A 55,191-nucleotide genomic window follows, 5' to 3' on the forward strand; every position below is an offset into this window, starting at 1 on the left:
CAGGAAGACGGCGTCCACGCTGCCCGGGTCGACCACCCGCTGCAGCGCGCCGAACGAGCCGTTGCCCAGGTCCAGGACCAGGCGGTAGCCGTCGTGCTCCACCAGGTAGCAGGAGGCCGGCGAGTCCGGTCCGGGGCCGCTGCCGCAGCAGCCGACGACGGTGAGCTTCACGCGGCGCCCACCACCTGCGCGCGCACCACCGAGCCGATCTCGGGCCCCAGGAACCGGCGCCCCAGCCGCGCGAACGGCTCCGGGTCGCCGGTGGCGAGGAAGGCGTGCTGCGGGGCGGGGCCGTCCTCGTCGCGCAGCAGGTCGGCGTCGGTCAGCACCCGGTAGACGTCCTTCGCGGTCTCCTCGGCGCTGGAGACGAGCGTGACGCCGTCGCCCATGACCAGCGAGATCACGCCGGTGAGCAGCGGGTAGTGGGTGCAGCCGAGGATCACGGTGTCGACGCCGGCGGCCTGCAGCGGGTCGAGGTAGGACTGCGCCAGCCCGATCAGCTGGCGGCCCGAGGTGATCCCGCGCTCCACGAAGTCGACGAAGCTGGGGCAGGCGGAGCTGGTGACCGAGACCTGCGGTGCCGCGGCGAACGTGTCCTCGTACGAGCCGCTGGTGACCGTGGCCTGCGTGCCGATGACGCCGACCCGGCCGTTGCGCGTGGCGGAGATCGCCCGCCGCACCGCCGGGACGATCACCTCGACGACCGGGACGTCGTACCGCTCGCGGGCGTCGCGCAGGGACGCGGAGCTGGCCGCGTTGCAGGCGATGACCAGCATCTTCACGCCGGAGTCGACCAGGTCGTCCATGACTGCGAGGGCGTGCCGGCGGACCTCGGCGATCGGCAGCGGGCCGTAGGGGCTGTGCGCGGTGTCGCCGATGTAGCGGATCGCCTCGTGCGGCAGCTGGTCGAGAACCGCGCGGGCAACGGTGAGCCCGCCGACCCCCGAGTCGAAGATGCCGATCGGCGCGTCGGCTCCTGGCTGCGTCCCCATGTCGCCGGTCAGGCTAACCGCAGGGACCGACAGCTGCCCGGACGAGGCGGGGTGACGGTCGTCGCGGGGCGGCGGTGATCACCTCCGGCGCACCGGGGCCTCGGCTGACGACCAGGCCCCGGTGGACCCGTGGTGATCACCGGTCGGGCGGCGTCGCTAGGCCCAGAGCTGGCCCTCCAGCGCGGAGGTCGCCTCCTCCAGCGTGCCGGCGTAGGCGCCGGTGGACAGGTACTTCCAGCCGCCGTCGCAGACGATGAAGCAGATGTCGGCCCTGCGGCCGGCCGCCACCTCCTTGTCGGCGATGCCCAGGGCGGCGTGCAGGATCGCGCCGGTCGAGATGCCGGCGAAGATGCCCTCGCGCTCCACGAGCTGGCGGGTGCGGTGGACGGCGTCGTCCGGGCCGACGGAGAACCGCGAGTCGAGCAGCTCCGGGTCGTAGAGCTCGGGGATGAAGCCCTCGTCGATGTTGCGCAGCCCGTAGACCAGCTCGCCGTAGCGCGGCTCCGCGGCGATGATCTGGACGCCGGGCTTGTGCTCGCGGAAGTAGCGCGAGCAGCCCATGAGCGTGCCGGTCGTCCCGAGGCCGGCGACGAAGTGCGTGATCGACGGCAGGTCGGCCAGGATCTCCGGCGCCGTGCCCTCGTAGTGCGCCTGCGCGTTGGCCGGGTTGCCGTACTGGTAGAGCATCACCCAGTCGTCGTGCTCGGCGGCCAGGCCCTTGGCGACGGCGACGGCCTGGTTCGACCCGCCGGCGGCCGGCGAGCTGATGATCTGCGCGCCGTACATCTCCAGCAGCTGCCGGCGCTCCACCGAGGTGTTCTCCGGCATGACGCAGATCAGCTTGTAGCCGCGCTGGCGGGCCACCATCGCCAGCGAGATGCCGGTGTTGCCGCTGGTCGGCTCCAGGATGGTCGACCCCGGGCGGAGCAGGCCCTCCTTCTCCGCCGACTCGATCATCTTGATCGCCGCGCGGTCCTTGATCGAGCCCGTCGGGTTGTGGTCCTCCAGCTTGGCCCACAGCCGGACGTCAGGCGTCGGCGACAGGTTCGGCAGCCCCACGAGCGGGGTGCCGCCGAGCGAGTCGACGAGGGAGGCGAAACGGGCCATGGGGGAGCTCTTCCGGGACGGGGACGACGAGGAGGCGAGCGGGGCGACCGCTCAGCAGCCGCCGGCGACCGCGGGCAGGATGGTCACCGAGTCGCCGTCCTTGACCTGGGTGTCGAGGGCGCCGGTGAAGCGCACGTCCTCGTCGTTGACGTAGACGTTGACGAAGCGGTGCAGCTTGCCCTCCTCGGTCACGAGGCGGTTCTTCAGACCGGAGTGCTGGGCGTCCAGGTCGTCGATGAGCGCGGCCAGGGTGTCCCCGCTGCCCTCGACGGTCTTGTTGCCGCCGGTGTGGGTGCGCAGGATGGTCGGGATCCGGACCTCGATGGCCATGGCGTGCGGTTCTCCTCGGGATGCGATGACGTGGGGAGGCTGCGCGGAGCGCAGCGGTCGTGCGTCTGCAGGGCTCAACGCCCCGGCGCGACCGCAGCATTCCGCGGCCGCGCGGCGTCACCCGTCAGTCGTAGACGACGGTGGTCGGGGTGTGGCCGAACAGGTAGGACTCGACGACCTCGACGTCCTCCTCGCTCACCTGCCCGTCCACGATGCGGAAGCTCCGGAACTCGACCTCGTCGCCGACCAGGCCGGTCTGCTTCTCGTGGTGCCGCGTGGACACCAGCACGTAGTGGGTGCGCGGATCGGCCGCCGGGCCGGAGGCGTAGCCGATGTCGGTGCGCGACGGGTACGCCTCGGTGGCGGTGTGCGAGTGGTAGACGACGACCGGCCACTCGTCGCGGTCGTCCATCTCCCGGTACAGCCGCAGCAGGTCGCCGGAGTCGAACTCGTAGAACGTCGGCGAGCGCGCGGCGTTGAGCATCGGGACGAAGCGCTCGGGGCGCTCGGTCCCCTCGGGACCGGCGACGACGCCGCAGGCCTCGTCCGGGTGGTCTTCCCGGGCGTGGGCCACGATGGCGTCGTAGGTCGCGCGGTCGATGCGCAGCACGGACCCATCGTAGGCGGCCCCCCGTCGAGTGCCGGGGTCCGGTCCCCACCGGACCGGCCGCTACCGATACGGTCGGTACCCGTGTGGGACGACGTGCTGCTGATCGCCGGTGTCGTCCTGCTCGCCCTGCCGGCCCTCGCCCTGGGCTTCCGCGGCCTCTTCCGCCACCGGGGCTACAACGCCGAGGTGCCCGGCGACCGCAGCACCGTCGTCGTCATCGTGACCCTCCGGCTGGTCAACCTCGTGCTCGTCCTGGCGCTGTCGGCGATCGTCCTGGTCTCGTGCGTGGGCGCGCTGGTCAAGGACGTCGACCTGCACGGCATGGTCTACGTGTTCTTCGTCCTCGACCTGCTGCTCGCGGCGCTGGCGCTGCTCACCTACGGCCGGCCCGACCGGCGACGAGCGCGTCGACGAGCGACCCCTGCAGCGCGGTGAGCCAGTAGTAGACGGCCAGCTGCTGGTCGGTCTCGTCGACGATCTCCTCCGGCGGCTCGCTGTCCTCGGTGATGTCCAGCCGGGTGCCCAGGGCCAGGCGCAGGTCGTTCGACGTGCGCAGCCACGCCCCGGCCTGCTCGACGTCCAGCCGCACCTCTCCCCCGCCCCGGGGCAGGGAGGCGCGCACGGTGGCCAGGTCGTCGGCCTTGCCGGCCCGGAGGCTCGACTCGGTCAGCTCCCGGTAGTCGGCCGCCAGCTCGGGGTCGGAGCGGTGCCCGTCGGGCAGCAGCCGGGCGATCACCGGGTCGCCCCCGACGTCGTCGGCGTCGGCGTCCAGCAGCTGCTCCAGCTGGTCGAGCAGCAGCCCGACGATGCCGGCCTCGGCCGGTTCCAGCCGGGCGACGAGCTCGGCGCCCTTGGCGCGGAACGGCTTCACGAGTCGCGCTGGTAGCTGGCCCACAGCCCGTAGGCGTGCAGCCGGCTGGTGTCGTGCTCCATGCGCTCGCGCGGACCCGAGCTCACGATCGCCTTGCCCTCCTCGTGCACCTGCAGCATCAACGTCGTGGCGGTCGGCTCGTCGTAGCCGAACAGCTCCTGCAGCACGAAGGTCACGTAGGTCATCAGGTTGACCGGGTCGTTCCACACGATGGTGACCCACGGCCGGTCGACATCCGCGTGCTCGTCGGTCGTGGTGTCCGGGGTGCGTTCAGGCGCGAGCGGTCCGGCCACGTCCTCCACCTTAGGACGCCGGGGAGCCGGAGCGCGCGCCGCCGCCTACGCTTCCCGATCATGGTGGACACCGGGCTGACTCCCCCGCCGGCACCCGCGCTCTTCACCGACCGGTACGAGCTGACCATGGTCGCCGCGGCCCTGGCCGACGGCACCGCCGAGCGCGACTGCGTGTTCGAGGTCTTCGCCCGCCGGCTGCCGCACGGCCGCCGTTACGGCGTGCTGGCCGGCACCGGCCGGCTGCTGGAGGCGCTGCCGCACTTCCGGTTCGGGGACGACGAGCTCGCCGCGCTGCGCGACCAGGGCCTGACCGACGACCGGCTGCTCGACTGGCTGGCCGGCTTCCGGTTCACCGGCGACATCGACGGCTACGCCGAGGGCGACCTGTACTTCCCCGGCTCCCCGGTGCTCACCGTCCGGGCGCCGTTCGCGGAGGGCGTGCTGCTGGAGACGCTCGCGCTGTCGGTGCTCAACCACGACAGCGCGATCGCCTCGGCGGCGGCCCGCATGATCACCGCGGCGTGCGAGCGGCCCTGCATCGAGATGGGGTCGCGCCGGACGCACGAGGAGGCCGCCGTCGCCGCCGCCCGTGCGGCGCACATGGTGGGCTTCGCCTCCAGCTCCAACCTGGAGGCCGGCCGGCGCTACGGCGTCCCCACCACCGGCACCAGCGCGCACGCGTTCACGCTGCTGCACGACGACGAACGATCGGCGTTCGAGGCGCAGGTGGCTGCCCTGGGCAAGGGGACGACGCTGCTCGTGGACACCTACGACGTGGAGCAGGGCATCCGGACGGCGGTGGAGGTGGCCGGACCCGAGCTGGGCGGCATCCGGCTGGACTCCGGCGACCTGCCCACGCTGGCCACCCGCGCCCGCGAGCTGCTGAACGAGCTCGGTGCCACGGACACCCGGATCATCGTGACCAGCGACCTGGACGAGTACGCGATCGCCGGCCTCGCCGCCGCGCCGGTCGACGGCTACGGCGTGGGCACCTCGCTGGTCACCGGCTCGGGCGCGCCCACCGTGGGCATGGTCTACAAGCTGGTCGAGCGCGACGGCGTCCCGGTGGCGAAGAAGTCGGAGGGCAAGCGCTCCGTGGGCGGCCGCAAGCACGCGGTGCGGCGGCACGACGCCGACGGCATCGCGACCGCCGAGCTGGTCACCGCCGAGCCGGTGCTCGACCGGGACGGCGACCGCGACCTCGTCGTGCCGCTGGTCCGGGGCGGCGAGATCTGCGAGCCGCTCTCCCCCGCCGAGGCGCTGCACCGCGCCCGCGAGCACCACCGGGAGGCACGGGCCGCCCTCCCGCCCGAGGCGCTGGCGCTGTCCCGCGGCGAGCCCGTCCTCGAGACCACCACCGCCTAGGAGAGGAGCCGCCATGCCCCGCGCCCTGATCGTCGTCGACGTGCAGAACGACTTCTGCGAGGGCGGCAGCCTGGCCGTCGCCGGGGGCGCCGCCGTCGCCGCGGCCGTCACCGAGCACGTCCGGACGGCCGGCGACCGGTACGCGCACGTCGTCGCCACCCGCGACCACCACGTCGACCCGGGGCACCACTTCGCCGAGCAGCCGGACTTCGTGGAGACCTGGCCGGCGCACTGCGTCGTCGGCACCGGCGGCGTCGAGCTGCACCCCGCGCTGGACCGCGAGCCGATCGAGGCGGTGTTCGACAAGGGTGAGTACGCCGCCGCCTACTCCGGCTTCGAGGGCGCGGCCGGGGGCGTGCCGCTGGCCGACTGGCTGCGCCAGCGCGGCGTGGACGCCGTCGACGTCGTCGGGATCGCCACCGACCACTGCGTGCGGGCGACCGCCCTGGATGCGGTGGGCAACGGGTTCGCCACCCGCGTCCTGCTGCCGCTCACCGCGGGCGTCGCCGAGGCCACCACCGAGGCCGCGCTGGAGCAGCTGCGCACCGCCGGCGTCCAGCTCGAGGGCTCCGTCCACCACCCCTGACCGGCTTTCGGTACCGAGAGCTCACCGGCCGAACCAGCCAGCTGTCGGCACGAGGCGCTACACCGCGTCGAGCACCTCGTCGCGGGTGAAGCCGAGGACCTGGAGCACGGCGTCCAGGTAGGGCTGGTTGAGCGCCGTGTGCGCCTGCTCGCGCACGAACGGCTTGGCGTTGAAGGCGATGCCCAGGCCGGCGGTGTTGAGCATGTCGAGGTCGTTGGCGCCGTCGCCGACGGCCACGGTCTGCTCCAGCGGGATCCCGTACTGCTCGGCGAACCGGGCCAGGGCCCGCGCCTTGCCGGGGCGGTCGACGATCTCGCCGACCAGCCCGCCGGTGAGCCGGCCGTCGACCACCTCGAGGGTGTTGGCGGCGGCGAAGTCGAGCCCGAGGGTCTCCGCCAGGGGGTCGGTGATCTGGGTGAACCCGCCGCTGACGATCCCGCAGCGGAACCCGAGTCGCTGGAGCGTGCGGATCAGCGTGCGCGCACCGGGGGTGAGCACCAGGTGCTCGCGCACCTCGTCGAGCACCTCGACCGGTAGCCCGGCCAGGACGGCGACCCGCTTGCGCAGCGACTCGGCGAAGTCCAGCTCGCCGTTCATGGCCGCCGCGGTGATCCGGGCGACCTCGGCGGCCCGTCCCGCCCGCGCCGCGAGCTCGTCGATGACCTCGCCGCGCACCAGCGTCGAGTCGACGTCCAGCACGATCAGCCGCTTGCTGCGCCGCGCCAGGCCGACCTGCTCGACCGCGATGTCGGCCCCGGTCGCCGCCGCGACGGCGCCCAGCTCGGTGCGCAGCGCCGTCGCCTCGGCACCGGAGACGGTCAGCTCGAAGCTGGTCACCGGGTAGTCCGACAGCCGCCGGATGGCGTCGATGTTGCCGCCGACGGCGGCGATCCCCCGCGCGGCGCCCGCGACCGCCTCGGGCGGGACGGGGCGGCCGAGCAGGATCACGTGGTGCGGCCGGCCCACCGGCGCCGGCGCCCGCTCCACCGGGGTGGCCGACTCCACCTCCACCCGCAGCCCGACGTCGGCGGCCACCTGGCCCGCCAGCCGGCCGAGGTGGGCCAGCAGCACGTCGTCGCCGACGGCCGTTCCGCCGGGCCCGGGCAGCGCCCCCACGACGACACCGAGCACCAGCTGGCCGTGCACGACGACCTGCTCCACGTCGAGGACCTCGAACGCCGGGGCGCCCTCGGACGGGTCGGACAGCGCCGCGAAGAGGCGGGCGGTGACGCCGGGCCGGTCCGCGCCGCTCACGGTCAGCAGCGCCCGGGCGGTCACGTCCCCGGGCGCCTCGAGGTTCTCGGGGGTTCGGGGCGTCGGGTCCAGCGGCACCCCGCCATCGTGCCGTACCCCCGGCGCGCGAACGGGAGAGGCCCAGGACCACCAGGTCCTGGGCCTCTCCTGTTCAGCGGTCGCTGACGATCACGTGGGGTCGGGGTCGTTCGGCCCCTGCCGGCGACCCGCGGTGGCGCCGATCTCGCTGACGCCGCCGTAGGGCTCGTGCCGCTTGCCGGCGTGGGCCTCGGCCTGGAGCCGGTCGACCAGGTGCGGGTAGTGCGCCTCGAACGCCGGGCGCTCCGAGCGGATCCGCGGGATCTCGACGAAGTTGTGCCGCGGCGGCGGCGACGACGTCGCCCACTCCAGCGAGTTGCCGTGGCCCCACGGGTCGTCGCGCAGGGCGAGCTTCCCGTACTTCCACGACCGGACCACGTTGTAGACGAACGGGATCACCGAGGCGCCCAGCACGAAGCTGAAGATCGTCGAGATCATGTTCAGCGTGGTGAAGGTGTCGGTCGGCAGGTAGTCCACGTAGCGGCGCGGCATGCCCTCGTTGCCCAGCCAGTGCTGGATGAGGAAGGTGCCGTGGAAGCCGATGAAGGTCAGCCAGAACTGCAGCTTGCCCAGCCGCTCGTCCATCATCCGGCCGCACATCTTCGGGAACCAGAAGTAGATGCCGGCGTAGGCGGCGAACACGACCGTGCCGAACACGACGTAGTGGAAGTGCGCGACGACGAAGTAGGAGTCGTGCACGTGGAAGTCCAGCGGCGGGCTGGCCAGCAGCACACCGGTCAGACCACCGAGGAGGAAGGTGACCATGAAGCCGATCGAGAACAGCATCGGCGTCTCGAAGGTCATCTGGCCGCGCCACATGGTGCCGATCCAGTTGAAGAACTTCAGACCGGTCGGGACGGCGATCAGGTACGTCAGGAAGGCGAAGAAGGGCAGCAACACCGCGCCGGTGGCGAACATGTGGTGCGCCCAGACGGCCAGCGACAGGAAGCCGATGGCCAGGGTGGCGGCCACCATGCCCTTGTAGCCGAACAGCGGCTTGCGGGCGAAGACCGGGATGATCTCGGTGACGATGCCGAAGAACGGCAGCGCGATGATGTAGACCTCGGGGTGCCCGAAGAACCAGAACAGGTGCTGCCACAGCATCGGCCCGCCGTTCTCCGGCGAGTAGATGAGCGAGCCCAGGTTGCGGTCGGCCATCAGCGCGAACAGCGCGGCGGTCAGGATCGGGAAGGCCAGCAGGATCAGGATGCTGGTCACCAGGGTGTTCCAGGTGAAGATCGGCATCCGGAACATGGTCATGCCCGGCGCGCGCAGGCAGACGATCGTGGCGATGAAGTTGACGCCACCGAGGATCGTGCCGAGGCCGCTGACCGCCAGGCCGCCGATCCACAGGTTGCCGCCGACGCCCGGCGTGTTCACCACGTTCGACAGCGGCGTGTAGGCCGTCCAGCCGAAGTCGGGCGCGCCACCCGGGGTGAGCATGCTCGACATCACGATCAGGCTGCCGAAGAGGAACAGCCAGAACGAGAAGGCGTTCAGCCGCGGGAACGCGACGTCGGGCGCACCGATCTGCAGCGGCATGATCAGGTTCGAGAACGCGAAGAACAGCGGCGTCGCGAACATCAGCAGCATCAGCGTGCCGTGCATCGTGAACAGCTGGTTGTACTGCTCCGGCGACAGGAACTGCAGCCCCGGACGGGCGAGCTCGCTGCGCATGAGGAGCGCCATCAGACCGCCCACCATGAAGAAGGCGAACGAGGTCGTCAGGTACATCAGGCCGATGGTCTTGTGGTCGGTGGTGCGCAGCAGATTGCTCAGCCGCGACCCCTTCTCCACCACGTGGGCCGGGCTCGGCCGGCTCACGATGGGCGCCGGTGCAATCGTCACGACTGGCAGCTTAGACGGGCCCTCCGGCGCCGCCCCTCCGGGACGTGCCGGGCGCGCCGGGAGCCGCGCGGTAGCGGGCCACATCCACCGCGACCGTGACCGGGACCACGTCCGGGAGGACGGCGATCCGCCCGCGCAGCTCCTCCGCGGTGACGTGCCGGGCGTGCGGCCCCATCCCCACGAGCGTGGCCACGGCGGCGTGGTCCAGCCGCAGCTCCTCGCGGTGCACCCCCGAGGCGACCGGCTCCAGGTGCGGCTCCAGCGAGGCGGCGAGCCGGTCGGCCTTGTCCGGGTCGACCCGCAGCAGGCCGAGCGGCCCGACCAGCTCCGCGAGGTGCTCGGCGGCCGGCGTCACCACCACCAGCTCCCCCGCCGGGGCGAGCACGCGGGCGATCTCGGGGCCGTTGCGCGGCGCGAAGACGACGAGCACCCGGTCCACCGCGCCGTCGCGGACCGGCAGCCGTGCCCAGGTGTCGGCCACGACCGCCGCCGCGCGCGGGTGCGCCCGCGCCGCCCGCCGCGCGGCGTAGGGCGAGGAGTCCAGCACGACCCCGGCGGCCCCCGGCAGCCGGTCGAGCACCGCGGCGAGGTGGTGGCCGGTGCCGCCACCCAGGTCCAGGACCGACGTCGGCGCGGCTCCCCCGCCCGCGACGACGGCCCCGGCCAGGGCCGCGCTGATCCCGGCGTAGTGACCGGCCGCCAGGAACTCCACCCGGTCGGCCACCATCCCCGCCGAGTCGCCCGACGGTGCCCGGTGGCCCGGCGGCAGCAGGGTCACGTGCCCCTGCCGGGCACGGTCGAACGAGTGCCCGACCGGGCAGCGCAGGGCGGCCCCGCCGTCGACCGCCGCGAGGGGTTCGGCGCACACCGGGCACGCCATCAGCGCCACCGCGGCGGGCGGTAGCGGGGGCCGGGCGCTCACGTGCGCGGCGGGACGGCGTGGAAGGTGACCTCGCGCAGCTGCCCCGCGTCGGCGACGGCGGTGAGGAAGGTGCCGTGCGGTTGCCTGCGGCGGTCGGTCGGCGAGCCGGGGTTGAGCAGCCGCAAGCCGCCGTCGGCGGTCGTGTCCCACGGGATGTGGCTGTGCCCGAACACCAGGACGTCGACGTCCGGGAAGCGGGCCGCGCAGCGCGCCTCGCGCCCCTTGGCGTCGCCGGTCTCGTGCACGACGGCGAACCGGATGCCCTCGATCTCCGCCCGGGCGACCTCCGGCAGCCGTTCGCGCAGCGCGCCGTGGTCGTTGTTCCCGTGCACCGCGAGCAGCCGCCGGGAGCGGCGCTCGAACTCGTCGAGGAGGGCGACGTCGACCCAGTCGCCGGCGTGCACGACGACATCGGCTCGTTCGATCAGGTGCCACAGGGAATGAGGCAGCTCACGGGCCCGCTTGGGGACGTGCGTGTCCGAGGTGAACACCACCGAAACGGGCACGACGCCATCGTCGCAGGCCGCTACTTTCTGCACCGGCCGACGACGTCCACACCCCTTCCCCGCAGACCGATGAGGACTCCGTGACCGACCCGACCCCGACCTCCGCCGCCCACGGCGCGCCGGCTCCCGCCGAGGAGCCCTACGAGCGCCGCTGGCTGGCGCTCGGCATCATCGCGATGACCGTCCTGCTGGTGATCCTCGACGCGACGATCGTCAACATCGCGCTCCCCGCGGTCACCGAGGACCTGGGCATCAGCTCGGCCTCCCAGCAGTGGATCGTCACCGCGTACACCCTGACCTTCGGCGGCTTCCTGCTCCTCGGTGGCCGCATCGCCGACTTCTGGGGCCGGAAGCGCACCTACCTGGTCGGCGCCGCCGGCTTCGCCGTCGCCTCGGCGCTGGGCGGCCTCGCGCAGAACGAGGCCATGCTCTTCGGTGCCCGCGCCCTGCAGGGCGTCTTCGGCGCGCTCCTCGCGCCGGCCTCGCTCGCCCTGCTCACCGTGCTGTTCACCGACCCGAAGGAGCGGGCCAAGGCCTTCGGCGTCTACGGCGCCATCGCCGGCGGTGGCTCGGCGGTCGGCCTGCTGCTCGGCGGCGTGCTGACCGAGTACGCCGACTGGCGCTGGTGCTTCTGGGTGAACCTGCCGGTGGCGCTCCTGGCCATCGTGCTGGCCATCCCGTTCGTCCCGGAGAGCAAGGCCCCCGGTGACACGAGGTACGACATCCCCGGCGCCGTCCTGATCACGCTGGGCCTGGCGTCGATCGTCTACGGCTTCACCCGGGTCGCCGAGGCGTCGCAGACCAACGCCGCCGAGGCCGCAGCGGCCAACGCGCGCGCCGCGGCGGAGGGCTCCCCCACCCTGATCAGCCCGGACAGCGGCTGGAGCGACGGCCCGGCATGGCTGTTCATCGTCGCCGGGCTGGTGCTGGTGGCGCTGTTCGTGCTGGTCGAGCTGCGCACCCGCAACCCGCTGCTGCCCATGCGGATCGTCCTCGACCGCAACCGCGGCGGCGCGTACCTGACCTCCACCCTGGTCGGGGCAGGCCTCATCGGCGCGTTCTTCTTCCTCAGCCTGTACTTCCAGCAGGTGCTGGAGTACGAGCCGGTCGTCGCCGGCCTCGCCTCCCTGCCGACCACCCTCGGCGTCTTCATCTCCGCGGGCGCCGCCAGCGCCCTCGTCCCGCGCATCGGTCCGAAGCCGCTGATGGTGCTCGGCGGGGTGCTCGCCGCGGCGGGGCTGTTCACGCTGTCGTTCGTCGGGCTGGACACGGGCTTCTGGCAGGTGCCGTTCCCGGGGCAGCTGCTGCTGGGCCTCGGCCTCGGCTTCACCTTCGTGCCGCTGTCGAACCTGGCCCTGGTCGGCGCGGGCGTGCACGACGCCGGTGCGGCCAGCGCCATGCTCAACGCCACCCAGCAGGTGGGCGCCTCCGTCGGGACCGCCGTCCTGGCCTCGCTGTCGGTGGCCGCGATCAGCACCTACACCGCCGACGCGCTGACCTCCGGCGCCGACCCGCAGGACCCGACCGTCGGGCTGACGGCGCAGGTGGAGGGCTACACGACCGCCTTCACGTGGGCCTCGGTCCTGCTGGTGGCCGGCGCCCTGGTCTCGGCCTTCCTGATCAAGGCGACCAAGGAGGACCTGCCCGCCGAGGGCGACGCCGTCGTCCACGTCGGGTAAGGGCAGCAGGCTCGCGGCCCGCATCCCCTCGGGGGTGCGGGCCGCGGTCGTTCCGGCGTCAGGCGCCGCGGTCGGCCATCGCCCGGAGCCGGGCGTTGTAGGCGTTCAGCTCGGCGTCGCCGGTGCGGTCGGCCGCCCGGTCCAGCGCGCGGGCCCGGCGCTCGTCGGACCCGGCCCACGAGACGACGACCACGATGAGGACCAGCACCGTCGGCAGCTCACCGAAGGACCAGGCGATCCCGCCGGCGACGGTCTGGTCGCCGATCGGGTCGACGCCCCAGCTCTCCGGCGGGTTCGCGAAGGTGTCCACGAGCAGGGTGCTGGCGATCATCACCGCCACGCCGAAGAAGGCGTGGAACGGCACCGGGATGACCAGCTCGAGGATCCGGGCCAGGTGACCGTGGTTCCGGGGCCAGGGGTCCTGGGCCATGATCGGCCCGAAGAACAGCAGCCCGGTGACCACGAAGTGCGCCAGCATGAACTGGTGACCGGCCGGGTTGCCCATCAGCCAGTCGAACAGCGGCGTGAAGTAGATGCCGTAGAGGCTGGCGATGAACAGCGGCACGGTGAACATCGGTGAGGACACGAACCGGCCGAACCGGCTGTGCAGCGCTCCGAGCAGCAGCGCCCGCGGGGTGCCCGCCGTCCCCTTGCCCCGGGGCAGGACGCGCAGCGCCAGGGTCACCGGGGCGCCGAGGAGCAGCAGCAGCGGCGTGATCATCGCCAGCACCATGTGCTGGACCATGTGCAGGCTGAACAGCACCATGCTGTAGCCGTTGAGCCAGGTGCCGGTGACGGCGAAGAGGGACAGCGTGCCGACGATCCAGGACGCCGTCCGCCACCACGGCCAGGTGACGCCGGTGCGGCGGAGCAGGACGACGGCGACCAGGTAGCCGACCAGACCGACGAGGCTCAGGACGGCGAGCACCGACCAGCCGTCGAGGTGCGGGAGGAAGACCCGCCCCCACGTGGGCGGCTCGTCGGGCACCCACATGCCCGAGTGGTGACCGTGGTCCACCGAACGCCTCCGATCCGCGCTGTTCCGTCGGCGTCCACTGTCCCACCCCCTGGAGGGGTCGGAACGGGGCCTCCGTCAGTCGTGGACGGGCGCCTCGTGACCGGCGTGGGCCGGCGCCTCCAGCTGGAAGGTGCAGTGCTCCATGTCGAAGTGGGCGCCGAGGCACTCGCAGAGCGCGTCCAGGACCCGGCCACCGTGCCCGTCGGCGAGCGCCTCGTCGGTGACGACGACGTGGGCGGACAGGACCGGCAACCCCGACGTGATCGTCCACGCGTGCAGGTCGTGGACGCCGAGGACGCCGTCGATGCCGAGGACGTGCTCCCGGACCTGCCGGAGGTCCACCCCCCGCGGAGCGGCCTCCAGCAGGACGTCGAGCGCCTCGCGCAGCAGGTGCCAGGCGCGCGGCAGCACCAGCACGCCGATGGCGAGGGAGGCCACGGTGTCCGCCGGCGTCCAGCCCGTGGCGGCGATGACCAGCGCGGCCACGATGACCGCCACCGAGCCGAGCGCGTCCGCGAGCACCTCGAGGTAGGCGCCGCGCAGGTTGAGCGACTCGCCCTTGCCGCGGTGCAGCACCGCCAGCGAGCCGACGTTCACCACCAGGCCGACGACGGCGACGGCGAGCATCAGCCCCGACCCGATCTCGGGCGGGTCGCCGATGCGGCGCACCGCCTCGACCAGCACGTAGCCCGCGACGCCGACGAGCAGCAGGCCGTTGGCGACGGCGGCCAGGATCTCGGCCCGCTGCCAGCCGAAGGTGCGCCGTCCACGGGCCGGCCGCTGGGCCAGGCTCACGGCCGCCAGCGCGAGCGCGATGCCCGCGGCGTCGGTGGCCATGTGCCCCGCGTCGGCCAGCAGCGCGAGGGAGCCCGAGACCACGGCGCCGATGACCTCGGCGACGAGCACGGCGAGCGTGAGACCGAGGACGAGCGCCAGCCGTCCCCGGTGGCCGCCGGCCGCGGTGCCCGCGCCGTGCGCGTGGTCGTGCCCCACGCCCGCCTCCTCCCGCCGCTCGCGTCGTGCCTGCAAGTCTGCCGCACGCACGACGCCCCCTACCGGGTTCTCCCGGAAGGGGGCGCGTCGCGTCGGTGGTGCGGCGTCAGATCTGGATGCCGCGGTCCCGCAGCCAGGGCAGCGGGTCGATCTTCTGCCCGTCGATGCCGCCCACGTGCACCTCGAAGTGCAGGTGCGGACCGGTGGACTGACCGCGGTTGCCGAGCAGCGCGATCGTGTCGCCGGCGCGGACGACCTGGCCCGCCTGGACGAGGATCTCGTCCATGTGGCCGTAGACGGTGACGTCGCCGTTGTCGTGCTGGATGTAGACGGCGAGCCCGAAGCCGCTGGCCGGGCCGGCCTCGAGGACCACGCCGTCCATGACGGCGTACTCGGGTGTGTGCATCGGCGCGGCCAGGTCGATGCCGGCGTGCAGCGTGCCCCAGCGGGCACCGAAGCCGCTGGTGAGCCGGGCGCCGTTCACCGGGAGGACCGCCTTGGGGCGGGCAGCCTCCGCCGCGGCCTCGGCGGCGAGGCGGTCGGCCTCGGCCTGCGCGTCGGCGGCCGCGGTCTCGGCGGACTCCCGCTCGGTCCGGCTGGCGACGAGCTGCTCCAGGCGCTGGGTGGACTCCTCGGCGGAGGCCACGGGCGCCGCGGCCTCGAGGCCGAGCTGCTCCGCGACGCTCACCGCGTGGCTGGCGTTGGACGTGCCGGCGCCGGAGGCGGGCTCCGTGGCCAGGACCGGGCCCAGGCTCACGGCGCTGACGAGCGCGGCGGCGAGGTACAGCGTGGGACGACGCCCGGCCGCGGCCAGCAGGCTCGCGGCCCATCCGCGACGGCCCTCGGCGAGCGGGGCGACGAGGTCGGCCGGCTCGGCCTGCAGCGCGGCGACGACGGCCGGCGTCGCGGCGACGACCGGCTCGAACACCGGCAGCTCCGGGGCGGCGTGGGCGGGTGCAGGCGCCGGCTGGGTGCGCGGGCGGGGCGAGGGACGCCACGCAGGCGTGGCCTCGGTGCCGGCGCTGCGCGCGCGGCGCTTGGGAGCGGCGTGCTTGGGCCCGGCCTTGACCGGTCGAGCCGCCGTGGCGGGCGCCGCCTTGACCACGACCGGCTCGACCACGACGACCGGCTTCTCGGCCGCGACCGCCGCGGGCTGCGCCACAGCAGCCGCCTTCGCGGCCGCGGGCTTGGCAGCCGCATCCTTGGCAGCCGCGGGCTTGGCGACCGCAGCCTTGGCGGCCACCGGCTTCGCGGCGGGCTTCGCGGTCTCGGCGGGCTTGGCAGTCGAAGCCTTCGCGGCAACCGGCTTGGCGGCGGGCTTCGCGGTCGCGGCGGGCTTGGCAGCCGCGGCCTTCGGGCTCGCGGCGGGCTTGGCAGCCGCAGCCTTCGCGGCCACCGGCTTGGCGGCGAGCTCGGCGGCAGCCGGTCCGGCAGCGGTGCTCTTGGCGGCGCGGGTCGAGGCGACCTTGGCGGCGGCGGTGCGCGCCGAGGCGGACGCGGCCTTCGCCGTCGCCTGCTTGACGCCGGCCGCCTTCGCGACGGCCGTCTTCGCCGCCGGGGACGCGGCGGCGGCCTTGGCGCGGGCGGCGATCGACCCCGCGGCTCCGGCGACGGTCTTGGCGGCGGGGCGCTTGGCACGGGGTGCGGCCGTGCTCGTGGTCGGGGCGGCCTCCGGCTGCTGCGCCTTCCCCTGGCGCTGCGTCGGGACCTTCGAGGCAGGGCTCTCCTGGGTCGTCCCGGTGGTCCGGCGGCGGGTGGTGCCGCGGGTCGGGGTGGGGGCCGGAGCGGTCGCCTCGGCGGCGACCTCGGGACCCTCGACGAGGAGGCGGTCCTGGTGGAGCGAACTCATGCACCTGACTTCCGTAGGGGGCGTTGCACGTGCCCCCGGGGAGAGGAGCGGGGCCCATGTAAACACGCCGTGATTGATTCGTGATCTGCACGACGGGGTATTCACCCGCAGGTTTGTGGCGCGGACCACAAGACCTCACGGCTGTCGTTCCGCGCTGCGTACCCGCTGAACTACTCACAGTGAAGGACTCGCCGCGACTGGTTGAAAGTCGCGCGATCCAGCTCACGAAGGGGCACTAAGGCCCTTCAGGAGGCCGATCCACGGCCCTATCGAGGGAGATTCCGCATGCGCGCAGTGACCTGGCACGGCCGAGGCGACGTACGGGTGGACACGGTGCCCGACCCGGTCATCCAGGAGCCCACCGACGTGATCGTCGAGATCACCTCCAGCGGCATCTGCGGCTCGGACCTGCACCTGATCGAGGTCATGGCGCCGTTCATGTCCGTCGGCGACGTGATGGGGCACGAGCCGATGGGGATCGTGCGCGAGGTGGGCTCCGACGTCACGGCCGTCAAGGCCGGCGACCGCGTCGTCGTGCCGTTCAACATCTCGTGCAACACCTGCTGGATGTGCTCGCAGGGGCTGAACTCCCAGTGCGAGACCACGCAGAACCGCGAGCAGGGCATGGGCGCCTCGCTGTTCGGCTACACGAAGCTCTACGGGCAGGTCCCGGGCGGCCAGGCCGAGTACCTGCGGGTGCCCTTCGGCAACACGCTGCCGATCAAGGTGCCCGACGCCCCCCTGGACGACCGCTTCGTCTACCTCTCCGACGTGCTGCCCACCGCCTGGCAGGCGGTCCAGTACGCGGGGATCCCGCAGGGCGGCAGCGTCCTCGTCCTGGGGTTGGGCCCGATCGGTGACATGGCCACGCGCATCGCCAAGCACCTGGGCGCCGGCCAGGTCATCGCCTCCGACGTGGTGCCGGAGCGGCTGGCCCGTGCCCGCGCCAACGGCATCACGGTCATCGACTCGACCGAGCAGAAGGAGGTCGTGCAGCGGGTCCGCGACCTGACCGACGGCCGCGGTCCGGACGCCGTCATCGACGCCGTCGGCATGGAGGCGCACGGGTCGCCGGTCGCCTCGGCGCTGCAGAAGGCGACGGCGGTCGTGCCGGACGCGATCATGGAGAAGGTCATGCAGGTGGCCGGCATCGACCGGCTGGCCGCGCTCAACACCGCGATCGAGGCGGTGCGCCGGGGCGGCACCATCTCCCTGTCGGGCGTCTACGGCGGGGCCACCGACCCGCTGCCGCTCATGCGGATGTTCGACAAGCAGATCCAGCTGCGCATGGGCCAGGCCAACGTCTGGCGCTGGGTGCCCGACATCCTGCCGCTGCTGCTCGAGGGCGACCCGCTGGGTGTCGACGACTTCGCCACCCACCGGGTCCCGCTGGAGCAGGCGCCCGAGGCCTACGCCAACTTCCGCGAGAAGAAGGACGGCGCGGTCAAGGTCCTGCTGCAGCCCTGACCGCCGCGGGGGCGGGCGCGCGACCGAGCGCGCCCGCCCCTGTGAGCAGCCCCACGGCGCTACGGGGCATGATCGACCGCGGTTGCCCGCTGCAACCGTGCAGAAGCACCAGCCCGGCACCACCAGGACGACGCAGTCCGCCGGCTCTTCCCTCCGCCCGCGTCCCCTGGAGTTCCCCCGTGCCTCGTGGACTGCTCGCCCTGGCCATCGGCGCCTTCGGCATCGGCACCACCGAGTTCGTCGTCATGGGCATGCTGCCCGAGATCGCCGACGGCCTGGACGTCTCCGTGTCCGCCGTGGGCCTGCTCATCTCCGCCTACGCGATCGGCGTGGTGGTGGGGGCACCGACGTTGACCGCCCTCGGCCTCCGGTTCACCCCGCGCCAGACCCTCGTGGCGCTCATGGTCGTGTTCGTCGTCGGCAACACCCTCGCCGCCCTCGCCCCGACGTACGGCACCCTCGCCGCCGCCCGCGTGCTCACCGCGCTGGCCCACGGCTCGTTCTTCGGCGTCGGCGCCATCGCCGCCCGGCGGCTGGTGAAGCCGGCCCGCGCCACCCAGGCGATCTCGCTGATGATCACCGGCCTGACCCTGGCCAACGTCATCGGCGTGCCCGCCGGGACGTGGGTCGCCCAGCAGACCAGCTGGCGGCTCGTCCTGGGCGCCATCGCGGTCATCGGGCTGGTCACCATCGCCGGTCTGCTCGCCTGGCTGCCGGGGGGCGACGCCGAGCCCGCGGACCTGCGCACCGAGCTGTCGGCCTTCCGCCGCGGCCAGGTGTGGCTGGTCCTGGGCCTGACCATGATCGGCTTCGCCGCGACCTTCGCCGTCTACAGCTACGTCTCCCCGATCCTCACCGACCTGGCCGGCATCTCCGAGCACGGGGTGACCCCCGTGCTCGCGCTCTTCGGGGTGGGGACGACGATCGGCACGCTCCTCGGCGGCCGGCTGGGTGACCGCTACGGCTTCGGCTTCGTCGCCGTCGGGATGATCGCCGTCGCCGTCGTCCTGGCGGCCTTCTCCTTCGTCGCCGAGAACGCGATCGCCGCCGTCGTCCTCCTGGTGCTGTTCGGCATGGTGGGGTTCGCGATGGGCCCGGTCGTGCAGAACGGCGTGATCGTGGCTGCCCAGGTGCGTGGCGGCGGGAGCCTGGTCTCGGCCGCCAACCAGGGCGCGTTCAACATCGCCAACGCCATCGGGGCGGCGCTGGGTGCGCTGTTCATCGCCCAGGGCTTCGGCCTCACCGCCCCCATGTGGGTCGGGGCCGTCCTCGCCGTCGTCGGCGCCGTCATCGCGTCGCTCATCGCGCTCGGCCACCGGCGGCGGGCGGTGCCGGCCACCCCCGTCCAGCGGACCACCGCGGTCCTCGACTCCGCGGCCGCCGCCTGACCGGAGCGCATACCCCGCCGATCACGGGTAGGGAGGCCGCATGACGATGGGCACCGCGGAGCAGTCAGGCACCTACCGGCTCGGGGACCGGGAGGTGCGCCGCCTCGGCTACGGGGCGATGCAGCTCGCCGGCCCGCACGTGATGGGCCCGCCGGCCGACCGGGAGGCCGCCGTCGCCGTCCTGCGGCGGGCCGTCGAGCTGGGCGTGGACCACATCGACACCAGCGACTACTACGGCCCGCACGTGACCAACGAGATCATCCGCGAGGCGCTGCACCCCTACCCCGAGGACCTGGTCATCGTGACCAAGGTCGGGGCACGGCGGACGCCCGAGGGCGGGTGGCCGGAGGCGCTGTCGCCCGACGAGCTCCGGTCCGCGGTCGAGGACAACCTGCGCAACCTCGGCGTCGACGCCCTCGACGTCGTCAACCTGCGCATGCCCGGCTTCGCCGCACCCGAGCAGCGCTCGCTGGCCGAGCCGTTCGAGGCGTTGGCCCAGCTGCAGCAGGAGGGGCTGGTCAAGCACCTCGGCGTCAGCAACGTGACCCCGCAGATGCTGGCCGAGGCGCAGGCGATCGCGCCGGTGGTGTGCGTGCAGAACCACTACAACCTGGTGCGCCGCGACGACGACCCGCTGGTCGACGCACTGGCCCGCGAGGGCATCGCCTACGTGCCCTTCTTCCCGCTGGGCGGCTTCTCCCCGCTGCAGTCGGCGGCGCTGAACACGGTCGCGCGGCGGCTCGAGACGACGCCGCTGCAGGTCGCGCTGGCCTGGCTGCTGGCCCGCTCGCCCAACATCCTGCTGATCCCCGGCACCTCGTCGGTGGCCCACCTGGAGGAGAACCTGCTCGCCGGGGCCCGCGTCCTCGGTCCGCTGGAGCTCGAGGAGCTGGACCGCATCGGCGGCACCGGCGAACCCGACGTCGACCTCTGAGCCTCAGGGCACCGACCGGATCCGGGCGACCGACACCGCGCCGAGCACCGTGCAGGCGCCCGCGAGGGAGAACAGCACGCCGTAGCCGCCGAGCGAGGCGATGACGAGCGCGGCCAGCAGCGGGGCCAGCGCCTGCGGCGCGACCGCGGCCACGTTCATCACGCCGAGCTCGGCGGCCGCGGCGTCCGCGTCCGGGAGCACCTCGGTGACCAGCGCCTGGTCCACCGACGTGTAGGCGCCGTAGCCGGCGCCCAGCAGCACGCCCGCCACCAGCGCGCTCGACCAGCTGGGGACGACGACGAGGACGGCGCACGCCAGCGCCTGCAGCCCGGCCGCCGCTGCGACGAACACCCGCCGCCGGCCGGTGCGGTCGGACAGCACTCCCCCGCCCCACGTCGCCGCGACCGTGGCGGCCAGGTAGACGAGCGTGAGCACCAGCAGCGACGCCTCCGGGTCGGGCCGGCGCAACCCGTCGGTGAGGAAGTAGAGCAGGTACGTCGTGCCCAGCGCGTTTCCCAGGTTGACCAGCAGCCGGCCGCCGAAGGCCCACGCGTAGTCGGGGTGCGCCCACGGCGCCTGCCAGGTGGCGCGCAGCGCGCCGGCCAGCGATCCCGGCCGGCCGCCCGGGCCGGGTTCGCCGTCCCGGGCGCGCAGCAGCCACGGGACCGCGGTGACCAGCAGCAGCCCGGCCAGCGCCGCGTAGGCGAGGCCGGCGCCGGTGCCGACGGCGGTGACCAGCCCCAGGCCCACGACGATGCCGATCGCCTGCGGGCCGTAGATCGCGGCCGACACCGTGCCGCGCTGGGCGCTGGGCACCTGGTCGGCGATCGTCGCGGTGAGGCCGGCCATCGCCGCGTACATGCCGAGCTGGGCGACCAGCCACGCGCCGCCGACGGCGACCCAGCTGCCGGCCGCGCCGGTGAGCAGCAGCCCGACCGCGTAGCCGATGACGCCGCCGGCCACCCACACCCGCCGTCGTCCCCACCGGCTGCGGGTGCGGTCGCACAGCGCGCCGAACACCGGCAGCGCGACCAGCGCGGCCAGGCCGGCGACGCCGTTGACGAGGCCGAAGTCGCGGACCTTGTGCACCGGGTCGAGGTCCTCCAGCTGCAGCGGGAGGAGCAGCTGGACCGGCGCGAGCTGGGCGGCCCACATCCCCAGCCACACCAGCGCGAACCGCGCCGTCCAGGCCCGGCCCACCGGTCGCACGGGGGCCGCGGTCCCGTGGAGCGCCGGCTCCGCGCTCACGCGGTGGGCTCCGCCTGCCCGGCGACGAACAGCTCCACGGCGGCGTCCAGGACCGCCCGGGTCGCCTCGGTGTCGCGGTCGACCAGCCACGTCGTCGTGGCACCGTCGACCAGCGTGACCAGCAGCCGGGCCAGCTCGGGCACCGGCCGCACCCAGCGCCGCCCGGTCAGCGCCGCCGCCTGCTCCAGCAGCCCGGCGGCCGCCGCCGTGTAGGCGCGGTACTGCTCCGTGGCCAGGGGTCGCAGGGACGGGTTCCGGACGGCGTGCAGCGTCAGCTCGAGCATCAGCTGCTCGTGGCCCGGCTCGCGCTCCAGGTGCTCCAGGTAACCCGCCGCCGCGCGGCGCAGGCAGCCGGCGAGCCCCTCCTCCGGGCGGAGGTCCGCCGTCGCCGCCAGCACCTCCCGGCCGACCACCCGGTGCACGACCTCCTGCAGGAGTTCGTCCCGGGAGGAGAAGGCGTAGTGGAAGCTCGCCAGCGACATCCCGGCCTCGGCCACGACGGCCCGGGTCGTGCCGGCCGCCAGCCCGTCGCGCACCATCACCCGCAGCGCGGCGTCGACGAGGGCCGCGCGGCGTTCCTCCACCGCCATCCGCGCCACGTCAGCCCCTCCCGCTGCCGACCGGGCCGAGCACCCGGTCGAGGTGGGCGTTGCTGAGCACGCCGTGCGGGTCGAGCCGGTCGCGCAGCGCCGTGAACTCGTCGAAGCGGGGGTAGCGCTGCCGCAGCGCCGCCGCGTCGAGACCGTGCAGCTTGCCCCAGTGCGGGCGCCCGCCCATCGCGGTCGCGATCGCCTCGACGGTGGTGAAGTAGTCGCCCGGGTCGCTGCGGGCGGGCACGTGGACGGCGACGTAGGCGACGTCGCGCCCGGACGCCGTGGACAGCGGGATGTCGTCGGCCGCCGCGACCCGCACCTCGACGGGGAAGGGGATCCGCCAGCCGGCGGTGTCGACGGCGCGGCCGATCTCCCGCAGCAGCTCCGCCCCGGCCGCACGCGGGACGGCGTACTCCATCTCCCGGAACCGGACCCGTCGCCGGCTCACGAAGACGCGGTGCGATGTGTCGGTCAGCGTCCGCTCCCCCAGCGCGCCGGCGGAGATCCGGGCGAGCCGCGGCACGAGCGCGGGGACCCGCCGGCCGGTCGCCACGACCGCGCCGAGGCCGGCGTTGGCCAGCACCTCGTCGTCCCAGAAGGCGCGCCACCTCGGCAGCGGCGACAGCCCGTCGGAGAGGGGGACGCGGGTGTTGCGCTTCACCAGGCACCGGTCGGTGTGCGGGAACCAGTAGAACTCGACGTGGTCGGTCGAGGTCATGAACGCGTCGAAGTCCTCGAGCAGCGCGGGCAACCGGCCCGGACCTTCATCGGCCCGCAACGCGAACGCCGGCACCGCCTGCAGCGTCACGGTGCTCAGCACCCCCAGCGCGCCCAGACCGATGCGCGCGGCAGCGAAGACGGCGGGGTTCTCCTCCGCGGAGCAGCGCAGCACCGAGCCGTCGGCCAGCACCAGCTCCAGGGCGCGCAGCTGGGTGGCCAGCCCGCCGAAGCGCCCACCCGTGCCGTGCGTCCCGGTGGAGAGCGCGCCGGAGACGGTCTGCCGGTCGACGTCGCCGAGGTTCGTGAGGGCCCAGCCCCGGGCGGCCAGCTCGGCGTTGAGCCGGTGCAGCGGCATGCCCGCCTGCACGGTGACCAGCCCGTCCGGGCTGACGTCGACCAATCCGGCGTGCCGGTCCAGCACCAGCTGCACGTCCTCGGGCCGGCCGATGGCGGTGAAGGAGTGCCCGCTGCCGATGGGCCGCACGCGCACGCCCGCCTCGGCGGACCGGCGGAGCAGCTCGGCGATCTCACCGGTCCCCGACGGGTGCACGCGGCGGATGCCGTCGGCCCGCTGGTTGCCGGCCCAGTTGCGCCAGCTCTCCGTCGCCCTGCCCGGCACGGCACCTCCCCGTCCACCCGCCCGGATCGGCGGCACCGCCGGAGCCTGGCCGCCGGCAGCCAGTGGGTCAAGCGTCTGGGACGCTTGACCCACTCGTGCCGGACCGGGATGCTCCCCCGCATGCCACCAGCCGCCTCGCCGACGGACGCCGCGGCGACCCGCGCCCGGTTCGACGCCGCGACGGCGCTCCTCGACCCGCCGCTGGGGTTGCTCGACCTGGCCGCGCTGGACGCCAACGCCGCCGACCTGGTGCGCCGGGCCGCCGGCAAGCCGATCCGCGTCGCCAGCAAGTCCGTGCGCAACCGCGACGTGCTGCGCCGCGCCCTGGCCCGTCCCGGGTTCGCCGGGGTGCTGGCCTACTCCCTGCCGGAGGCGCTGTGGCTGGCCGGGGGCACGGACCCGGTGAGCGAGGACGTCGTCGTCGGGTACCCGTCGGCCGATCGCGGGGCGCTGCGCCAGCTCGGCGGCGACGAGGCGCTCGCCGCACGCGTGACCCTGATGGTCGACTCGGTCGACCACCTCGACCTGGTCGACAGCGTGCTGCCGCCCGACCGCCGGGCGCCGATCCGCGTCTGCCTGGACGTCGACGCGTCGCTGCGTGCCGCGGGCGGCCGGGTGCACGTGGGCGTCCGCCGGTCGCCGGTGCACGAGCCGGAGCAGGCCGCCACCCTGGCGCGGGCGGTCGCCGCGCGCCCGGGGTTCGTGCTGGCCGGCGTCATGGCCTACGAGGCGCAGATCGCCGGCGTGCAGGACGCACCGGGCGGGCGGCGGCTGCGCGGGCTGGCCGTGCGCGGCATGCAGGCGGTCTCCGCCCGCGAGCTCGCCGGCCGGCGCGCCGCCGTCGTCGCGGCCGTCACCGCCGTGGCGCCGCTGGAGTTCGTCAACGGCGGGGGCACCGGCAGCCTCGAGCGCACCGCCGCGGAGGACGCCGTCACCGAGGTCGCCGCCGGGTCCGGCCTCTACGGGCCGGCCCTCTTCGACGGCTACCGGTCCTTCGCCCCCGCGCCCGCGACCTTCTTCGCCGTCCCGGTCACCCGGCTGCCCGCTCCGGGCGTGGTGACCGTCGCGGGGGGTGGCTGGATCGCCTCCGGTCCCCCCGGCGCGGACCGCCTCCCGCTGCCCACCTACCCGGCCGGGCTGCGCTGGCTGCCGACGGAGGGCGCCGGCGAGGTGCAGACCCCGCTGCGCGGACCGGGGGCGGCCGGCCTGCGGGTCGGCGACCGGGTGTGGTTCCGGCACGCGAAGGCCGGCGAGGTGTGCGAGCACGTCGACGCCCTGCACGTGCTGGACGGCGACTCTCTGGCCGGCGCCTTCCCCACCTACCGCGGCGAGGGCAAGGCCTTCGGCTGAGCGAGGTCTTGCCCCCCGTCTCCCGCGATCACGCCGCGGGCCCGGGCCTGCGGAGGTGCGCGGGGCGGGCGGTGCCCCAGGTAGCGCGTGAGGCGTTCGGTGGCCGGTCCGTGTCCCAGCAGGTCGTGTCATGAGGTGGGCGGCGGTCGGCTGCGCGCTTACGGTCCCGGTCGCCATCCGAATCGAAGGAGTTCCGGTGTCCTACGCCCCGCCGTCCCCGCCGCCCTACTACGCGCCGCCGCCAGGTCCCGTCCGGAAGAACTCCGGCCTGGCCATCGCGTCCCTGGTCCTGGGCATCGTCGCGCTGCTCCTGAGCTGGGTCCCGATCATCAACAACTTCGCCGCCGTCCTGGCCGTCGTGGGTCTGGGCCTGGGGATCCCCGCCCTGGTGCGCGCCCGACGTGGGACGCACGCCGGCCACGGGATGTCCATCGCCGGCCTGATCACGTCCGTCGTGGCGCTGGTCGTCGTCATCGCGACGCAGGCCTTCTACTCCGAGGTCATCGACGAGGTCTCGGAGGAACTGGACCGACAGACGAGCAGCGTGACGCGGGACGCCGGCACCGAGGCCGGCGACGCTCCGGCGGAGGAGGACAGCGCCGCCGACGTCGTTCCTTGGGGAACCCCGGCCCAGGTGGGCGACTACCAGGTCACGGTCGACTCCGTGGAGCTGAACGGGAACGCCATCGTCGCCGGTGCCAACCAGTTCAACGAGGCGCCGACCGGTCAGTACGTCATCGCACAGCTGACCGTCACCTACACCGGGACCTCTGAAGGCAACCCCGGCTTCGACCTCTCCTCGGTGTTCCACGGCTCGGATTCGCGCCAGTACAGCGACTCGGAGTGTTCCGCCGTCCTGCCGGACGACGCCATGGAGGCCCCGACGCTCAACCCCGGCGGCTCCGACACCTTCCAGTTCTGCATGGACGTGGCACCGGCCGCCATCGCGGGTGGCCAGCTGTCCATCGAGCCCCTCATGAGCTGGGACTCCGACGACCGCGTCTTCTACGCCATCGGCTGACAACCAGTTTGATCATCGTCGGATGGCTGCGCCAGCCGGCGTGGCGGCCAGCCATCCGACGATGATCAACGCGAGGAGGCCCGCCGGGGCGGTGGCGCCTCAGCGCGCGCGGGCGACCCTCGCCTCGTCGAACACCGGCTCGGCGGACTCGTAGACCCGGCCGTCGGCACCGAACACGAGGAAGCGGTCGAAGGAGCGGGCGAACCACCGATCGTGGGTGACCGCCAGGACCGTCCCCTCGAACGCGGCCAGCGCCTCCTCCAGCGCCTCGGCCGAGAGCACGTCGAGGTTGTCGGTCGGCTCGTCCAGCAGCAGCAGCGTCGCCCCGCCCAGCTCCAGCAGCAGGATCTGGAAGCGTGCCTGCTGACCTCCCGACAGCGTGCGGAACGGCTGGTCGGCCTGGTCGGTCAGCCCGTACCGGCGCAGCGCCGCCATCGCCCGCCCGCGGTCGACGCCGGGACGGCCGGGCTCGCCGTGCCACAGCAGGTCGACCGGCGTCCGCTCCTGCCACTCCGGATGGGCGTGGGTCTGGGCGAAGAAGCCGGGGACGACGCGGGCACCCAGCCGCCACGACCCGGTGTGCGCGACGTCCCGCCCGGCCAGCAGCCGGAGGAAGTGCGACTTGCCGGCCCCGTTGGCGCCCAGCACGCCCACCCGGTCGCCGAACCACAGCTCGGCGTCGAAGGGCTGCATGAGGCCGGTCAGCTCCAGCTGCTCGGCCATCACCGCGCGCACCCCCGTCCGGCCGCCGCGCAGCCGCATGGCGACCTTCTGCTCCTCGGGCCGGTCGGGTGGCGGGCCGGCCGCCTCGAACTTGGCCAGCCGGGTCTGCATCGCCGAGTACTTCGAGGCCATCGCCGGCGAGTTCTTCGCCTGCTGCTGCAGGGTGCGCACCAGCTCGACCAGCCGGTCGTGCTCCTCGTCCCAGCGCCGACGCAGCTCGGCCATCCGCTCGTGCCGCGAGGAGCGCGCCTCGTGGTAGCTGGCGAACCCGCCGCCGTGCACCCACGCCGTCCCGCCCTCGACGGTGATCACCCGGTCCGCCACGCGGGCCAGCAGCTCCCGGTCGTGGCTGATGAACAGCACCGTCTTGCGGGTCTCGAGCAGCCGCTCCTCCAGCCAGCGCTTGCCCGGCACGTCGAGGTAGTTGTCCGGCTCGTCGAGCAGCAGCACCTGGTCGGGCCCGCGCAGCAGCGCCTCCAGCGCCAGCCGCTTCTGCTCGCCGCCGCTCAGCGTGGACAACGACCGGTACTTGCACCGGTCGTAGGGCACGCCGAGCGCCGCGACGGTGACGGTGTCCCAGGTGACCTCGACGTCGTAGCCCCCGGCGTCGCCCCACTGCGCCAGGGCGTCCGCGTAGGCCATCTGGGCCGGTTCGTCGTCGGTCTCCATGAGGGCCAGCTCGGCCGCCTCGACGGCGTCCCAGGCCGCCCGCACGGCCGGCGGCGAGAGGTCGACGAGGAGCCGCTGGACGGTCGTGTCGTCCCGGACCGAGCCGATGAACTGCCGCATCACGCCCAGGCCGCCGGTCCGGGCGATCGAGCCGGCCTCGGGGACCAGGTCACCGGCGATGATCCGCAGCAGCGTCGTCTTGCCCGCGCCGTTCTCGCCCACCAGCGCGGCCCGCGCGCCCTCGCCGACGCGGAAGTTGACGTCGTCCAGGAGCACCCGCCCGTCGGAGAGGGTGTGCCGTACCGCGCTCACATCGACGTAGCCCACCGGGTCATCCTCCCGGCGGGGGCAACCGAGATCCCGGGCGGCTCAGGCGATGTGCCGCCCCAGACGGACCCGCGCCAGGCGCTCGACCAGCTCCGGCATGGCCCCGACCGGCGATCCCCCCAGATCCCGCCGGCAGTCCCGGACCACGCGCACGACCAGCTGCGGCCGGATGCGGCCGGCGTACTCACCGCGCAGCCGGTCGACGGCCTGCTCGACGGCCGGGTCGCCGGGCAGCTCGGACGGCGAGCCGGGGGTGCTGGGTGGGACGGCCAGGGTCATGGACGGTCCTCCGCTGAGGGGAAGCGCCGGGTCGTCTTCCGGCGGTTCCACCACCGTGCCGGGACGGCGTCCCGGGCACCAGGGACCTAGGTCACGGTGCCGGTGATCAGCCGGCGAAGTACTGGTTGCGCCCGGCGGACGTGCTGGTGACGGCGTCGCGCAGCAGTCTGCTCAGCTCGCCGGTGTCGACGCGGTCCAGCGAGGTGAAGCGGATGCAGCTCTTCCCGCAGGAGATCTTCCCGAGCCGCTCCGCGCGGTCCTCGGCCAGGTAGCCCCCGTCCACGACGGCGCACACGTAGAGGGAGAGGTGCCGCTTCTGCGCGGCCAGGGCGATGAGCGGCCAGGTCGTCGTCTCCTTCGCCGACCGCGGCCGGTAGGGCATCAACCCGTAGCCGAGCATCTCCCCCGCGCCGACGGGCACGAGCTGCCGGTCGATCCCCGGGGCGGCGTCCCGGACGAGGGCGTCCACCCGGCGCAGCTCGTCCTCGCGCGGGCCCGCGGCGGCGAACCACGCCTCGACGTCCTGGCCGGGCACGGCGGCGGACCTCAGGCCAGCGCGATGGACAGCACCGTCGCGCCTGCGGCGAGCACCATCGCGAGGACGATGACCGCCGCCACGACGCGCCTGCGCCGCTCGGCGCGCGAACCCCGGTGTCCCGTCACGGCGCGCACGCTACCGCCGAACTCCGCCCGGGGCACCGGGTCCGCGTGCCGCTGGATCCTGTCGTACCGGGGTGCGACGGTGTCCCCGTGACGACCGGGCACGAGGTGGGGCAGCTGCGGCTGGTCGCCCAGGGGCTGGCCGGGCCGCGGGCGGCGACGCCGGCGGAGGCCGTGCGCCGCCTGCTCGCCGCCCAGGGGCAGGACTTCCCCGGGGCAGTCACCTCGGTCGCGCTGCGCGCGGAGCAGCGGCGCCGCGACGCCGTCGTCGCGGCGCTCGACGGCGGGGAGGTCGTCCGCTCCTGGCCGATGCGCGGCACCCTGCACCTCACCGCCGCCGAGGACCTGCCGTGGATGCTCGACCTGCTGGGGAGCCGCGCGCTGGCCGGGGCCGCCAAGCGGCGCGAGTACCTGGGCATCACCGACGCCGAGGCCGCCCGTGCGTGCGAGGCGGCCGTGGCGGCGCTCTCCGGCGGGAACCGGCTGTCCCGCGCCGACCTGCTGTCCGCGATCGAGGCGGCCGGCGTGCCCGTCACCGGGCAGCGCGGCTACCACCTGCTCTGGTTCGCCGCCCAGAGCGGGCACACCTGCCTCGGGCCCACGGCCGACGGCGACCAGCTGTTCGTGCTGCTCGACGAGTGGGTGCGGGCGCCCCGGCGGCTCGAGGGCGACGAAGCCCTGGGCGAGCTGGCCCGGCGGTTCTTCACCGGGCACGGCCCCGCGACGGTGCAGGACCTCGCCCGCTGGTCCGGGCTCGGCGTCCGCGAGGCCCGGGTGGGGGTGGCGATCGCCCGCCCCGACCTCGAGGCCCTCACCGTCGACGGCACCGAGCACCTCCTCGACCCGGCGACGCCCGAGCGGCTGGCCGCCTGCCGGGCCGAGGCCCGCGGCACCCACCTGCTGCCGGGCTTCGACGAGTTCGTGCTCGGTTACGGCGACCGCAGCGCCGTCCTCGACCCGGAGTTCGCCGAGCGGATCGTGCCCGGCCGCAACGGCATGTTCCTGCCCACCGTCGTCGTCGACGGCCGGATCGTGGGGACGTGGCGCCGGCAGGGCAGCGGGCGCAACCGGGTCGCGGTCGGCACGCCGTTCCGGGAGGAGGACGCCGCCGCGGTGGCCGCGGTCCCCGAGCTCGCCGCCGCCCTCCCCTGACCGGCCCGCCTGCCGTCAGGCGGTGCGCCGCTCCACCAGGAAGACCGGGATCTCCCGGTCGGTCTTGGCCTGGTAGTCCGCGTACGACGGGTAGGCGGCGACGGCGCGCTCCCACCACACGCGCTTCTCCTCGCCGGAGATCTCCCGCGCGACGCCGTCCCACGGCTCGGGGCCGTCCTGCACCGTGACCTGGTCGGGGGCCGCCCGCAGGTTGGCCACCCAGGCCGGGTCGGTCGGTGCCCCGCCCTGCGAGCCGACCATGGCGTAGACGCCGTCGTGCTCGACCCGCATGAGCGGCTGCTTGCGCACCTTGCCGCTCTTCACCCCGCGGGTGCTGAAGACGACCACCGGCAGACCGGTGTCGAGCAGCGTGTTCCCCTCACGCCCGCCGGTGCGCTCGTAGAGCTCCACCTGGTCGCGGACCCACTGCTGCGGACTCGGTTCGTACTCACCCTCCAACGGCATGGCCCGAACCTAGAACGCGCGCCGCTTCCCGTCCTGCGGAGCCGCGAAGTCGATCGTGTGCGGCACGAAGAAGCTGAGGTTGTCGGTGATCAGGCCGTCGCTCTCCCGGATGCCCAGCCCGGCCGGCTCACCGTCGACCACCCACGCGCCGAGCACCGGGTGGTGCGGCCCGTCCACGCCGGCGAAGTCGGGCAGCGGCGCGAACTCCTGGACGACGAACCCCTCGGTGCCGTACCGCCCGGGCAGCTGCGCGACGACGTCGCCGTCCCGGACGATCTGCACGTTCGCCCCCTCGCGGCCCCACAGCGGCTTGCGCACGTAGCTGCGCCACGACGACGGCATCTCGTCGGCGAAGTAGGCCGGCAGCAGGTACTGGCCGAGCACCGGGTCGGTGCCGAAGAGCTGCCACAGCACCGGCAGCAGCGCCTTGGTGCTCCACAGCATCTTGTAGACCGGCTCGACCCAGGTGGTGCCGCCCGGGCGGGCGGAGTCGGCGAGCACGGCCGGGCCGAACTCGTCCTCGACCAGCCACTCCCAGGGGTAGAGCTTGAAGACGACGTCGAGGTGGCGGCCCTGCGGGTCGTAGTACCGGCCGTCGCCGTCGTCGAGCACGATGTCCTCGACCACCAGCTCGATCGCCTCGTACCCGGCCTGGACCACGGTGTCCATGAGGTAGGCGATCGTCATCCGGTCCTCGCCGGAGGTCTCCTCGCTGGTCCACGCCAGGTGCACCCGGGGCCGCAGGCCGGTGCGCCGCTCCCACCGGGTGAGGTTGCGCCGCCAGGCGGCGACGAGGGTGTCGTGCAGCGCGTTCCACTGGTCGGCGCCCTGGCCGGTGAACAGGTGCCAGTTCCACTGGGTGACGGCGGACTCGACCAGGCCGGTCGGGGTGTCGGCGTTGAACTCCAGCAGCTTCGGCGGTCCCTCGCCGTCGTAGCGCAGGTCGAACCGGCCGTAGATGCTCGGCGGCTCGGCCTCCCAGGTGCGCCGGATCTGGGGCCGGGCCATCGGCGGGATGCCCATCCGGTCGAACAGGTCGTTGCCGACGACGTGGTCACCGGCGGCCACGCACATCTCGAACAGCTGGGCGACGGCGCCCTCGAGCTGCCGGATCTCGGCCATGGAGAAGTCGTAGAACGGGCCCTCGCGCCAGTAGCTGCGCACCTCGCCGCCGGGCAGCGAGGTCCGGTTGTAGACCAGCCCCTGCGCCTCGACCTCCGCCTCCCAGCCGGGGCGGACCACGCCGCTCTCGACGCGCCTCATCCGCCGGCGGTGCCGACGCGGTTGCCCACCCCGCTGCCGATCCCGCCGCTCACCCGGGTGCCGCCGGTGACCTTGCCGCTCGCGGGCAGCCCCGCCCGCTGGCGGGCCGCGGTGTCGGTCGGGTTGATCCGCGTCCCGCCCGACGGCAGCACCGTGCCCACGGGCAGGCCCGGGCGGAAACCGCCGAGGTAGAGGAAGAAGAGCCCGCCGCCGAGGCCACCGCCCCGGTCGTCGTCGCAGTAGTCGTCGTCGACGATCTCGCCGTTCTCGTCGGTGCAGTAGGCGACCTGCTCCTCGTCGTCCTCGCCGCCCGCGCCGCAGCCGGCCATGAAGCCGGTGGCCGCGGTCGCGAGCACCGTCGTCGTCAGTGCGGCGCGCACGCGGTTGGAGACCGCCATTCGACCCGTTCCTCCTCCGTTTCCCCCGACCCTAGGTCCTCGCGCGGCGCGCGGCCCGCCCCGGCCTTCTGCGACGCTGCCCCCGAGCGACGGGAGGAAGCGATGAGCGAGCCGGATCCGCAGGTCGTCGTCCGCGGCGAGGCACTGGTGGTCGTCGACCCGGAGGTCGCCGACCTGGGCATCACGGTGCGCGCCCGGGCCCGTGACCGGGAGAGCGCGCTGCAGCGGTGCGCCGCCCGCCAGCAGGAGGTACGAGCCGTGCTCGACGCCACCGCCGACCTCGAGGCGGCCGAGACCGCCGGGGTCGCCGTGCACCCGGAGGCACCGGACGGCGGCCTGCCGGCCTCGGTCGCGACGGTGCACACGCGGGTGACCGTCGCGCCGGGCGCGGTCGGCGACCTCGTCGTCGCCCTCGCCCGGCTGGACGACGTGGAGGTGTCCGGACCTGTGTGGCGGCTGCGGCCCGGCAGCCCGGCGGTGGAGCGGGCCCGGCTGGCCGCCGTGGACGACGCCGTGCACCGGGCGCGGCAGTACGCCGCCGCCTTCGGCGCGCGGCTGTCCGCGGTGCGCGAGATCCGGGACGTCGGGCTCTCGGACGCCCGGGTCGCGGGGGCCGTGGCGACGATGGCACGGTTCGAGGTGAGCGAGCTGCGCCTGGACCTCACCCCGGCGCGCCAGGACGTGCACGGTGCCGTCGAGGTCAGGTTCGCGATGACCGAGCCGGATGCGGCGCTGTGGAACCCGGAGGAACCCCGACCATGAGGTACCGCGAGGGCGGCAGCCTGGACACCTCCGCCGTGCGCGACCGGCGCGGCATGAGCGGCGGCCGCGGTCTGGCCGTCGGCGGCGGCGGGCTGGGGCTGGTCGGCGTGCTGATCGTCGTGGTCCTGCAGCTCGCCGGCGGCGGAGGCGGCTCGGCCGGGGCCCTCGGCGCGCTGGCCGGCCTCGGCCAGGGCGAGACCGCCGACAACGCCGCTCTCGAGCAGAGCTGCGCCGACTCCGGCGACGCCAACGACTCGGTCGAGTGCGCCGTCGTCGCCGACATCGAGTCGATCCAGGACTACTGGTCCGGCGTCCTCGGTTCCGGCTACGCCCCCACCGACACGGTGTTCTTCTCCGGCTCGGTGCAGACCGCCTGCGGCGGGGCGACCAGCGGCTCCGGCCCGTTCTACTGCCCGGCCGACCAGCTGGTCTACATCGACCTGAGCTTCTTCGACACGCTGCAGGAGCAGTTCGGCGCGCAGGGCGGGCTGTTCGTCAACGCCTACGTGATCGCCCACGAGTACGGCCACCACGTGCAGAACCTGCTCGGCACGAACCGGCGGGTGGACCCGGGCGAGACCGGCCCGACCAGCGGCACGGTGCGCCTGGAGCTGCAGGCCGACTGCTACGCCGGCGCCTGGGCCAACCACGCCGAGACCGTCCCCGACGACTCCGGTGAGCCGCTGATCGCCGACATCACCGACGAGGACATCGCCCGCGCCCTGGACGCCGCCGCCCGCATCGGCGACGACTTCATCCAGGAGAACCTGGGCTCGGGCACCGTCGACCAGGACGCGTTCACCCACGGCTCGTCGGAGCAGCGGCAGCGCTGGTTCCGGGCCGGGTACGAGGGCGGCGACCCGCGGGGCTGCGACACCTTCGCCACGGACGACCTCGGGTGACGGGGGCGGAGCACCTGCGCGTGACGCGGGACGGGCACGTCGCCGTCCTGACCATCGACCGCCCCGAGAAGCGCAACGCCATGACGGTCGGGATGTGGGCCGACCTGCCCGGGGTGCTGGCCGGGCCGGCCGGCGACCCCGAGGTCCGTGTGCTCGTGGTGACCGGGGCCGGCCCCAGCTTCTGCGCGGGCGCCGACATCTCCGACCTGCTCCGCGGAACCGACCCGGCCGACCCGATGGCCGATGTCCGCCGGCACAACCTGGCCGCGCAGGCGGCGCTGCGCGACTTCCCGAAGCCGACGCTGGCCATGGTCCGGGGGCACTGCATCGGCGGCGGCGTCGAGCTGGCCACCTGCTGCGACCTGCGCTTCGCCGACCCCACGAGCGTGTTCGGCGTGACCCCGGCGAGGGTCGGGATCGTCTACACGCCGTCGTCGACCAAGGCCCTGATCGACCTGATAGGCCCGTCCATGACCAAGTACCTCCTGTTCAGCGGCGAGCTCGTCGACGCCGCCACCGCCCTGCGCACCGGCCTGGTCGACCGGGTGGTCGGGGCCGACGCCCTCGAAGAGGAGGTGCGGCGGTTCGCCGACGTGCTCGCCTCCCGCTCCGCGCTGACCCAGCGCGCGACGAAGGACGTCGTCGCCGCGCTCACCGCGGGCTCCGACGGCGAGGCGGCCGTCGCGCCCTGGTACCGGGAGACGATCGCCCGGGGCGAGCTGGCCGAGGGGGTCGCCGCGTTCGCCGAGCGACGGCCTCCGAGCTTCGGCTGGACCGGCTGACCAGCGCTTCGCTGGAGCGGTTACACGATCGTTTTCGTTTCGCACAGGGTGCGGGAGGGGTACCAGCTCCCTGCGGCGCTCCCACCGGAGGCGGGGACCGGCGCGGCTCTCCGCCGTGCCCCGACCCGCCTCTCCGCCCACCCGCCACGCATGGATGCGACGGGTGGTCACGCTCGTCCCACCGGCGCCCGGCGCGGAGGGGCAGGTGTGGCCGGACGGCCCGGGGGTAGCGCCATCCCCGACCACGAAAGCCTGCCGAGGAGGACCGATGACTCACTCCATCGACGCCCCGCTCCCGCCCCCCACCACCACGACGACGTCCGGTAGCACGGGCACGGGCGAGAGCTCGTCGACCACCGCCCAGACCGCTCAGACGGCCAAGGACGAGGCCCGCAACGTCGGGCAGACCGCCGTCCAGGCCGGCAGCCAGGTGGCCTCCACCGCTGCCGACCAGGCCAAGGAGGTGGCGCACGAGACCCAGCGCCAGGCCCAGGACCTGCTGCGCCAGGGCCAGTCGCAGCTCAAGGAGCAGACCGTCGCCCAGCAGCAGAAGGCCGCCCAGGGGCTCTCGTCCCTGGCCGGTGAGCTGCGCAGCCTGGCCGACGGCACCAGCCAGGGTGCGCCCGGGCCGGCCCGCGACCTGCTCCAGCAGGCCTCCGGCCTGATCGACGGCTTCGCCGACAAGCTGCAGAACCGCGAGCCGGCGCAGCTGCTCGACGAGGTCCGGGCCTACGCCCGCCGCCGTCCCGGCATGTTCCTGCTCGGTGCCGCCGCAGCGGGGATCGTCGCCGGCCGGCTCACCAGCGGGGTGCGTGCCGCGCACAGCGACTCCTCCACCGGCACGTCGACGAACAACTACGTCGACCCGGCGCCGACCTACCGCGACACCACCACGACGACGGGCACGACGTACACGGGCACCAGCGCCTCGTACTCGAGCGCCGGCTCCGCCCCGCTGCCGCCGCCCCCGTACGGCACGGTGCCGCCGGAGGGCAGCATGGTGCCGCCGGCCGCCCCGGCCGGCTGGGACGACCCGGCCCGCCGTCCCGGTGGGGTGGGCTGACCGATGAGCTCCCCCTACTCCGGGGCCACCCCCTCGGGGGGCCAGCAGGGCTACGCCCCGCCGATGGTGGAACCGGCCACCCAGAACTACGCGGCCGACTACTCGACCGGCCAGGCGCACAGCGGGAACCTCGGCACGCCGACCACGGATGAAGGTCGCCCGGACGTCGAGGGCACCTCGGTCGGCGCGCTGATCGGTGAGGTGACCAAGGACCTCTCCACGCTGATGCGCCAGGAGCTGGAGCTGGCCAAGGTCGAGATGAAGGCCGAGGCCAAGAAGGCCGGGCAGGGCGCCGGGATGTTCGGCGCCGCCGGGTTCGCCGGCTACATGGTGCTGATGTTCCTGTCCATCGCGCTCTGGTGGGCGCTGTCGCACCCGCTGGGCCACAGCTGGTCCGCGCTCGTGGTGGCGATCCTCTGGGGCGTCATCGGAGCCGTGGCCTTCGTGCTGGGCAGGAAGAAGTTCCAGCAGGTGAACCCGAAGCCCGAGCGCACCGTCGACACCCTCTCGCAGGTGCCCGGCGCGCTGAAGCCCAACTGACCTCGCCGACCCGAGCTCAAGGAGCAGACATGACCAGCAGTGACCCGGACGTCATCCGGCGCCAGATCGAGGACACCCGTCGCGAGCTCAGCTACGACGTCGACGCCCTCAACGAGAAGGTCAACCCCACGCGCGTCATGGACCGGCGGGTGACCGCCGTCAAGGGGCGCGTGTCCGGACTCAAGGACAAGGTGATGGGAACCGCTCAGGACACCACGCAGTCCGCGCACGGCATGGCGTCGAACGCCGCCGGCTCCGTCCAGGACGCGGCCGGGAGCGCCGTGGGCAGCGTGCAGAACGCCGCCTCCAGCGCCGCCGGCGCCGTGCAGCAGGCCCCGGACATGGCGATCCGCCAGACCCAGGGCAACCCGCTGGCCGCCGGCCTCATCGCCTTCGGTGTCGGCTGGCTGGTGTCGAGCCTGCTGCCGGCCACCCAGAAGGAGCAGCAGCTGGCCTCGCAGGCCGAGTCCGCCGTGCGCGAGCACAAGGACACCCTCATGGCCCCGGCCAAGGAGGCCGCCCAGGAGATCGGCGAGCAGCTGAAGCCGGCTGCCCAGGAGGCCGTCGAGTCGGTGAAGGCGACCGCCCAGGACGCCGCCACCACGGTCAAGGGCGAGGGCCAGTCCGCCGCCCAGGACGTGCAGGGTCAGGCCCAGCAGTCCAAGGACACGGTCCAGAGCCAGGCCACCAGCTCCTGACCTGCCCGCGGGTCGCCCGACCCGCACCGCATCGCCTGCGCCCCGCCGGGATCCCCCGGCGGGGCGCAGTGCTGCCCGGGGTTCACCCGCAGGGGTGAGACCGCCCGCGGGGAACCTGCAGGGCCCGCTCGGGACCGCCGTTGTCGCAGGTGACGACGACGGCCCCGAGCACGGGGCCCTGACCGACAGGAGCGCCCCGTGGACGAGGCCCGGCACACCCTCGTCCCGGCACCCCGCCGTCCGGCCGACCCCGCCCCCGTGCGGGTGCTCGTGGCCGACGACGAGGACGACATCCGCTCCCTCGTGTGCGTCGCCGTGGCGAAGTCCGGCGGCGTGGTCGTCGACTCGGTCGCCGACGGCACCGCCGCGCTGACCGCCGCGCGCGCGGGCTCCCCCGACGTCGTCGTGCTCGACGTGTCCATGCCCGGCGCCACCGGGCTGGAGGTCTGCGCGGCCCTGCGCGCCGAACCGTCCACCGCCGGCATCCGGGTGCTGCTGCTCTCGGCGGGTGCCTCCCTCGACGACGTCGCCGTCGGCCTCGCCGCCGGCGCCGACGCCTACCTGGCCAAGCCGTTCGCCGTCTCCGGGCTGGTGCACCAGCTGCGGACCCTGACCGAGCGGCAGCCGGCATGACCACCGCCGTCCTCGACCGCGGCACCGCCCGCCCGCGGCTCCAGGCCGGGCTGACCGAGGCCTGGCGCTCCGCCGTCCTCGGCCCGCTGCCGTGCTCCGTCATGTTCGGCACCGCCGCGCTCCTGATGGCGACGGGCACCCTGCCGGTCACCGACGTCGAGCTCGTCCTGGCCGGCCTGGCCACCGCCCTGGCAGCGATCACCACGGCGTGGCTGTCGCCGTCCGCCGGGCACGTGCGCGCCGTCGCCGTCCCGCTGGCGAACCTGGGGGCCGTGGGGCTGGTCTACGCCGGCACCGACTCGCCCGCGGCGCTGTTCCTGCTCGTGAGCCCCCTCTACGGGCTGGTCAGCCACCCGCGCCGGGCCGGCGTCGCCACGGCGGTGCTCGGCACGCTCACCGTCCTGCTCGTGCCCGAGCTGCTGGGTGCCGGCAGCTCGTCCTGGGCGACCGAACCGGCGTCGCTGGTCCTCGGCCCGCTGGTCGTGGGCCTCGGCGGTGCCGCGGTGCACGAGAGCGGGCGCCGGCTCACCGCCCAGGCGGCCGCCATCCAGCGGCTGCAGGACGAGCAGGCCGCCCTGCTCGAGCAGGTGCAGAGCCGGGCCGACGAGCTCGACCAGGCGTCGCGCATCCTCGCCGCCCGCGCCCAGACCATGACCAGCGTCATCGACGCGGTCACGGAGCAGTCGATCATCGGCACCGACCCCGACGGCACGATCCGCGTCTGGAACCCGGGCGCCGAGAAGCTCCTCGGCCTGCTCCGCGCCGACGTGGTGCGGCAGCGCTCGATCGTGGAGTTCCACCTCCCCGAGGAGCTGGAGGAGGTCGCGGCCGCGCACGGGGCCGCCGTCGGCCTGGACGCGCTGGTGCACGCGGCCCAGGAGCACGGCAGCGACGTGCGCGACTGGACCTACGTCGGGGCCGACGGACGCACCCGCACGGTGTCGGTCGCGGTCACCCCGCGCACCGACGACCGCGGCGTGCACGCCGGCTGGAACTTCGTGGGCACCGACATGACCGAGGTGCGCGCCACCGAGCGGATGAAGGACCAGTTCGTCAGCCTGATCAGCCACGAGCTGCGCACCCCGCTCACCTCGATCCTCGGCTACCTCGAGCTGGTGCTCGACGACGAGGACCGCACGCTGACCGACGAGCAGCGCCAGTACCTGTCCACCGTGGAGCGCAACGCCGACCGGCTGCTGCGCCTGGTGGGCGACCTGCTCTTCACCGCCCGCGTGGAGGCCGGCCAGTTCACCCTGCAGCCCGAGGACGTCGACCTGGTCGGCATCGTCCGGGCCGCCGAGGAGACCGCCCGCGTGGCGGCGGCGACGGCCGGGGTCGAGCTGGTCGTGGAGGTACCCGACGACGCCGTCGTGGTCTCCGGGGACGCTGTGCGGCTGGGGCAGGCGTGCGACAACCTCGTCTCCAACGCCGTCAAGTTCACGCCGGCCGGTGGCCGCGTGACCCTCACCGTCGAGGCCGACCGGCAGGACGGGCGGCCCGTCGCCCGGATGTCGGTGCGCGACACCGGCATCGGCATCCCGAACGACGAGCAGGGCAAGCTGTTCACCCGGTTCTTCCGCGCCTCGACCGCCACCCGCAACGCCGTCCCCGGCGTGGGTCTGGGGTTGACGATCACCAAGGCGATCACCACCGCGCACGGCGGCTCGCTGGACCTCGCCAGCGTCGAAGGCGAGGGCACGACGTTCACGCTCACCCTCCCCCGCGAGGCCTAGCAGCCGCAGGGACGCCCTCAGCGCACCCAGCGGTCGGCCCCGCCGCAGGGGCCCACCACGAGGAACGAGTGGTGGGGGGCGGCGGGGTCCTTTCGTTCTTGCGGATTCCTTGCGGTTTCCGCGCGGGTGCCCTGCGGAAGCCCCTCCAGAGTTCTCCCTGTCACCGGAAACGGACCGGTGGCACGGACACAGGGAGAACCAGTCATGAGCGCCAAGGTCACCAGCTCCACCGCCCGCAAGGTCGTCGGCTCGCTCGGCGTGATCGGCGCCGCTGCCGCGGTCGCCGGCATGGGCACCTTCGGTTCCTTCACCGACAGCAGCACCCCGGTCAACACCACGATCCAGGCCGGCACGCTCAACATCGACGTCACCGCAGCGCGCTACGCCTTCCCGGTCACCACCTCGAACTTCGTCCCGGGCGACACGATGACCCGCGCGATCAACCTTAAGAACAGCGGCGACGCGTTCGGTTCGATCAGCTTCTCCTCGGCCGCCACGGTCGGCAGCGTCCTGACCGACGGCACGGCCAACGGCCTGCAGCTGTCCGTCAAGTCCTGCTCGGTCCCGTGGACCCAGGGCGGCACCGCCGCGGCGCCGACCTACTCCTGCGCCGGCGTCGTCGCCGACGTCGTCCCGGCCGGCCCGGTCGTGCGCACCAACGTGCCGCTGACCAACCCCAAGTCGCTGGCCAGCAACGGCACCGACTACCTCACGGTCTCGATCTCGCTGCCCCTGGCCGCAGACAACAAGTTCCAGGGTCAGTCCGCGTCCCTGAGCCTCGCCTTCACCGGCACCCAGGCCACCGGCACCAACCGCTGACCCGGCTGACACCACCGGAGATCACGCCATGACCGCCATCCTCCCCGTCCGTCGCCCGGGGGCAGCCAGCGCGCTGCCCCCGGCCGGGGACGAGCGCACCGCGCCGGCCCAGCGGGTCGCCACGGCCCGTCGCATCGGGAGCCTGCTCGCCCCGTGGCTCGTCCGCGGGATCGTGGGCCTGGCCGTCCTGGTGTTCGCTCTCCTCGCCGTGGGCCCGCACGTCCTCGGCTACCGCACGATGACCATGCTCACCGGCAGCATGTCGCCGGAGATCGACCCGGGTGACGTCACCATCGCCACCCCCATCGCCATCGACGAGGTCACCGAGGGCATGGTGATCACCTACCACCAGCCGATCGGCGACCGCAGCCTCGTCACCCACCGCGTCGTCTCGGTCGAGCACGGCTCCGACGGCACCGTCAGCGTGCAGACCAAGGGCGACGCCAACGAGGCGGTCGACCCCTGGACCGCGACGCTGGAGGGCGACACCGCCTACCAGGTGCGCGCCGTCGTCCCCGAGCTGGGCCACCTCGTGCAGGCCCTGCGCACCCCCGTTCTCACCCAGGTGCTCGTGTACGGCGCCCCGGCCCTGCTGGCCGGCTGGCTGCTGCTGACCATCTGGCGCCCCGCTCGTGACCAGGAGGACCAGGCATGACCGCGCTCCGCCGCACCGCCGTCCTGATCGGCCTGATCGCCGCCGTGCTCGTCGGCACGAGCATCCCGGCCTCGGCCACCTTCACCGCCAGCGAGGCCGTGGCCACCTCGGTCACCACCGCCACGGTGACCGCGCCGACGAACGTCGTCCTCGACGTCCGGTGCGACAGCTGGAACCTGTACGCCACGATCCGCTGGACGGGCAGCAACGCCCCCAAGGTCAGCGGCTACCGGATCGCCGCCACGGTCCCCGGGATGCCGACCATGGAGTTCACCGCCGCTGCGGGCGCCAGCCGCTACGACCACAGCATGGGCCGCGCCTGGGCCGCCTACCCGATCTCCGTGACGGTCACGACGCTGACCGCCTACGGCTGGACCAAGACCTCCGCGGTCGTGACGGGCACGTCGTGCTGACCGCCCTCGTCGTGGACGCCGACGCTCTCGCCCGTCGCCGCACCGCCGGCCTGCTCCGCCTCGGCGGGTGGCACGTCCGGGAGGCCGCCGGCACCCGCACCGCGCTGGACGAGTCCGCCGCCCTGGAGCTCGACCTCGTCGTCACCGCGGTCGTGCTGGGCGACGAGGACGGCCTCGCGCTCCTGCGCCGCCTCCGCGCCGCCGGCTCCCGCGCCCGGTTCCTCGCGGTGGCCGACGAGCCCACCGACGCCGTCCGGGCCGCGGCGGCCGCCGCCGGCGCGATGGCCGTGCTGGCCACGCCGGTGCGGGCCGATGTCCTCCTCGACTTCCTGCGCAGCCGGACCACGGGGCCGGCTGCGCAGGGCACGACCACCGCGATCTCCGAGTTCGACGACCTGCACGACGTCGACCTCGACGCCGAGCTCTGGGACCGGCTCCAGGAGATGTACGTGCACGCCCTGCCCGACCGCCTCTCCGCGATCGAGACGCACACCCGCACCGGCGACAGCACCGCGGTCGCCTCGGCCGCCTACACGCTGGCCGGCACGAGCGGTCAGCTGGGCCATCCCGAGGTCGCCTCCGTGTGCCAGGCCATCGCGGCCGACGCGCGGCGCGGCGTCCTCGCCCATTCCCGGGTCGTGCAGCTGCACGCCCTGGCCGGCGTCTGAACCCTGACCCCGTTCCGACCGCCCGCACCCAACACGAAGGCCCGCAGACGATCCGTCGTCTGCGGGCCTTCGCGGTCCCCGTCCAAGGGGGGTCTGTCAGGCCGCCACCAGGCGGTATCCGACACCGCGCACGGTGCGGATCTCCGGCGTCTGGAGGCCGGCGGCCACGAGCTTGCGGCGCAGGTTGGACATGTGCGCCTCGACGAGGCGGAGGTTGCCCTCCCAGTCGGTGTCCCAGACCTCGCGCAGCAGGGTCTCCCGCTGCAGCACGCGGCCGGGTCGCGCGGCCAGCGCCGCGAGCAGGTCGAACTCGGTGCGGGTGAGGTCGACGACGGCGCCGTCGACGCGCACCTCGCGGGTCTCCTCGTCCACCTCGAGCTCGGCGAGCCGGCGCACCCGCTCGTCCGCGGCGGCCGCCTCCGGGGCGGCGGCCGGCGCGGTGCGCGGGAAGCGCAGCATCGCCTGCACCCGGGCGACGAGCTCACGGGGTGAGAACGGCTTGGCCATGTACCCGTCGGCGCCGACGGCGAGGCCGATCAGCAGGTCGACCTCCTCCGCGCGCGCGGTGAGCATGAGGACGTAGGCCGGCGTCTCGGCACGGATCTGCCGGCACAGCTCGGTCCCGTCGGTGTCGGGCAGGCCGAGGTCGAGGACGATGAGGTCCGGCGGGTCCCGGCGGACCTCCGCCATGCACTCGGCTCCCGAGGCCACGGCCCGGACGTCCATCCCGGCCCGTCCCAGCACCGTGCTGACGAGCTCGCGGATCTCGTCGGTGTCCTCGACGACGAGCACGGACGATGCGGCCACGACCTCTCCTCCTCGCTGCGGTCCACGGGCGGAGGCAGGGAGCCTCCGTCACCTGACCGGGTGATCGGTGCACCGGGGCGGCAGCTTGAGCCGAGCCGCCGCGCCGGCGGCCGGTCTCCCCCGGAGGGGTGAGGTGGCGGCGTCTCGGCTCAGCAGCTCGTGCCGGACGGCCGTTCCTGCCGCCAGGGCACGACCGTGTCCTCGTCCCGCCTGCCCGCGGGACGACGCCGCGCGAGGGGAGCCCGACCGTGGACGGAACCGTCCGCGTCCTGGTCGTCGACGACGACCCGGACATCGCCCAGTACGTGCGCACAGTCCTGCACAAGGCGGGGGCGCAGGCGATCGCCTGCTTCGACCCGCTGGAGGCCCTGGCCCTGGCCGCCCGCGAGCAGTTCGACGCCGCCGTGACCGACATCGAGATGCCCGGCATGAACGGGCTGGAGTTCCTCGGCCGGCTGCGCGAGCTGCAGCCCGGGCTGCCGGTCGTCGTCATGACCGCGCACGCCTCGGTCGACTACGCGGTGGAGGCGCTCCGCCGCGAGGCCGACGACTTCATGGTCAAGCCGGTGCGCCGCGACGACGTCGTCGCCACCATGACGAAGGCGGTGGAGACCGGCCGTGCCCGCCGCGCCGCCGCGCGCACGCAGACCGTGCTGGCCATCGGCGCCCACCCCGACGACGTGGAGCTCGGCATCGGCGGCACGCTGGCCGCGCACCGCTCCGCCGGGGACCAGGTCGTGATCCTCACCCTGTCGCGGGGCGCCCGCGGAGGCGAGGCCGGGGACCGGCAGGAGGAGTCGCTGGCCGCCGCCGAGCTGATCGGCGCCCGCCTCTTCCTCGAGGACCTCGAGGACACGCGCATCAGCGAGGCCGACCCGACGGTGTCCATCATCGAGCGGGTCGTCACCCAGGTGCAGCCCACGATCGTCTACACGCACTCGAAGAACGACCGGCACCAGGACCACCGCGCGGTGCACCAGGCCGCCCTGGTCGCCACCCGCAACGTGCCCACCGTCGCCTGCTTCCAGAGCCCGTCGGCGACCGTCGACTACCGGCCGACCCGGTTCGTGACCATCGATGGCTTCACCGACACCAAGCTCGCGCTGCTGGCCGCCTTCGGCTCGCAGGCCGGTATCCGCACGTACATGCAGGACGACTTCGTCCTGTCCACCGCCCGCTACTGGTCCCGCTACGGCGGCGGCACCTACTGCGAGCCGCTGGAGGTGATCCGCGAGGCGAGCGCCGTCGTGGGCGCCACCGGCGGCTCGGGCCTGACCACCTCCACCCCCACCACGACCCTCCAGGAGCGCTCCGGTGTCTGACTCCTCCCCCACCCGTGTGCTGGTGACCGGGGCCGGTGGGCCCGCGGGCATCGCCGTCCTGCGGTCGCTGGCCCGCCGGCACGACGTCGTGCTGCTGGCCGCCGACATGGACCGCTACGCCAGCGGCCTCTACCTGGTCGACGAGGGCGCCCGCTTCCTCGTGGAGCCCGGGCTGTCCGAGACGTTCGTCGACTCGCTGGTCGAGCTGTGCGAGCGCGAGCGGGTCGACGTCCTGTTCTCCACCGTCGACGTCGAGCTGCCGCGCATCGCCGCCGAGCGCAAGCGGCTGGACGAGGTTGGCACCGCGCTGGCCGCCCCGAGCCTGGAGACCCTCGAGGTCTGCCTGGACAAGTACGCGCTCGCCCAGCGCTGCGACGGGGTGCTGCCCACGCCGCGCACCGAGCTGCTCGGCGCGAGCGACCCGGACTCCTGGGACTACCCGGTCATCGTCAAGCCGCGCCGCGGCGCCGGCTCGCGCGGTGTGCACCTGGTCGCCGACGCCGACGCGCTGCGCGCCCTCGGCGAGGACGAGGACACGCTGGTGCAGGCCAACCTGCCCGGCGACGAGTACTCGGTCGACACCCTCGCCGACGCCGACGGCCACGTCGTCGCCGCCGTGCCGCGCTCGCGGCTGCGGGTCGACTCGGGCGTCTCGGTCGCCGGCGCCACCGTCGCCGACGAGGAGCTGGAGGCGACCGCGCGCAAGGTCGCCGAGGCGATCGGCCTGGTGGGCGTGGCCAACGTGCAGCTGCGCCGCGACGCCGAGGGCCGCGCCGCGCTGCTCGAGGTCAACCCCCGCTTCCCGGGTGCGATGCCGCTGACCGTGGCCGCCGGCGTGGACATGCCCTCGCTGGCCCTGGACCTGGCGCTGGGCCGCGAGCTGCCCGACCGGGTGCCGTTCCGCGAGCTGGCCGTCGTCCGCTTCCTGGAGGACGTCTTCCTGGCGCCGTCGGAGGTGCTGGCGTGATCGTCGACCTGGTCGACACCGACCACCACGTGCACTCCACGTGGTCCGACGACGCGGTGAGCACGCCGGCGGAGAACCTCGCCGCCGCGCAGCGGGCCGGGCTGGCCAGCATCCGGATGGTCGACCACGTGCGCGTGGGGACGACGTACGTGCCCGAGTTCCTCGCCGAGGTCGCCGCGCTGCCCCGCGTCGACGGGCTCGAGGTGCTGACCGGTGTGGAGGCCAAGATCCTCGACGCCTCCGGCCGCCTCGACGTCCCCGCCGACCTGGTCGTCGGTCCCGGCGGGGTGGACCGGGTGCTCATCGCCGACCACCAGTTCCCCGGGCCGGACGGCTCGTGGAGCCCGCGGCGCACCCTCGAGGAGCTGGCCGCCGGGCTGTCCGCGCAGGACGCGATGTCCATGCTCGTGCAGGCCACCTGCTCCGCCATGGAGCGGGCCGGCCGCGGGCAGCTCGCGCACCTGTTCTCGCTGCTGCCCAAGATCGGGCTGCACGAGAGCGAGCTGCTCGACGAGCACCTGACCGCGATCGCCGACACGGCCGTGCGCACGGGCACGACGGTCGAGGTCAACGAGAAGTGGCGCTGCCCCGGTCCGCGGGCCGTGCTCGCGCTCGCCGCCGCCGGCGTCGATCTGGTGGGTTCCACCGACAGCCACGAGGCGTCGACGGTGGGCTCGTACTCCTGGGTGGCCGAGGCAGCCTCGGCCCGACGACTGGTGGGTGCCCGATGAACGACGTCCTGGCCGCGAGCCCCGACATCGCCGAGATCGGCCGCGGGGTGCTCGTCGGCGTCCTGCTGCTGTTCGTGGCGTTCGGCGCGATCCCGGTGATCGCCGGGCTCGCGCAGTTCCTGGTGATCCCGGTGCACGCCGTGCGCAACCACTACCGCGAGACCGGGCCCTACCTGCCCAACGTCGCGGTGCTCGTCCCGGCGTGGAACGAGGCGGCCGTGCTGCCCGCGTCGGTCGAGCGGCTCATGGGGCTGGACTACCCGCCGGACCGGCTGCGGGTCTACGTCGTGGACGACGCCAGCACCGACGACACCCCCGCCGTCATGGCCGGGCTGGCCGAGCGCTTCCCCGGCCGGGTCGTGCACCTGCGCCGCGAGAAGGGCGGCGAGGGCAAGGCGCACACGCTCAACCACGGGCTGCGCGAGGTCCTCGCCGACGACTGGATGGAGGCGCTGCTGATCATGGACGCCGACGTCATCTACGCGCCGGAGTCGCTGCGCAAGATGACCCGGCACCTGGCCGACCCGACCGTCGGCGCGGTGACGGCCTACATCCGCGAGGGCAGCCGGAACCCCGAGGGCCTCACCCGGTTCATCGGCTTCGACTACCTGGCCGCGCAGGCCGCCTCCCGCCGCGCCCAGAACGTGGCCGGCGCGATGGCGTGCCTGGCCGGCGGGGCGCAGCTGCACACGCGGGAGAACCTGCTGGCCATCGGCGGGCAGATCGACACGTCCTCGCTGGCCGAGGACACGGTGACCACCTTCCGCACCCAGCTCGCCGGGCACCGGGTCGTCTTCGAGCCGCACGCCCGCGTGCTGGCCGAGGAGCCCGCCGGCATCGACGCGCTGTGGAAGCAGCGGCTGCGGTGGGCGCGCGGCAACGTGCAGATCACCTCGATGTACCGCCACCTGTTCTTCCGGAAGTCGGTGCACCCGGGTCTGGGCGGCTTCTTCTTCGGGATGTTCTGGTTCGCGATCCTGCTGCTGCCGCTGGCGATGCTCATGGTGTCCGTCGGGCTCATCGGGCTGCACCTGCTGGACAGCGAGCTGGCCTCCGACGTGTTCGGAGCGGCGGCGTTCGTGCCGGTGGCCACCTTCGTCTTCATGGTCACGCTGACCCTGTCGATGGACCCTGCGGTCGGCCGGACCGTCTGGCGCGAGGCGCTGCTGTTCCCGGGGCTGATCTCGTTCCTGGTGCTGCTGGGTGCCACGTTCCCGATGCTGGTGCCGTTCGACGGCGCGGCGAACACCGGCTGGACGCTGTTCGTCTACAGCTGGCTGGTGCTGTGCATCCCGATGGCCTTCGCGGTGCGCAAGCTGGAGACGACCCGCTGGGGACGCCGGCTCGCTCCGATCGGCCTCTACCTGGTCGGCTTCGGGCCGATGATGTGCGCGATCACCGTGGACGCCTACCTCAAGGAGTACCGCGGGGCCGCGATGACCTGGGACAAGACCGAGAAGACCGGACGGGTGATGGCATGAGCACCGACCTGACGGCCACGAGGCCGTACCGCATCTCCGCCCCGGTGGTCCTCACCGAGGCCGAGCTCGCCGCCCGCGGTGGGGTGCTGCCCGTGTGGGCCGACCCGGTGGCGCTGGCCGACGAGACCGAGGCCGACCGGCTGCGGGAACGCCGGCTCTACGTCGGGCTCGCCGTCGCGATCGCCGTCGTCGTCGCGCTGTGGACGGTGCGGTCCTTCCTGGGCTGACCCGTCCCGCACCAGGGCCGGTCGCTCCCTCCCCGGGGGCGGCCGGCCCTCGTCATGCCCGGCGCAGCTCGACGGCGACCGACTCGTAGGGGGACGTCGGCGCGCGCAGGACCGTCATCACGGCCAGCCCGCGCTCGGCGGCGAGCCGGCCGATCGCGGCCGGGACCCGGTCGAGGGCGTCCGGCGTCATGAGCGAGAAGGCGACGACGACCCGGCCGTGCGGGGCGAGCACCCGGTCGACGACGTCCCACTCGGGTGCCGGCGGGCTCCAGAAGGCCCGGACGTCGAAGGACACGACGGCGTCGAAGGGGGCCGCGCCCAGGTCCGCCGCGGTCAGGGACGCCGTCACCAGGCGGACCCGTCCCGCGGCCATGGCCTGCGCGTTCCGCCGCCCGGCCGCGGCCGTCATGGTCGCGGACCGGTCGACGCCGACCACGTCAGCGCCGGCCCCGACGAGCAGCGAGACCAGCACGCCGTGGCCGCACCCGACCTCCAGCACGCGCTCGCCCGCGCCGGCCGCGACGATGCCGGACGCCCAGGTGAGCCGCTCCGATGCGCGCACCGGCAGAACCTAACCCCGGACGGAGGAAGGCAGCCCGGCTCGCCGACGGCACCGCTCGCTGCTCCCACGCACCGCCGGGCACGCAGCTACGCGGCGCCGCCACCGCTGACGCGGTCAGAACGGCGGTGGATCGTCGTCCGGTCCGGTGGGTGGTGGTTCGGGTGGCGGCGACGTCTCGGGCGGGGGTGGGCGCAGGCCGGGTGGCCGCGTGGTGCGCGTGATCCCGGACGGGGTGGTGACGTGCAGCGTGCCGTCGGGCTCCATCAGGAAGCGCCAGCCCGGTGCGAAGGTCTTGAGCCGGTGGTGGGAGCGGCACAGGCAGCACAGGTTGGTGCAGGTCGTCTCGCCGCCCTCGGCGTGCGCGACCACGTGGTCCAGGTCCGTCCAGCCAACCCGCTGGGCGCAGTTCGGCATCCGGCAGGCCCGGTCGCGGGTGCGCACGAACCGCTCCTGCCGGCCGGCCGGCGCATACGCCTCGGTGGCCGGTGGGGCGCCGAGCACCGGGCACCCGCACTCACCCGCGGCCCGCCCCGAATCCGTGGCCGCACCGGTGTCCTCGGCCGGCTGGGTTCGGCTGGGCGTGGGGTGCCGGGGGCAGCCGGTCGTGGCGATGCGGAGGAGTTCGGCGACGGTGGTGGTGGCCAGCAGCCTGCCGTCGGCGTCGGTGAGCGCGAACGTCAGCCCACCGGCCGGGGGCTCGGCCAGGCCGAGGGCGCCGATCCGGGCCAGCAGTTCGCGGACGTGCCCGGCGGTGATCACCACCCCGGCCACGCAACCGGCCTCGGTGGTTCTGCCGTCCAGGGAGTCCAGGGTGGCGGTGATGGTCAGGTGCGCGGTGACCGGCGGCTGCTCGGCCCCGCCGGGGCGGCGCAGCAGCAGCGAGAACAGCTCGGTGCGCAGCTGGGCGATCGGCCGGTCGTCCCCGTCGGCCTTGGCCATCCGGGCCAGGGCGTCGATCACCGCCCAGGCCTCGGCGGCCTCGTCGGCGGGCAGGTCCGCGCCCAGGGTGGCCATCCCGTCGGCGCCGGGCTGCAGGAACACGTCGGCGGTCTTGCGCGCCCGCTTGCGCCGCTCCTCAGCGGCCGTGGCGTCGAGGGTGAGCAGCAGCTCCAGCGCCCGCGCCCGAAGGCGGGCCACCGACAGGTCCACCGCCTCGGGCAGGAGCCGCGCCTCCACCGCCCCCGCCAGCTCCGGGCTGGTGGCCCCCAGCACCTCGGCGAGCACGCCGGCGCGGGCCACGTCCAGGTCCCCGCAGGCCAGGGCGGCGAAGGAGGCCGGCAGCTTGTCCCGCCACACCCGCGCGCGCGAGAACAGGTGGTCAGCCGTTCCGCGGCCGCGGTTGAGCACCAGCGCCAGCTCCCCGGCGAAGAACTCGCTCACCCCGGCGGCGTCCGAGCGGGAGCCCCAGCTCGTCGAACGGGCGCCGGGTGTGCCCGGTGCCGGATCGTGCTCGTCGGGCGTCAGCTCGGCCATCCGCAGCACCAGATCGGCCTCGTAGGCGGCGTCCATCCCCTTGCGCTGCTGCAGCCGCACCAGCTCCGCGGCCGCCTGCTCCTTCGACAGCAGCTCCACCGGCGGCACCGCCGGGGCCACCGGCCGGTCCAGCGACCAGTCGATCAGCACACCCTCCACCGTGGAGGAGCCGGAGATCCGAGGCACACCACCACGCTAGGCACGGGGTACGACAGTTTCCGCTGGTCGAGCCCTCGATCCGACGTCCCGACGCACAACCGCCGTGGCCGGCGAGGCCCCGGAGATCAGTTCAGCCGGCGGGTCGTCGCCGGCAGCTCGCCTCCGGCCACCAGCGCGGCCGCCGCGTCCTGCAGCGCGGTGAGCGCGACCCGCTGGGTGTTCGGGCCGGCGGACACCCGGGCGACGCCGAGCTCCTCCAGTTCGCGCACCGACGGCGACCGCCCCGGGACGGCGATCACGCTGAGCCGGCCGGGGCCGAAGGCCTCCGCGAGCACCGCGATCTCCTCGCGGTCGACCGCACCCGGCACGAACACCACCGGCGCCCCCGCCCCGAGGTAGGCGCGGCCCCGGCGCACGGCCTCGGTGAGCAGCCCGGTGCGGTCGGCCCCCGGCTCGGCGCGCAGCAGCGCGTCGGTGCGGGCGTTGAGCACGAACTCCACGCCTTCCGCGCTGCCGGCGGCGAGGACCGCCTCGACCGCGGCGACGGCGTCGTCGAGCGGGCGCATCGCGTCCTCGAGGTTGCCGCCCACGGCACCGGCGGCGATCGCCCGGCGGGTGGTCTCCCCCGGATCGCCGTAGCCCGCCTCCATGTCCATCGACACCGGCAGGTCCACGGCGGCGGCGATGCGGGCCACCATGTCCAGGTGCAGGTCCAGCGAGATCCGCTCGCCGTCCTCGTAGCCGAACGTCGCGGCGATCGAGTGGCTGGCGGTGGCCAGCGCGCGGACACCCTCGACCGCGGCGACCACCCGCGCGGAGACGACGTCCCACACGTTGGGCAGCACGAGCACGCGCGGGTCGGTGTGCAGGCTCAGCAGGGTGCGGGCGCGGTCGGCGAGGTCGGGCACCGGCCGAACCTAGCGCGTTCCGCTGACCAGGGAACCTGGCGCGGGAGACTCAGGTAAGGCTAACCTCCGTCGAACGCTCCCCCGCCGTCTCCCGGTTAGGCGAACCCCGCGCATGTACGTGTGCCACTGCAACGTGGTGACCGACCAGGACATCATCGAGTCGATCGCCAACGGCGCCCGCTGCATCGCCGACGTCGCCCGCGAGACCGGTGCCGGCCGCACCTGCGGGGGCTGCGTCGAGACCATGCGTGAGCTCGTGTGCCAGCATTGCCCGGTCATGGCCGAGCGACAGCTGGGAGTTGCAGGTGCAGCCCGTTAGTCCCCGAGTGGTCGAACTGCTCAACGATGCGTTGACCTTCGAGCTCACCGTCACCAACACGTACTTCCTCAACGCCCGCATGCTCGACGCCTGGGGCCTGCCCAAGCTCGGCAAGGTCTTCTACGACCTCTCCATCGACGAGATGCGCGACGCCGACGCCCTGATCCAGCGCGTCCTGCTCTTCGACGGCCACCCGAACCTGCAGCGCCTGGGCGCCATCCGGGTCGGCGAGACCGCCGAGGAGATGCTCGTCCTCGCCCTCGACAGCGAGAAGCGCGCCGTCGCCCAGTTCAACGCCTCCGCCCAGGAGTGCCACGACCTCGGTGACCACGGCACCGCGGCCGTCTTCGAGGAGATGGTCCGCGACGAGGAGAAGCACGCCGACTGGTTCGAGGCGCAGCTGGCCGCCATCGAGCGGGTCGGTGCGCAGCAGTACCTCGCCGCGCAGATCGCCACCGAGACGCCCGAGTAGCACCGGCACCACGACGAAGGGCCCTCCCCCGGTTCCCCGGGAGAGGGCCCTTCGTCGTGCCCGGGTCAGCCCAGCAGCTCGCGCAGGGCGTCCAGCTGCAGCGTCGCGGCGCGCAGCCCGATGCCGGTGTAGAAGACGTCGTCCTCCACGGCGTGCGCGTTGCCCTCGGCGACGGCGGTGAGCCGCGGCCACAGCGGCCCGGCGACGACGGTGGCCGCGCCGGACTCGTCCTCCGGCCCGTACGACGAGTACAGCAGGACGTCGGCGTCGGCCTGGGTCAGCTCCTCCGCGGACAGCTCGGCGAAGGTCGGGCTCTTGTCGGTGGGCAGCTGCAGCTGCCCCAGGCCGATGTCGGCCAGCACGGTGCCGATGAAGGACTCGGCCGTGTAGACGCGGATGGCGCCCTGCACGAAGCGCATGGCGCTGACCGTCGTCCCGGCGGGGTCGCCGATCTCCTCGCCCAGCGCGGCGGCGTCGGCCTCGTACTCGTCGAGCGCGGCCCGCGCCTCGTCCTCCAGACCCAGCGCCTCGGCGTCGAGCAGGAAGTTCTCCTTCCAGACGACGCCCACGCGGTCGGCGAAGACCGTGGGCGCGATCTGGGCGAGCTGGGCGTAGATGTCCTCGTGCCGCATCTTGCTGGAGAGGATGAGGTCGGGCTCGAGCGCCGCGATGGCCTCCAGGTCCGGCTCCGCGATCGTGCCGACCACCTCGACCCCCTCGGCGTCCTCGGCCAGGTAGCTGAGGAACTCCTCGGACACCGCGGTGGTGACCGCGCCGACGGGGGTGACCCCCAGCGACAGCACCGTGTCGAGCTCGCCGGTGTCCAGCACGACGACCCGCTCGGGGCGTTCCGGGATCTCGGTGCTGCCCATCGCGTGCTCGACGGTGCGCGGGAAGGCGGCATCGGACGACGACGGCGCCGCCTCGCCCGCGGTGTCGTCGTCGGACCCACCGCACGCGGTGAGGGACAGGGCGGCAGCCAGGGCGAGCGCGGTCGCGCGGGCGGTGCGGGTCATGGATCTCCTCGGAGCAGGTGCGCGTGCCGATGGCGACACGCTCTGGATCAGCCCCGGGTCGGTGTGCAACACTGCGACCAGGGACAGGTGAGGCTAACCTAAGGCCGTTCGCCGATCCCGCCACCACCGAGCGGAGAGGCGAACCATGACCGTCGAGGCCGTCCAGGTCCCCGTCTACCGCCCCTTCCCGGTCCAGGTGGCCCGGCTGCAGCGGCTGAGCCCGAGCTTCCTGCGGGTGACCTTCACCGGCGTCGACCTCGACGACTTCGCCACCAACGGCTACGACCAGCGGATCAAGGTCATGCTGCCGCTGCCCGGCCGCGACATCTCCGACTGCCCGGCCGACCCCGACTGGTACGGCGCCTGGCGCGCCCTCCCCGAGGACCGGCGGATGCCGATCCGGACCTACACGATCCGCGCGGTGCGCCCGGAGCTGCGCGAGGTCGACGTCGACTTCGTCCTGCACGGCGCCACCGGCCCCGCCTCGGCCTGGGCCGAGACCGCGGCGGTCGGCGACGAGGTCGTGCTCATCGGCCCCAACGCCCGCTTCCCGGGTGCGACGGGCGGCTTCGAGTGGCACCCGCCGGCCGACGCCTCCTGCCTGCTCATCGCCGGTGACGAGACCGCCGTCCCGGCCATCTGCGCCATCGTCGAGACGCTGCCCGCCGGCCGGCGCGCGCACGTGCTGCTCGAGGTCCCGGTGGCCGGCGACGCCCTCAACATCGCCGCGCCCGACGGCGTCGAGGTGACCTGGCTGCCCCGCTGGACCGAGGGCAGCACCCCCGCGCCGCGCGGCGCGCTCCTCACCGCCGCCGTCGTCGAGGCGGTGCGGGAGCTCGCCGACGTCCTCGCCCCCACCCCGGTGGAGCTCGACGACGTCGACGTCGACACCGGCATCCTCTGGGAGGTCCCGGTCGAGCAGACCCGCTCCTCCGGCGTCTACGCCTGGCTCGCCGGCGAGGCGGGCGTGGTCAAGGGGCTGCGCCGGCACCTCGTGCAGGAGGTGGGCGTCGACCGCCGCTCGGTGGCCTTCATGGGCTACTGGCGCGAGGGACGCGAGAGCGACTGACTCCGTTTGACGTGTGACATCGAGCGGTGTCACATGGAGGGGTGAACGGCGCCCACGACCTCCTGGCCATGGACGGGCTGAAGGTGATCGGCACCATCGGCTTCTTCGTCCCGGCCGCCATCCTCGTGACCTTCGTCGTGGTCGCGATCATCCGCGACCGCCGGCTGGTCGCCCGGGAGGAGGCCGAGGAGGCGGCGGAGGCCGCCCGGCAGCGCGAGGCGCTGGGCGGGTACCAGGACGTGCGGGGCGAGCGCTCCGGCCCTACTCCCCCACCAGCCGGCTGAGCTCCGCCTCCACCGCGGCGGTCACCGCCGCGGCCATCTCGGTGCGGAAGGCTGCGAGCACCGCCTGCGCCGCGGCCGGCTGCAAGCGGGCCACGGTCGTGCGGATCTCCTCGAGCTGCGCCGGCGGCGCCCCGGCCTCGACGAAGGCCTGCCACCCGGTCTCCACGAACATCTGCACGTAGATCCGGGCGATCTCCCGCACCCGGGCGTTGACCTCGCCCTGCGCGGCGATGAGCCGATCGGCGGGGACGCCGAGGCCGAGCACCTGCAGGCCGGCGGTGAGCAGTGCGGGGTCGAGCACCCGCAGCGTCCCGTCGTCGAGCCGTTCCACCAGGCCGAGCCGCACCAGGCTGTCGACGATCGCCGGGTCCTCCTGGATGCCGGCGCGGGCGGCCAGCTCCACACCGGTGGTGGTCTCCGGCTCCGGCGGCAGCCACGGCGCGAGCAGCGCGCGGTGCAGCGCGAGGGTGGCCGAGCTGGCGCCGGCCGGCGCGCTGGCCAGCGTGCGCTCGATCATCGCCAGCGAGTAGCCCTCGGCGAGCATCTCCCGCACCAGCAGGAGCCGCGCGACGTGCTCGCGGCCGTAGTAGCCGGTGCGCCCCACCATGCGCGGGGGTGGGAGCAGCCCGCGGGCGGAGTAGGCGCGGAGGTTGCGCACGGTGACTCCCACGCGGGCGGCGAGCTCGTCGACCGTCAGCTCGCGGTCGCCGTCCTCGTCCCCCGCTGCGGTCGCACCGTGCGTGACCACCGACACCCCCTCGACCTCGTCACCTCCACGGTAACCGCCTCGTCCCATGTATCAGTTGTCGATGTCACCGTGATGGGTGTTGCATAGCCCTCATGGACCGAAGGGGTTGCCGTGCTGCTCAGCGCTGAGACACGTCCGGCCGGAGGGGCCGCGCTCGGCGAGGTCGCCCTCGCCACGGGGATCGGGGCGGGGCTCACCGTCCTGCTGCTCGGGTTGGTGTGGCTGCACCGCACCCGGCGGTCGACGATCCTGACCCGCGTCGGGACCCGGCTGGGCAAGGCCACCGGCGTCCCCGACTGGGTGGCGCTGCCGACGATCCTCACCACCGTCTCGCTGCTCGTGGCGCTGCTCGGCATGCTCTGGGACATCGCGCTGCACATCGGTGTGGGCCGCGACGAGGGCCCGCTGGCCAACCCGGCGCACTACCTGATCCTCTTCGGCCTGTTCGGCGTCTTCGCCGGCGGCGTCTTCGCCTGCGCCATGCCGCTGGACGTCAAGCCCGGACCGGCCGCCGTCCGCTTCGTCCGCGGCTGGGACGTGCCGGTCGGCGGCATCCTGCTCACCGTCGCCGGCTTCTACGCCCTGCTCGGCTTCCCGCTCGACGACGTCTGGCACCGCCTGTTCGGCCAGGACGTGACGCTCTGGGGCCCGACCCACCTCATGCTCATCGGCGGCGCCGGCCTGTCCATCGTCGGCCTGCTCGTGCTCGAGCAGGAGGGCCACGGCACGCTGTCGACCGACGACGGCGACGTCAAGGCCGGCCGGGTCGCCCGGTTCGTGCGCCAGGCCGCGGCCACGGGCGGCCTGCTCCTCGGCATGTCGGTGTTCCAGGGCGAGTACGACTTCGACGTCCCCCAGTTCCGGCTGGTGCTCGAGCCGTTCATGATCGCCGGGGCGGCCGGGATCGCGCTGGTCGCCGCACGGCTGTTCATGGGGAGGGGCGGCGCGCTGGCCGCCACGGCCTTCTTCCTCGTCATCCGCAGCGGGATCGCGCTGGTCGTCGGCCCCGGGTTCGACGAGATCGTGCCGATGTTCCCGCTCTACCTGGGCTCGGCGATCGTGGTGGAGCTGCTGGCGCTCGCGATGGACCCGGCCCGCCGGCCGCTGGTCTTCGGCGCCGTCGCCGGTCTGGGCATCGGCACCGTCGGGCACGCCACCGAGGCGGGCTGGACGCACCTCACCCAGGATCTGTCGTGGGGCAGCGACATCCTCGTCGAGGGGACGCTGATGGCGATCGCCGGCGGCGTGGCCGGATCGCTGCTCGGCACCCTGCTGGCGCTCGGGCTGCGCCGCCGGCTGCCACGGCCGAAGGTCGCCCGTTCGGTGCTGCTGGCCAGCCTGGCCGTGCTGGCGGTCTGCGTGACCAACGGGCTGATCGCCACGGTGCCGGACGACACGACG

The 55,191-nt window shown here is 74.0% G+C and carries 61 protein-coding genes (2 of these 61 only partly in view); 32 read left to right on the plus strand and 29 right to left on the minus strand.

The annotated features are described in order from the left end of the window. The 5 genes from DQ241_RS07310 to DQ241_RS07330 form a co-directional block, all read right to left on the minus strand. A protein-coding gene (locus DQ241_RS07310) for an MBL fold metallo-hydrolase (RefSeq protein WP_113829538.1) crosses the window boundary here: on the minus strand, positions 1 to 171 show its beginning. Its footprint begins 573 nt before the window's first position; the window shows 171 of its 744 coding nt (coding positions 1-171); the start codon lies at positions 169 to 171; its stop codon lies off the left edge, out of view. Further along, positions 168 to 992: a glutamate racemase gene (gene murI, locus DQ241_RS07315; protein ID WP_113829539.1), complete on the minus strand. Its 825-nt coding sequence runs from the start codon at positions 990 to 992 to the stop codon at positions 168 to 170. Before murI ends, DQ241_RS07310 begins: the two co-directional genes overlap by 4 nt. 156 nt (positions 993 to 1,148) lie before the next feature. Beyond that, positions 1,149 to 2,099 (minus strand): PLP-dependent cysteine synthase family protein, encoded by a 951-nt coding sequence (locus DQ241_RS07320; protein ID WP_113829540.1) that lies wholly within the window; start codon positions 2,097 to 2,099, stop codon positions 1,149 to 1,151. A 51-nt stretch (positions 2,100 to 2,150) separates the two neighbouring features. After that, on the minus strand, positions 2,151 to 2,429 hold the full coding sequence (locus DQ241_RS07325) for a MoaD/ThiS family protein (RefSeq protein ID WP_113829541.1): 279 nt from the start codon (positions 2,427 to 2,429) through the stop codon (positions 2,151 to 2,153). A 124-nt stretch (positions 2,430 to 2,553) separates the two neighbouring features. Then, positions 2,554 to 3,039 (minus strand): Mov34/MPN/PAD-1 family protein, encoded by a 486-nt coding sequence (locus DQ241_RS07330; protein WP_113829542.1) that lies wholly within the window; start codon positions 3,037 to 3,039, stop codon positions 2,554 to 2,556. A gap of 81 nt (positions 3,040 to 3,120) precedes the next feature. On the opposite strand from DQ241_RS07330, the gene DQ241_RS07335 reads away from it, so the two are divergent. After that, the gene (locus DQ241_RS07335) at positions 3,121 to 3,474 is read left to right on the plus strand and encodes a hypothetical protein (RefSeq protein WP_113829543.1); all 354 of its coding nucleotides are present in this window, start codon (positions 3,121 to 3,123) and stop codon (positions 3,472 to 3,474) included. Here the strand turns inward: DQ241_RS07335 and DQ241_RS07340 are convergent. Then, entirely contained in the window at positions 3,413 to 3,910 is a 498-nt protein-coding gene (locus tag DQ241_RS07340; RefSeq protein WP_113829544.1) for a DUF2017 family protein, read from the minus strand. The genes DQ241_RS07335 and DQ241_RS07340 overlap by 62 nt on opposite strands. After that, positions 3,907 to 4,203: an ATP-dependent Clp protease adapter ClpS gene (clpS, locus tag DQ241_RS07345; protein WP_113829545.1), complete on the minus strand. Its 297-nt coding sequence runs from the start codon at positions 4,201 to 4,203 to the stop codon at positions 3,907 to 3,909. Before clpS ends, DQ241_RS07340 begins: the two co-directional genes overlap by 4 nt. A 60-nt stretch (positions 4,204 to 4,263) precedes the next feature. Here clpS and DQ241_RS07350 point away from each other — a divergent pair, with 60 nt between their 5' ends. Continuing rightward, positions 4,264 to 5,568, plus strand: coding sequence for a nicotinate phosphoribosyltransferase (locus DQ241_RS07350; protein WP_113829546.1), 1,305 nt, complete (start codon positions 4,264 to 4,266; stop codon positions 5,566 to 5,568). Between the two features lie 13 nt (positions 5,569 to 5,581). Then, on the plus strand, positions 5,582 to 6,154 hold the full coding sequence (locus tag DQ241_RS07355; RefSeq protein ID WP_113829547.1) for an isochorismatase family protein: 573 nt from the start codon (positions 5,582 to 5,584) through the stop codon (positions 6,152 to 6,154). Between the two features lie 57 nt (positions 6,155 to 6,211). Here DQ241_RS07355 and serB read toward each other — a convergent pair whose 3' ends face one another. The 4 genes from serB to DQ241_RS07375 all read right to left on the minus strand — a co-directional run bounded on the left by serB (position 6,212) and on the right by DQ241_RS07375 (position 10,762). Further along, complete coding sequence (serB, locus tag DQ241_RS07360; protein WP_113829548.1) at positions 6,212 to 7,486, minus strand: phosphoserine phosphatase SerB; 1,275 nt, start codon at positions 7,484 to 7,486, stop codon at positions 6,212 to 6,214. 90 nt (positions 7,487 to 7,576) lie between these two features. Then, a complete protein-coding gene (gene ctaD, locus DQ241_RS07365; RefSeq protein WP_233492288.1) occupies positions 7,577 to 9,334 on the minus strand; it encodes a cytochrome c oxidase subunit I in 1,758 nt (585 codons plus the stop codon). A gap of 10 nt (positions 9,335 to 9,344) precedes the next feature. Next, positions 9,345 to 10,214, minus strand: coding sequence for a putative RNA methyltransferase (locus tag DQ241_RS07370; protein ID WP_113829931.1), 870 nt, complete (start codon positions 10,212 to 10,214; stop codon positions 9,345 to 9,347). Positions 10,215 to 10,252: 38 nt separating this feature from the next. Beyond that, a complete protein-coding gene (locus DQ241_RS07375) occupies positions 10,253 to 10,762 on the minus strand; it encodes a metallophosphoesterase (protein ID WP_113829550.1) in 510 nt (169 codons plus the stop codon). Between the two features lie 80 nt (positions 10,763 to 10,842). On the opposite strand from DQ241_RS07375, the gene DQ241_RS07380 reads away from it, so the two are divergent. Beyond that, a complete protein-coding gene (locus DQ241_RS07380; protein WP_113829551.1) occupies positions 10,843 to 12,441 on the plus strand; it encodes an MFS transporter in 1,599 nt (532 codons plus the stop codon). 58 nt (positions 12,442 to 12,499) lie between these two features. On the opposite strand, the gene DQ241_RS07385 is transcribed toward DQ241_RS07380, so the two are convergent. The 3 genes from DQ241_RS07385 to DQ241_RS20840 all read right to left on the minus strand — a co-directional run bounded on the left by DQ241_RS07385 (position 12,500) and on the right by DQ241_RS20840 (position 16,301). Further along, entirely contained in the window at positions 12,500 to 13,459 is a 960-nt protein-coding gene (locus DQ241_RS07385) for a cytochrome c oxidase assembly protein (RefSeq protein ID WP_113829552.1), read from the minus strand. Between the two features lie 75 nt (positions 13,460 to 13,534). Next, positions 13,535 to 14,452 carry a cation diffusion facilitator family transporter gene (locus tag DQ241_RS07390; protein ID WP_113829553.1) on the minus strand — a complete coding sequence of 306 codons (918 nt, stop codon included), beginning with the start codon at positions 14,450 to 14,452 and terminating at the stop codon, positions 13,535 to 13,537. A gap of 106 nt (positions 14,453 to 14,558) precedes the next feature. Continuing rightward, the gene (locus DQ241_RS20840) at positions 14,559 to 16,301 is read right to left on the minus strand and encodes a M23 family metallopeptidase (protein ID WP_199584186.1); all 1,743 of its coding nucleotides are present in this window, start codon (positions 16,299 to 16,301) and stop codon (positions 14,559 to 14,561) included. 285 nt (positions 16,302 to 16,586) lie between these two features. On the opposite strand from DQ241_RS20840, the gene DQ241_RS07400 reads away from it, so the two are divergent. The 3 genes from DQ241_RS07400 (at position 16,587) to DQ241_RS07410 (ending at position 20,090) form a co-directional block, all read left to right on the plus strand. Further along, on the plus strand, positions 16,587 to 17,768 hold the full coding sequence (locus DQ241_RS07400; RefSeq protein ID WP_113829554.1) for a zinc-dependent alcohol dehydrogenase: 1,182 nt from the start codon (positions 16,587 to 16,589) through the stop codon (positions 17,766 to 17,768). Between the two features lie 179 nt (positions 17,769 to 17,947). Then, positions 17,948 to 19,156 carry an MFS transporter gene (locus tag DQ241_RS07405; RefSeq protein WP_113829555.1) on the plus strand — a complete coding sequence of 403 codons (1,209 nt, stop codon included), beginning with the start codon at positions 17,948 to 17,950 and terminating at the stop codon, positions 19,154 to 19,156. A 40-nt stretch (positions 19,157 to 19,196) separates the two neighbouring features. Further along, on the plus strand, positions 19,197 to 20,090 hold the full coding sequence (locus DQ241_RS07410; RefSeq protein ID WP_113829556.1) for an aldo/keto reductase family oxidoreductase: 894 nt from the start codon (positions 19,197 to 19,199) through the stop codon (positions 20,088 to 20,090). 3 nt (positions 20,091 to 20,093) lie between these two features. Here the strand turns inward: DQ241_RS07410 and DQ241_RS07415 are convergent, their stop codons facing one another. Genes DQ241_RS07415 through DQ241_RS07425 form a run of 3 tightly spaced genes read right to left on the minus strand, consistent with a single transcriptional unit; the run spans position 20,094 to position 23,270 of the window. Beyond that, entirely contained in the window at positions 20,094 to 21,338 is a 1,245-nt protein-coding gene (locus DQ241_RS07415) for an MFS transporter (RefSeq protein ID WP_233492290.1), read from the minus strand. Then, positions 21,335 to 21,928, minus strand: coding sequence for a TetR/AcrR family transcriptional regulator (locus DQ241_RS07420; protein WP_147252347.1), 594 nt, complete (start codon positions 21,926 to 21,928; stop codon positions 21,335 to 21,337). Before DQ241_RS07420 ends, DQ241_RS07415 begins: the two co-directional genes overlap by 4 nt. Before the next feature lie 10 nt (positions 21,929 to 21,938). Further along, positions 21,939 to 23,270 (minus strand): D-arabinono-1,4-lactone oxidase, encoded by a 1,332-nt coding sequence (locus DQ241_RS07425; RefSeq protein ID WP_113829558.1) that lies wholly within the window; start codon positions 23,268 to 23,270, stop codon positions 21,939 to 21,941. Positions 23,271 to 23,390: 120 nt separating this feature from the next. Here DQ241_RS07425 and DQ241_RS07430 point away from each other — a divergent pair, with 120 nt between their 5' ends. Both DQ241_RS07430 and DQ241_RS07435 read left to right on the plus strand, forming a co-directional pair. After that, positions 23,391 to 24,620 carry an alanine racemase gene (locus DQ241_RS07430; RefSeq protein ID WP_113829934.1) on the plus strand — a complete coding sequence of 410 codons (1,230 nt, stop codon included), beginning with the start codon at positions 23,391 to 23,393 and terminating at the stop codon, positions 24,618 to 24,620. A gap of 196 nt (positions 24,621 to 24,816) precedes the next feature. Then, positions 24,817 to 25,641, plus strand: coding sequence for a DUF4190 domain-containing protein (locus DQ241_RS07435; protein ID WP_158545893.1), 825 nt, complete (start codon positions 24,817 to 24,819; stop codon positions 25,639 to 25,641). 99 nt (positions 25,642 to 25,740) lie between these two features. Here DQ241_RS07435 and DQ241_RS07440 read toward each other — a convergent pair whose 3' ends face one another. From DQ241_RS07440 to DQ241_RS07450, 3 genes are all read right to left on the minus strand, one after another. Then, positions 25,741 to 27,360, minus strand: a complete 1,620-nt coding sequence (locus tag DQ241_RS07440; protein WP_113829560.1) for an ABC-F family ATP-binding cassette domain-containing protein — start codon at positions 27,358 to 27,360, stop codon at positions 25,741 to 25,743. 42 nt (positions 27,361 to 27,402) lie between these two features. Beyond that, positions 27,403 to 27,639: a three-helix bundle dimerization domain-containing protein gene (locus DQ241_RS07445; RefSeq protein ID WP_113829561.1), complete on the minus strand. Its 237-nt coding sequence runs from the start codon at positions 27,637 to 27,639 to the stop codon at positions 27,403 to 27,405. A 106-nt stretch (positions 27,640 to 27,745) separates the two neighbouring features. Continuing rightward, positions 27,746 to 28,174: a DUF1801 domain-containing protein gene (locus DQ241_RS07450; protein WP_113829562.1), complete on the minus strand. Its 429-nt coding sequence runs from the start codon at positions 28,172 to 28,174 to the stop codon at positions 27,746 to 27,748. A gap of 215 nt (positions 28,175 to 28,389) precedes the next feature. On the opposite strand from DQ241_RS07450, the gene DQ241_RS07460 reads away from it, so the two are divergent. Further along, positions 28,390 to 29,451: a winged helix DNA-binding domain-containing protein gene (locus DQ241_RS07460; protein WP_113829564.1), complete on the plus strand. Its 1,062-nt coding sequence runs from the start codon at positions 28,390 to 28,392 to the stop codon at positions 29,449 to 29,451. Between the two features lie 15 nt (positions 29,452 to 29,466). Here the strand turns inward: DQ241_RS07460 and DQ241_RS07465 are convergent, their stop codons facing one another. Genes DQ241_RS07465 through DQ241_RS07475 form a run of 3 tightly spaced genes read right to left on the minus strand, consistent with a single transcriptional unit; the run spans position 29,467 to position 31,577 of the window. Further along, positions 29,467 to 29,916 (minus strand): nitroreductase family deazaflavin-dependent oxidoreductase, encoded by a 450-nt coding sequence (locus DQ241_RS07465; RefSeq protein WP_113829565.1) that lies wholly within the window; start codon positions 29,914 to 29,916, stop codon positions 29,467 to 29,469. Positions 29,917 to 29,925: 9 nt separating this feature from the next. Beyond that, positions 29,926 to 31,179, minus strand: a complete 1,254-nt coding sequence (locus DQ241_RS07470) for a glutathionylspermidine synthase family protein (protein ID WP_113829566.1) — start codon at positions 31,177 to 31,179, stop codon at positions 29,926 to 29,928. Next, positions 31,176 to 31,577 (minus strand): hypothetical protein, encoded by a 402-nt coding sequence (locus DQ241_RS07475; RefSeq protein WP_113829567.1) that lies wholly within the window; start codon positions 31,575 to 31,577, stop codon positions 31,176 to 31,178. The genes DQ241_RS07470 and DQ241_RS07475 overlap by 4 nt, the downstream gene beginning before the upstream one ends. 102 nt (positions 31,578 to 31,679) lie before the next feature. Here DQ241_RS07475 and DQ241_RS07480 point away from each other — a divergent pair, with 102 nt between their 5' ends. The 12 genes from DQ241_RS07480 to DQ241_RS20555 all read left to right on the plus strand — a co-directional run bounded on the left by DQ241_RS07480 (position 31,680) and on the right by DQ241_RS20555 (position 41,245). Then, positions 31,680 to 32,339 carry an SIMPL domain-containing protein gene (locus DQ241_RS07480; protein ID WP_113829568.1) on the plus strand — a complete coding sequence of 220 codons (660 nt, stop codon included), beginning with the start codon at positions 31,680 to 31,682 and terminating at the stop codon, positions 32,337 to 32,339. After that, positions 32,336 to 33,241, plus strand: a complete 906-nt coding sequence (locus DQ241_RS07485) for a neutral zinc metallopeptidase (protein WP_113829569.1) — start codon at positions 32,336 to 32,338, stop codon at positions 33,239 to 33,241. Before DQ241_RS07480 ends, DQ241_RS07485 begins: the two co-directional genes overlap by 4 nt. A 20-nt stretch (positions 33,242 to 33,261) precedes the next feature. Continuing rightward, entirely contained in the window at positions 33,262 to 34,023 is a 762-nt protein-coding gene (locus tag DQ241_RS07490) for an enoyl-CoA hydratase/isomerase family protein (protein ID WP_233492291.1), read from the plus strand. Between the two features lie 268 nt (positions 34,024 to 34,291). Continuing rightward, on the plus strand, positions 34,292 to 35,086 hold the full coding sequence (locus DQ241_RS07495) for a hypothetical protein (protein ID WP_113829571.1): 795 nt from the start codon (positions 34,292 to 34,294) through the stop codon (positions 35,084 to 35,086). A gap of 3 nt (positions 35,087 to 35,089) precedes the next feature. Next, positions 35,090 to 35,626, plus strand: coding sequence for a phage holin family protein (locus DQ241_RS07500; protein WP_113829572.1), 537 nt, complete (start codon positions 35,090 to 35,092; stop codon positions 35,624 to 35,626). 29 nt (positions 35,627 to 35,655) lie between these two features. Next, complete coding sequence (locus DQ241_RS07505; RefSeq protein ID WP_113829573.1) at positions 35,656 to 36,324, plus strand: DUF3618 domain-containing protein; 669 nt, start codon at positions 35,656 to 35,658, stop codon at positions 36,322 to 36,324. A gap of 198 nt (positions 36,325 to 36,522) precedes the next feature. Further along, positions 36,523 to 36,957 (plus strand): response regulator transcription factor, encoded by a 435-nt coding sequence (locus DQ241_RS07510; protein WP_113829574.1) that lies wholly within the window; start codon positions 36,523 to 36,525, stop codon positions 36,955 to 36,957. Continuing rightward, positions 36,954 to 38,690, plus strand: a complete 1,737-nt coding sequence (locus DQ241_RS07515; RefSeq protein ID WP_113829575.1) for a cell wall metabolism sensor histidine kinase WalK — start codon at positions 36,954 to 36,956, stop codon at positions 38,688 to 38,690. Before DQ241_RS07510 ends, DQ241_RS07515 begins: the two co-directional genes overlap by 4 nt. 204 nt (positions 38,691 to 38,894) lie before the next feature. Beyond that, positions 38,895 to 39,509, plus strand: coding sequence for a TasA family protein (locus DQ241_RS07520; RefSeq protein ID WP_113829576.1), 615 nt, complete (start codon positions 38,895 to 38,897; stop codon positions 39,507 to 39,509). A 28-nt stretch (positions 39,510 to 39,537) separates the two neighbouring features. Then, positions 39,538 to 40,164, plus strand: coding sequence for a signal peptidase I (locus DQ241_RS07525; protein ID WP_113829577.1), 627 nt, complete (start codon positions 39,538 to 39,540; stop codon positions 40,162 to 40,164). Then, on the plus strand, positions 40,161 to 40,577 hold the full coding sequence (locus DQ241_RS20550) for a hypothetical protein (RefSeq protein WP_158545894.1): 417 nt from the start codon (positions 40,161 to 40,163) through the stop codon (positions 40,575 to 40,577). The genes DQ241_RS07525 and DQ241_RS20550 overlap by 4 nt, the downstream gene beginning before the upstream one ends. Further along, complete coding sequence (locus DQ241_RS20555; protein ID WP_158545895.1) at positions 40,571 to 41,245, plus strand: response regulator; 675 nt, start codon at positions 40,571 to 40,573, stop codon at positions 41,243 to 41,245. The genes DQ241_RS20550 and DQ241_RS20555 overlap by 7 nt, the downstream gene beginning before the upstream one ends. A 96-nt stretch (positions 41,246 to 41,341) precedes the next feature. On the opposite strand, the gene DQ241_RS07535 is transcribed toward DQ241_RS20555, so the two are convergent. Next, positions 41,342 to 42,052: a response regulator transcription factor gene (locus tag DQ241_RS07535; protein ID WP_113829579.1), complete on the minus strand. Its 711-nt coding sequence runs from the start codon at positions 42,050 to 42,052 to the stop codon at positions 41,342 to 41,344. Positions 42,053 to 42,300: 248 nt separating this feature from the next. Here DQ241_RS07535 and DQ241_RS07540 point away from each other — a divergent pair, with 248 nt between their 5' ends. The 5 genes from DQ241_RS07540 to DQ241_RS07560 are packed head-to-tail and all read left to right on the plus strand — an operon-like array spanning position 42,301 to position 46,780. Beyond that, complete coding sequence (locus tag DQ241_RS07540) at positions 42,301 to 43,374, plus strand: response regulator (RefSeq protein ID WP_113829580.1); 1,074 nt, start codon at positions 42,301 to 42,303, stop codon at positions 43,372 to 43,374. Next, positions 43,367 to 44,341, plus strand: coding sequence for an ATP-grasp domain-containing protein (locus DQ241_RS07545; RefSeq protein ID WP_113829581.1), 975 nt, complete (start codon positions 43,367 to 43,369; stop codon positions 44,339 to 44,341). The genes DQ241_RS07540 and DQ241_RS07545 overlap by 8 nt, the downstream gene beginning before the upstream one ends. Then, entirely contained in the window at positions 44,338 to 45,072 is a 735-nt protein-coding gene (locus tag DQ241_RS07550) for a PHP domain-containing protein (RefSeq protein WP_113829582.1), read from the plus strand. The genes DQ241_RS07545 and DQ241_RS07550 overlap by 4 nt, the downstream gene beginning before the upstream one ends. Continuing rightward, entirely contained in the window at positions 45,069 to 46,553 is a 1,485-nt protein-coding gene (locus DQ241_RS07555) for a glycosyltransferase family 2 protein (protein ID WP_113829583.1), read from the plus strand. The genes DQ241_RS07550 and DQ241_RS07555 overlap by 4 nt, the downstream gene beginning before the upstream one ends. Next, a complete protein-coding gene (locus tag DQ241_RS07560) occupies positions 46,550 to 46,780 on the plus strand; it encodes a hypothetical protein (RefSeq protein ID WP_113829584.1) in 231 nt (76 codons plus the stop codon). The genes DQ241_RS07555 and DQ241_RS07560 overlap by 4 nt, the downstream gene beginning before the upstream one ends. A gap of 52 nt (positions 46,781 to 46,832) precedes the next feature. On the opposite strand, the gene DQ241_RS07565 is transcribed toward DQ241_RS07560, so the two are convergent. The 3 genes from DQ241_RS07565 to DQ241_RS07575 form a co-directional block, all read right to left on the minus strand. Continuing rightward, on the minus strand, positions 46,833 to 47,342 hold the full coding sequence (locus DQ241_RS07565; RefSeq protein ID WP_199584188.1) for a class I SAM-dependent methyltransferase: 510 nt from the start codon (positions 47,340 to 47,342) through the stop codon (positions 46,833 to 46,835). Positions 47,343 to 47,456: 114 nt separating this feature from the next. Then, complete coding sequence (locus DQ241_RS07570) at positions 47,457 to 49,001, minus strand: HNH endonuclease signature motif containing protein (RefSeq protein WP_113829586.1); 1,545 nt, start codon at positions 48,999 to 49,001, stop codon at positions 47,457 to 47,459. A gap of 98 nt (positions 49,002 to 49,099) precedes the next feature. After that, positions 49,100 to 49,882: an isocitrate lyase/phosphoenolpyruvate mutase family protein gene (locus DQ241_RS07575; RefSeq protein WP_113829587.1), complete on the minus strand. Its 783-nt coding sequence runs from the start codon at positions 49,880 to 49,882 to the stop codon at positions 49,100 to 49,102. A gap of 112 nt (positions 49,883 to 49,994) precedes the next feature. On the opposite strand from DQ241_RS07575, the gene DQ241_RS07580 reads away from it, so the two are divergent. Then, positions 49,995 to 50,201 (plus strand): bacterioferritin-associated ferredoxin, encoded by a 207-nt coding sequence (locus DQ241_RS07580; protein ID WP_113829588.1) that lies wholly within the window; start codon positions 49,995 to 49,997, stop codon positions 50,199 to 50,201. A gap of 7 nt (positions 50,202 to 50,208) precedes the next feature. Further along, a complete protein-coding gene (bfr, locus tag DQ241_RS07585) occupies positions 50,209 to 50,673 on the plus strand; it encodes a bacterioferritin (RefSeq protein ID WP_233492292.1) in 465 nt (154 codons plus the stop codon). A 65-nt stretch (positions 50,674 to 50,738) separates the two neighbouring features. Here the strand turns inward: bfr and DQ241_RS07590 are convergent, their stop codons facing one another. Next, positions 50,739 to 51,689, minus strand: a complete 951-nt coding sequence (locus tag DQ241_RS07590; protein WP_113829590.1) for an ABC transporter substrate-binding protein — start codon at positions 51,687 to 51,689, stop codon at positions 50,739 to 50,741. A 145-nt stretch (positions 51,690 to 51,834) separates the two neighbouring features. Here DQ241_RS07590 and DQ241_RS07595 point away from each other — a divergent pair, with 145 nt between their 5' ends. Next, positions 51,835 to 52,758: a siderophore-interacting protein gene (locus DQ241_RS07595; RefSeq protein WP_113829591.1), complete on the plus strand. Its 924-nt coding sequence runs from the start codon at positions 51,835 to 51,837 to the stop codon at positions 52,756 to 52,758. 41 nt (positions 52,759 to 52,799) lie between these two features. Next, the gene (locus DQ241_RS07600) at positions 52,800 to 53,042 is read left to right on the plus strand and encodes a hypothetical protein (RefSeq protein WP_113829592.1); all 243 of its coding nucleotides are present in this window, start codon (positions 52,800 to 52,802) and stop codon (positions 53,040 to 53,042) included. On the opposite strand, the gene DQ241_RS07605 is transcribed toward DQ241_RS07600, so the two are convergent. After that, positions 53,020 to 53,796, minus strand: a complete 777-nt coding sequence (locus DQ241_RS07605; RefSeq protein WP_158545897.1) for a MerR family transcriptional regulator — start codon at positions 53,794 to 53,796, stop codon at positions 53,020 to 53,022. The two genes, DQ241_RS07600 and DQ241_RS07605, sit on opposite strands and share 23 nt — an antisense overlap. A 105-nt stretch (positions 53,797 to 53,901) precedes the next feature. Here DQ241_RS07605 and DQ241_RS07610 point away from each other — a divergent pair, with 105 nt between their 5' ends. After that, a protein-coding gene (locus tag DQ241_RS07610; protein ID WP_113829594.1) for a hypothetical protein crosses the window boundary here: on the plus strand, positions 53,902 to 55,191 show its 5' portion. Its footprint extends 552 nt past the window's final position; the window shows 1,290 of its 1,842 coding nt (coding positions 1-1,290); the start codon lies at positions 53,902 to 53,904; its stop codon lies off the right edge, out of view.

Source organism: Blastococcus sp. TF02A-30 (assembly GCF_003319185.1).
Taxonomy (GTDB): Bacteria; Actinomycetota; Actinomycetes; order Mycobacteriales; family Geodermatophilaceae; genus Blastococcus.

Coding starts and splice junctions, on each gene's coding strand:
- DQ241_RS07320 (WP_113829540.1), bottom strand. CDS start 2,099: ATGGCCCGTTTCGCCTCCCTCGTCGACTCGCTCGGCGGCACCCCGCTC.
- DQ241_RS07445 (WP_113829561.1), bottom strand. CDS start 27,639: ATGACCCTGGCCGTCCCACCCAGCACCCCCGGCTCGCCGTCCGAGCTG.
- DQ241_RS07555 (WP_113829583.1), top strand. CDS start 45,069: ATGAACGACGTCCTGGCCGCGAGCCCCGACATCGCCGAGATCGGCCGC.
- DQ241_RS07370 (WP_113829931.1), bottom strand. CDS start 10,214: ATGGCGTGCCCGGTGTGCGCCGAACCCCTCGCGGCGGTCGACGGCGGG.
- DQ241_RS07500 (WP_113829572.1), top strand. CDS start 35,090: ATGAGCTCCCCCTACTCCGGGGCCACCCCCTCGGGGGGCCAGCAGGGC.
- DQ241_RS07480 (WP_113829568.1), top strand. CDS start 31,680: ATGAGCGAGCCGGATCCGCAGGTCGTCGTCCGCGGCGAGGCACTGGTG.
- DQ241_RS20840 (WP_199584186.1), bottom strand. CDS start 16,301: ATGAGTTCGCTCCACCAGGACCGCCTCCTCGTCGAGGGTCCCGAGGTC.
- DQ241_RS07410 (WP_113829556.1), top strand. CDS start 19,197: ATGACGATGGGCACCGCGGAGCAGTCAGGCACCTACCGGCTCGGGGAC.
- DQ241_RS07485 (WP_113829569.1), top strand. CDS start 32,336: ATGAGGTACCGCGAGGGCGGCAGCCTGGACACCTCCGCCGTGCGCGAC.
- DQ241_RS07470 (WP_113829566.1), bottom strand. CDS start 31,179: ATGAGGCGCGTCGAGAGCGGCGTGGTCCGCCCCGGCTGGGAGGCGGAG.
- DQ241_RS07475 (WP_113829567.1), bottom strand. CDS start 31,577: ATGGCGGTCTCCAACCGCGTGCGCGCCGCACTGACGACGACGGTGCTC.
- DQ241_RS07430 (WP_113829934.1), top strand. CDS start 23,391: ATGCCACCAGCCGCCTCGCCGACGGACGCCGCGGCGACCCGCGCCCGG.
- DQ241_RS07595 (WP_113829591.1), top strand. CDS start 51,835: ATGACCGTCGAGGCCGTCCAGGTCCCCGTCTACCGCCCCTTCCCGGTC.
- DQ241_RS07525 (WP_113829577.1), top strand. CDS start 39,538: ATGACCGCCATCCTCCCCGTCCGTCGCCCGGGGGCAGCCAGCGCGCTG.
- DQ241_RS07590 (WP_113829590.1), bottom strand. CDS start 51,689: ATGACCCGCACCGCCCGCGCGACCGCGCTCGCCCTGGCTGCCGCCCTG.
- DQ241_RS07560 (WP_113829584.1), top strand. CDS start 46,550: ATGAGCACCGACCTGACGGCCACGAGGCCGTACCGCATCTCCGCCCCG.
- DQ241_RS07520 (WP_113829576.1), top strand. CDS start 38,895: ATGAGCGCCAAGGTCACCAGCTCCACCGCCCGCAAGGTCGTCGGCTCG.
- DQ241_RS07350 (WP_113829546.1), top strand. CDS start 4,264: ATGGTGGACACCGGGCTGACTCCCCCGCCGGCACCCGCGCTCTTCACC.
- DQ241_RS07495 (WP_113829571.1), top strand. CDS start 34,292: ATGACTCACTCCATCGACGCCCCGCTCCCGCCCCCCACCACCACGACG.
- DQ241_RS07420 (WP_147252347.1), bottom strand. CDS start 21,928: ATGGCGGTGGAGGAACGCCGCGCGGCCCTCGTCGACGCCGCGCTGCGG.
- murI (WP_113829539.1), bottom strand. CDS start 992: ATGGGGACGCAGCCAGGAGCCGACGCGCCGATCGGCATCTTCGACTCG.
- DQ241_RS07400 (WP_113829554.1), top strand. CDS start 16,587: ATGCGCGCAGTGACCTGGCACGGCCGAGGCGACGTACGGGTGGACACG.
- DQ241_RS07580 (WP_113829588.1), top strand. CDS start 49,995: ATGTACGTGTGCCACTGCAACGTGGTGACCGACCAGGACATCATCGAG.
- DQ241_RS07465 (WP_113829565.1), bottom strand. CDS start 29,916: ATGCCGTTGGAGGGTGAGTACGAACCGAGTCCGCAGCAGTGGGTCCGC.
- DQ241_RS07325 (WP_113829541.1), bottom strand. CDS start 2,429: ATGGCCATCGAGGTCCGGATCCCGACCATCCTGCGCACCCACACCGGC.
- DQ241_RS07505 (WP_113829573.1), top strand. CDS start 35,656: ATGACCAGCAGTGACCCGGACGTCATCCGGCGCCAGATCGAGGACACC.
- DQ241_RS07355 (WP_113829547.1), top strand. CDS start 5,582: ATGCCCCGCGCCCTGATCGTCGTCGACGTGCAGAACGACTTCTGCGAG.
- DQ241_RS20550 (WP_158545894.1), top strand. CDS start 40,161: ATGACCGCGCTCCGCCGCACCGCCGTCCTGATCGGCCTGATCGCCGCC.
- DQ241_RS07515 (WP_113829575.1), top strand. CDS start 36,954: ATGACCACCGCCGTCCTCGACCGCGGCACCGCCCGCCCGCGGCTCCAG.